General features: G+C 61.7%; 60 protein-coding genes, 1 tRNA gene and 1 pseudogene (2 of these 62 running past the window's edge). 39 read left to right on the top strand and 23 right to left on the bottom strand.

What is annotated here, in order from left to right; translation table 11 throughout:
* The 3 genes from urtD to X771_RS1000000166880 form a co-directional block, all read left to right on the top strand.
* A protein-coding gene (urtD, locus tag X771_RS148025; RefSeq protein WP_023688640.1) for an urea ABC transporter ATP-binding protein UrtD crosses the window boundary here: on the top strand, window positions 1-615 show its 3' portion. 132 nt of this gene lie to the left of the window's left edge; 615 of the gene's 747 nt are visible here — the last part of the coding sequence; its start codon lies off the left edge, out of view; it ends in the stop codon at window positions 613-615.
* Between the two features lie 69 nt (window positions 616-684).
* Window positions 685-1,380: an urea ABC transporter ATP-binding subunit UrtE gene (gene urtE, locus X771_RS148030; RefSeq protein ID WP_023688639.1), complete on the top strand. Its 696-nt coding sequence runs from the start codon at window positions 685-687 to the stop codon at window positions 1,378-1,380.
* Between the two features lie 531 nt (window positions 1,381-1,911).
* The gene (locus tag X771_RS1000000166880; RefSeq protein WP_023670936.1) at window positions 1,912-2,088 is read left to right on the top strand and encodes a hypothetical protein; all 177 of its coding nucleotides are present in this window, start codon (window positions 1,912-1,914) and stop codon (window positions 2,086-2,088) included.
* 92 nt (window positions 2,089-2,180) lie between these two features.
* Here the strand turns inward: X771_RS1000000166880 and X771_RS148035 are convergent, their stop codons facing one another.
* The 8 genes and pseudogenes from X771_RS148035 to X771_RS148065 all read right to left on the bottom strand — a co-directional run bounded on the left by X771_RS148035 (window position 2,181) and on the right by X771_RS148065 (window position 10,468).
* Window positions 2,181-3,326: a GGDEF domain-containing protein gene (locus X771_RS148035; RefSeq protein WP_023688638.1), complete on the bottom strand. Its 1,146-nt coding sequence runs from the start codon at window positions 3,324-3,326 to the stop codon at window positions 2,181-2,183.
* A gap of 322 nt (window positions 3,327-3,648) precedes the next feature.
* Window positions 3,649-4,452: a DUF72 domain-containing protein gene (locus X771_RS148040; protein ID WP_023670938.1), complete on the bottom strand. Its 804-nt coding sequence runs from the start codon at window positions 4,450-4,452 to the stop codon at window positions 3,649-3,651.
* 28 nt (window positions 4,453-4,480) lie between these two features.
* A complete protein-coding gene (locus tag X771_RS148045; protein WP_023688637.1) occupies window positions 4,481-4,945 on the bottom strand; it encodes an N-acetyltransferase in 465 nt (154 codons plus the stop codon).
* A gap of 34 nt (window positions 4,946-4,979) precedes the next feature.
* Window positions 4,980-7,901 carry an excinuclease ABC subunit UvrA gene (gene uvrA, locus X771_RS148050; protein WP_023688636.1) on the bottom strand — a complete coding sequence of 974 codons (2,922 nt, stop codon included), beginning with the start codon at window positions 7,899-7,901 and terminating at the stop codon, window positions 4,980-4,982.
* Between the two features lie 783 nt (window positions 7,902-8,684).
* Window positions 8,685-8,906 carry a hypothetical protein gene (locus X771_RS148055; protein ID WP_156932470.1) on the bottom strand — a complete coding sequence of 74 codons (222 nt, stop codon included), beginning with the start codon at window positions 8,904-8,906 and terminating at the stop codon, window positions 8,685-8,687.
* Between the two features lie 146 nt (window positions 8,907-9,052).
* Window positions 9,053-9,660, bottom strand: a pseudogene (locus tag X771_RS01000000165105) (ATP-dependent Clp protease proteolytic subunit).
* 29 nt (window positions 9,661-9,689) lie between these two features.
* Window positions 9,690-10,157 (bottom strand): SRPBCC domain-containing protein, encoded by a 468-nt coding sequence (locus tag X771_RS148060; protein WP_023688634.1) that lies wholly within the window; start codon window positions 10,155-10,157, stop codon window positions 9,690-9,692.
* A complete protein-coding gene (locus X771_RS148065) occupies window positions 10,154-10,468 on the bottom strand; it encodes a metalloregulator ArsR/SmtB family transcription factor (protein WP_023670944.1) in 315 nt (104 codons plus the stop codon). The genes X771_RS148060 and X771_RS148065 overlap by 4 nt, the downstream gene beginning before the upstream one ends.
* Window positions 10,469-10,601: 133 nt before the next feature.
* Here X771_RS148065 and X771_RS148070 point away from each other — a divergent pair, with 133 nt between their 5' ends.
* The 4 genes from X771_RS148070 (at window position 10,602) to X771_RS148085 (ending at window position 12,632) form a co-directional block, all read left to right on the top strand.
* Complete coding sequence (locus X771_RS148070) at window positions 10,602-11,003, top strand: hypothetical protein (RefSeq protein WP_023688633.1); 402 nt, start codon at window positions 10,602-10,604, stop codon at window positions 11,001-11,003.
* 210 nt (window positions 11,004-11,213) lie between these two features.
* The gene (gene ssb / locus X771_RS148075) at window positions 11,214-11,747 is read left to right on the top strand and encodes a single-stranded DNA-binding protein (protein ID WP_023670946.1); all 534 of its coding nucleotides are present in this window, start codon (window positions 11,214-11,216) and stop codon (window positions 11,745-11,747) included.
* A 37-nt stretch (window positions 11,748-11,784) separates the two neighbouring features.
* The gene (locus X771_RS148080) at window positions 11,785-12,210 is read left to right on the top strand and encodes a DUF2306 domain-containing protein (RefSeq protein ID WP_023688632.1); all 426 of its coding nucleotides are present in this window, start codon (window positions 11,785-11,787) and stop codon (window positions 12,208-12,210) included.
* Window positions 12,207-12,632, top strand: a complete 426-nt coding sequence (locus X771_RS148085) for an OsmC family protein (RefSeq protein WP_023688631.1) — start codon at window positions 12,207-12,209, stop codon at window positions 12,630-12,632. Before X771_RS148080 ends, X771_RS148085 begins: the two co-directional genes overlap by 4 nt.
* Before the next feature lie 31 nt (window positions 12,633-12,663).
* Here X771_RS148085 and X771_RS148090 read toward each other — a convergent pair whose 3' ends face one another.
* From X771_RS148090 to X771_RS148100, 3 genes are all read right to left on the bottom strand, one after another.
* Window positions 12,664-13,293, bottom strand: coding sequence for a MarC family protein (locus tag X771_RS148090; RefSeq protein WP_023670949.1), 630 nt, complete (start codon window positions 13,291-13,293; stop codon window positions 12,664-12,666).
* Window positions 13,294-13,399: 106 nt separating this feature from the next.
* The gene (locus X771_RS148095; RefSeq protein ID WP_023688630.1) at window positions 13,400-13,777 is read right to left on the bottom strand and encodes a VOC family protein; all 378 of its coding nucleotides are present in this window, start codon (window positions 13,775-13,777) and stop codon (window positions 13,400-13,402) included.
* Between the two features lie 32 nt (window positions 13,778-13,809).
* The gene (locus X771_RS148100; protein WP_023688629.1) at window positions 13,810-14,346 is read right to left on the bottom strand and encodes a hypothetical protein; all 537 of its coding nucleotides are present in this window, start codon (window positions 14,344-14,346) and stop codon (window positions 13,810-13,812) included.
* 87 nt (window positions 14,347-14,433) lie between these two features.
* On the opposite strand from X771_RS148100, the gene X771_RS148105 reads away from it, so the two are divergent.
* Window positions 14,434-15,285 (top strand): AraC family transcriptional regulator, encoded by an 852-nt coding sequence (locus tag X771_RS148105; RefSeq protein WP_023688628.1) that lies wholly within the window; start codon window positions 14,434-14,436, stop codon window positions 15,283-15,285.
* Between the two features lie 223 nt (window positions 15,286-15,508).
* Complete coding sequence (gene gyrA, locus X771_RS148110) at window positions 15,509-18,298, top strand: DNA gyrase subunit A (protein ID WP_023688627.1); 2,790 nt, start codon at window positions 15,509-15,511, stop codon at window positions 18,296-18,298.
* 56 nt (window positions 18,299-18,354) lie between these two features.
* Here gyrA and X771_RS1000000166875 read toward each other — a convergent pair whose 3' ends face one another.
* Window positions 18,355-18,501, bottom strand: a complete 147-nt coding sequence (locus X771_RS1000000166875; protein WP_023688626.1) for a hypothetical protein — start codon at window positions 18,499-18,501, stop codon at window positions 18,355-18,357.
* A 194-nt stretch (window positions 18,502-18,695) separates the two neighbouring features.
* On the opposite strand from X771_RS1000000166875, the gene coaD reads away from it, so the two are divergent.
* The 7 genes from coaD to tgt all read left to right on the top strand — a co-directional run bounded on the left by coaD (window position 18,696) and on the right by tgt (window position 23,336).
* Window positions 18,696-19,196, top strand: coding sequence for a pantetheine-phosphate adenylyltransferase (coaD, locus tag X771_RS148115; protein WP_023670954.1), 501 nt, complete (start codon window positions 18,696-18,698; stop codon window positions 19,194-19,196).
* Window positions 19,197-19,271: 75 nt separating this feature from the next.
* Window positions 19,272-19,856 carry a peptidylprolyl isomerase gene (locus X771_RS148120; RefSeq protein WP_023688625.1) on the top strand — a complete coding sequence of 195 codons (585 nt, stop codon included), beginning with the start codon at window positions 19,272-19,274 and terminating at the stop codon, window positions 19,854-19,856.
* 44 nt (window positions 19,857-19,900) lie between these two features.
* Window positions 19,901-20,413 (top strand): peptidylprolyl isomerase, encoded by a 513-nt coding sequence (locus X771_RS148125; protein ID WP_023688624.1) that lies wholly within the window; start codon window positions 19,901-19,903, stop codon window positions 20,411-20,413.
* A 12-nt stretch (window positions 20,414-20,425) separates the two neighbouring features.
* The gene (locus X771_RS148130; protein WP_023688623.1) at window positions 20,426-20,875 is read left to right on the top strand and encodes a DMT family transporter; all 450 of its coding nucleotides are present in this window, start codon (window positions 20,426-20,428) and stop codon (window positions 20,873-20,875) included.
* Window positions 20,875-21,963 carry a tRNA preQ1(34) S-adenosylmethionine ribosyltransferase-isomerase QueA gene (gene queA, locus X771_RS148135; protein ID WP_023688622.1) on the top strand — a complete coding sequence of 363 codons (1,089 nt, stop codon included), beginning with the start codon at window positions 20,875-20,877 and terminating at the stop codon, window positions 21,961-21,963. Before X771_RS148130 ends, queA begins: the two co-directional genes overlap by 1 nt.
* Window positions 21,953-22,213 (top strand): hypothetical protein, encoded by a 261-nt coding sequence (locus X771_RS148140; RefSeq protein WP_023688621.1) that lies wholly within the window; start codon window positions 21,953-21,955, stop codon window positions 22,211-22,213. Before queA ends, X771_RS148140 begins: the two co-directional genes overlap by 11 nt.
* Window positions 22,206-23,336, top strand: a complete 1,131-nt coding sequence (gene tgt / locus X771_RS148145; protein ID WP_023688620.1) for a tRNA guanosine(34) transglycosylase Tgt — start codon at window positions 22,206-22,208, stop codon at window positions 23,334-23,336. The genes X771_RS148140 and tgt overlap by 8 nt, the downstream gene beginning before the upstream one ends.
* A 6-nt stretch (window positions 23,337-23,342) precedes the next feature.
* Here tgt and X771_RS148150 read toward each other — a convergent pair whose 3' ends face one another.
* Complete coding sequence (locus X771_RS148150) at window positions 23,343-23,765, bottom strand: DUF4864 domain-containing protein (RefSeq protein WP_023684643.1); 423 nt, start codon at window positions 23,763-23,765, stop codon at window positions 23,343-23,345.
* Between the two features lie 193 nt (window positions 23,766-23,958).
* On the opposite strand from X771_RS148150, the gene X771_RS148155 reads away from it, so the two are divergent.
* From X771_RS148155 to X771_RS148240, 18 genes are all read left to right on the top strand, one after another.
* The gene (locus X771_RS148155; protein WP_023688619.1) at window positions 23,959-24,570 is read left to right on the top strand and encodes a thioredoxin domain-containing protein; all 612 of its coding nucleotides are present in this window, start codon (window positions 23,959-23,961) and stop codon (window positions 24,568-24,570) included.
* A 68-nt stretch (window positions 24,571-24,638) separates the two neighbouring features.
* On the top strand, window positions 24,639-24,875 hold the full coding sequence (locus X771_RS148160) for an Lrp/AsnC family transcriptional regulator (RefSeq protein ID WP_023670963.1): 237 nt from the start codon (window positions 24,639-24,641) through the stop codon (window positions 24,873-24,875).
* A gap of 273 nt (window positions 24,876-25,148) precedes the next feature.
* Window positions 25,149-26,561, top strand: a complete 1,413-nt coding sequence (locus X771_RS148165; RefSeq protein WP_023688618.1) for a circularly permuted type 2 ATP-grasp protein — start codon at window positions 25,149-25,151, stop codon at window positions 26,559-26,561.
* Between the two features lie 168 nt (window positions 26,562-26,729).
* Complete coding sequence (locus X771_RS148170; protein WP_023670965.1) at window positions 26,730-27,671, top strand: alpha-E domain-containing protein; 942 nt, start codon at window positions 26,730-26,732, stop codon at window positions 27,669-27,671.
* An 85-nt stretch (window positions 27,672-27,756) separates the two neighbouring features.
* Window positions 27,757-28,551, top strand: coding sequence for a transglutaminase family protein (locus X771_RS148175; RefSeq protein WP_023670966.1), 795 nt, complete (start codon window positions 27,757-27,759; stop codon window positions 28,549-28,551).
* Window positions 28,552-28,583: 32 nt separating this feature from the next.
* Window positions 28,584-29,315, top strand: coding sequence for a peptidase (locus X771_RS148180; RefSeq protein ID WP_023684646.1), 732 nt, complete (start codon window positions 28,584-28,586; stop codon window positions 29,313-29,315).
* An 89-nt stretch (window positions 29,316-29,404) separates the two neighbouring features.
* Entirely contained in the window at window positions 29,405-30,820 is a 1,416-nt protein-coding gene (locus X771_RS148185; RefSeq protein WP_023688617.1) for a pyridoxal-dependent decarboxylase, read from the top strand.
* Between the two features lie 14 nt (window positions 30,821-30,834).
* On the top strand, window positions 30,835-31,281 hold the full coding sequence (locus tag X771_RS148190) for a hypothetical protein (protein WP_156936002.1): 447 nt from the start codon (window positions 30,835-30,837) through the stop codon (window positions 31,279-31,281).
* 115 nt (window positions 31,282-31,396) lie between these two features.
* Complete coding sequence (locus X771_RS148195) at window positions 31,397-32,164, top strand: DeoR/GlpR family DNA-binding transcription regulator (protein ID WP_023670971.1); 768 nt, start codon at window positions 31,397-31,399, stop codon at window positions 32,162-32,164.
* Window positions 32,165-32,281: 117 nt separating this feature from the next.
* The gene (glpD, locus tag X771_RS148200) at window positions 32,282-33,802 is read left to right on the top strand and encodes a glycerol-3-phosphate dehydrogenase (protein ID WP_023688615.1); all 1,521 of its coding nucleotides are present in this window, start codon (window positions 32,282-32,284) and stop codon (window positions 33,800-33,802) included.
* Between the two features lie 38 nt (window positions 33,803-33,840).
* A complete protein-coding gene (locus X771_RS148205; protein ID WP_023670973.1) occupies window positions 33,841-34,920 on the top strand; it encodes an ABC transporter ATP-binding protein in 1,080 nt (359 codons plus the stop codon).
* Window positions 34,921-34,934: 14 nt separating this feature from the next.
* On the top strand, window positions 34,935-36,026 hold the full coding sequence (locus X771_RS148210) for an ABC transporter ATP-binding protein (protein WP_023670974.1): 1,092 nt from the start codon (window positions 34,935-34,937) through the stop codon (window positions 36,024-36,026).
* A complete protein-coding gene (locus X771_RS148215) occupies window positions 36,027-36,893 on the top strand; it encodes a sugar ABC transporter permease (RefSeq protein WP_023670975.1) in 867 nt (288 codons plus the stop codon).
* A 1-nt stretch (window position 36,894) separates the two neighbouring features.
* Window positions 36,895-37,809, top strand: a complete 915-nt coding sequence (locus X771_RS148220; protein WP_023670976.1) for a carbohydrate ABC transporter permease — start codon at window positions 36,895-36,897, stop codon at window positions 37,807-37,809.
* Window positions 37,810-37,876: 67 nt separating this feature from the next.
* Window positions 37,877-38,164, top strand: coding sequence for a DUF2160 domain-containing protein (locus X771_RS148225; protein WP_023670977.1), 288 nt, complete (start codon window positions 37,877-37,879; stop codon window positions 38,162-38,164).
* A 77-nt stretch (window positions 38,165-38,241) separates the two neighbouring features.
* Window positions 38,242-39,969: an ABC transporter substrate-binding protein gene (locus X771_RS148230; RefSeq protein ID WP_023670978.1), complete on the top strand. Its 1,728-nt coding sequence runs from the start codon at window positions 38,242-38,244 to the stop codon at window positions 39,967-39,969.
* 89 nt (window positions 39,970-40,058) lie between these two features.
* A complete protein-coding gene (gene glpK / locus X771_RS148235; protein ID WP_023688614.1) occupies window positions 40,059-41,552 on the top strand; it encodes a glycerol kinase GlpK in 1,494 nt (497 codons plus the stop codon).
* Window positions 41,553-41,574: 22 nt separating this feature from the next.
* Window positions 41,575-42,051, top strand: a complete 477-nt coding sequence (locus tag X771_RS148240; RefSeq protein WP_023670980.1) for a DUF6882 domain-containing protein — start codon at window positions 41,575-41,577, stop codon at window positions 42,049-42,051.
* A gap of 89 nt (window positions 42,052-42,140) precedes the next feature.
* Here the strand turns inward: X771_RS148240 and X771_RS148245 are convergent, their stop codons facing one another.
* A complete protein-coding gene (locus X771_RS148245; RefSeq protein ID WP_023684657.1) occupies window positions 42,141-42,632 on the bottom strand; it encodes a BA14K family protein in 492 nt (163 codons plus the stop codon).
* A 322-nt stretch (window positions 42,633-42,954) separates the two neighbouring features.
* Here X771_RS148245 and X771_RS148250 point away from each other — a divergent pair.
* Window positions 42,955-43,030: transfer RNA gene (locus X771_RS148250), tRNA-Lys, on the top strand.
* Between the two features lie 49 nt (window positions 43,031-43,079).
* Here the strand turns inward: X771_RS148250 and ugpC are convergent.
* The 6 genes from ugpC to X771_RS148280 form a co-directional block, all read right to left on the bottom strand.
* The gene (gene ugpC, locus X771_RS148255; RefSeq protein WP_023688613.1) at window positions 43,080-44,141 is read right to left on the bottom strand and encodes a sn-glycerol-3-phosphate ABC transporter ATP-binding protein UgpC; all 1,062 of its coding nucleotides are present in this window, start codon (window positions 44,139-44,141) and stop codon (window positions 43,080-43,082) included.
* A 39-nt stretch (window positions 44,142-44,180) separates the two neighbouring features.
* Window positions 44,181-45,002, bottom strand: a complete 822-nt coding sequence (locus X771_RS148260) for a carbohydrate ABC transporter permease (RefSeq protein ID WP_023688612.1) — start codon at window positions 45,000-45,002, stop codon at window positions 44,181-44,183.
* A complete protein-coding gene (locus X771_RS148265) occupies window positions 45,003-45,941 on the bottom strand; it encodes a sugar ABC transporter permease (protein ID WP_023670984.1) in 939 nt (312 codons plus the stop codon).
* Window positions 45,941-47,278, bottom strand: coding sequence for a sugar ABC transporter substrate-binding protein (locus X771_RS148270; RefSeq protein ID WP_023688611.1), 1,338 nt, complete (start codon window positions 47,276-47,278; stop codon window positions 45,941-45,943). The genes X771_RS148265 and X771_RS148270 overlap by 1 nt, the downstream gene beginning before the upstream one ends.
* 65 nt (window positions 47,279-47,343) lie before the next feature.
* Entirely contained in the window at window positions 47,344-48,003 is a 660-nt protein-coding gene (locus tag X771_RS148275; protein WP_023688610.1) for a GntR family transcriptional regulator, read from the bottom strand.
* 23 nt (window positions 48,004-48,026) lie between these two features.
* Complete coding sequence (locus X771_RS148280; protein WP_023688609.1) at window positions 48,027-48,911, bottom strand: dihydrodipicolinate synthase family protein; 885 nt, start codon at window positions 48,909-48,911, stop codon at window positions 48,027-48,029.
* A gap of 237 nt (window positions 48,912-49,148) precedes the next feature.
* Between X771_RS148280 and X771_RS148285 the strand changes: the two genes are divergently transcribed.
* The 4 genes from X771_RS148285 to X771_RS1000000165920 all read left to right on the top strand — a co-directional run bounded on the left by X771_RS148285 (window position 49,149) and on the right by X771_RS1000000165920 (window position 52,416).
* Window positions 49,149-50,291, top strand: coding sequence for a hypothetical protein (locus tag X771_RS148285; RefSeq protein ID WP_023670988.1), 1,143 nt, complete (start codon window positions 49,149-49,151; stop codon window positions 50,289-50,291).
* A gap of 177 nt (window positions 50,292-50,468) precedes the next feature.
* Entirely contained in the window at window positions 50,469-50,708 is a 240-nt protein-coding gene (locus X771_RS1000000168810; protein WP_023688608.1) for an FkbM family methyltransferase, read from the top strand.
* A gap of 251 nt (window positions 50,709-50,959) precedes the next feature.
* A complete protein-coding gene (locus X771_RS148295) occupies window positions 50,960-51,742 on the top strand; it encodes a glycosyltransferase family 2 protein (protein WP_198025837.1) in 783 nt (260 codons plus the stop codon).
* A 17-nt stretch (window positions 51,743-51,759) separates the two neighbouring features.
* Entirely contained in the window at window positions 51,760-52,416 is a 657-nt protein-coding gene (locus X771_RS1000000165920) for a VTT domain-containing protein (protein WP_023688606.1), read from the top strand.
* Between the two features lie 8 nt (window positions 52,417-52,424).
* On the opposite strand, the gene X771_RS148300 is transcribed toward X771_RS1000000165920, so the two are convergent.
* From X771_RS148300 to X771_RS148310, 3 genes are all read right to left on the bottom strand, one after another.
* Window positions 52,425-53,750: a hypothetical protein gene (locus X771_RS148300; protein WP_023688605.1), complete on the bottom strand. Its 1,326-nt coding sequence runs from the start codon at window positions 53,748-53,750 to the stop codon at window positions 52,425-52,427.
* A 135-nt stretch (window positions 53,751-53,885) separates the two neighbouring features.
* Window positions 53,886-54,605: a Stf0 family sulfotransferase gene (locus X771_RS148305; RefSeq protein WP_023688604.1), complete on the bottom strand. Its 720-nt coding sequence runs from the start codon at window positions 54,603-54,605 to the stop codon at window positions 53,886-53,888.
* Window positions 54,602-55,598, bottom strand: the 3' portion of a protein-coding gene (locus X771_RS148310; RefSeq protein WP_023688603.1) for a glycosyltransferase. Its footprint extends 317 nt past the window's final position; 997 of the gene's 1,314 nt are visible here — the last part of the coding sequence; the start codon falls outside the window, past its right edge; its stop codon occupies window positions 54,602-54,604. The genes X771_RS148305 and X771_RS148310 overlap by 4 nt, the downstream gene beginning before the upstream one ends.

The following is a 55,598-nucleotide window of genomic DNA, read 5'->3' as shown; positions in this document are numbered from 1 at the left end:
GGCAAGACGACGATGATGGACATCGTCACCGGCAAGACCCGGCCCGACGAGGGCGAAGTGTTCTTCGACGGCCAGGTCGATCTGACCCGGCACGACGAGGCGGAGATCGCCATGATGGGCATCGGCCGCAAATTCCAGAAGCCGACCGTCTTCGAAAGCCACAGCGTCGAAGACAATCTGATGCTGGCGCTGAAGGGCCCGCGCTCGATCTTTCCGGCGCTGTTCCATCGCCGCTCGGCCGCCGGAGCCAGACAGATCGACGACATCCTCGGCATCATCAGGCTGGGCGACAAGCGCCACGATCTGGCAGCCAATCTCAGCCATGGCCAGAAACAGTGGCTGGAGATCGGCATGCTGCTGGCGCAGGACCCGAAGCTGCTTTTGGTTGACGAGCCGGTCGCAGGGATGACCGATGCCGAGACCGAGGAAACCGCGCGGCTGCTCAAGGACATAGCGCGCGACCATTCGGTCATCGTCGTCGAGCACGACATGCATTTCGTGCGCGAACTCGGCGTCAAGGTCACCTGCCTGCATGAGGGCTCGGTGCTGTCGGAAGGCTCGCTCGATTTCGTCTCGGCCGACGAGCGGGTCGTCGAAGTTTATCTCGGGAGATGAGCATGGTCTGGCGGGTGCAATTCCATCGCTTCGACTTTTCGTTCCTCCGCTTCTGGAGAAGGCGCTGACATGCTCGAAGTTTCCAACGCCACGCTCCATTACGGCGCTGCTCAGGCGTTGCGCGGTGTGTCGCTGACGGCGGGTGCCGGCAAGATCACCTGCGTGCTCGGCCGCAACGGCGTCGGCAAGACCAGTTTGATGAGATCGATCGTCGGCCACCACCGGCTGACGAGCGGAAGCGTTGCCTTCGAGGGGAAGGCGCTCGACCGGAGCGCGGCGTATGATCGCGCCCGGTCGGGCATCGCATTCGTACCGCAGGGCAGGGAGATCTTTCCGCTGCTGACGGTGCGCGAAAACCTGGAGTCCGGCTTTGCGCCGTTGAAGCGCGCCGACCGCAACGTGCCGGCGCATGTCTTCGAACTGTTTCCGGTGCTGAAGCAGATGCTGGGGCGGCGCGGCGGCGATCTCTCAGGCGGCCAGCAGCAGCAGCTCGCCATCGGCCGGGCGCTCGTCATGCGGCCGAAACTGCTGGTGCTCGACGAGCCGACCGAAGGCATCCAGCCCTCGATCATCAAGGACATCGGCCGCGCCATCCGCTATCTGCGCGACCAGGCCGGTATCGCCGTTCTGCTGGTCGAGCAATATCTGGATTTCTGCCGCGAGCTCGCTGACGAGGTCAACATCATGGACCGCGGCCAGATCGTCCACACCGGCCCGGCCGAAGATCTCGACCGGGCGGACGTCAGGAAGTTTCTGACGGTTTAACGCAGGTCGACGGCTGCACGGATCGTACACGTCGAAGATTGGCTGAAATGCCCACAATCACTTCGTCATTCTAGGGCGGAGCCAAGGAGCGGAGCGACGCGCGCAGACCCTAGAATCCATGCCGCGACATCAGCCAAAGAGCGCCGCGATGCAGAACAAGATCGCTTCTGCGGCACATTGGCATTCCACATTCTGCACCGTTAATGACGCTTCTTCGTCCCGGCATGGATCCCTGGGTCTTCGCTCCGCTTCGCGTCGCTACGCCCAAGGATGATGAAGTCGCGAAGGTCCGCACCCGTTGCGTCGGACTTTCGTCCGAGGCCGCCACACTCTGGCACGCCGAATACTGCATGCTAGTCTTTCCTAGGCCTCGGTGAGTCGGCCGCTTCCGTATCAGTCTGGTTCTGTAGCAGATCGAGGGAATATGCTGGCTCAGCCTGCAAGTTCCACGCAAGCAAGCCACCCTAGCTTCCCTCGCAGTTCTGATTGTCGGTCAATGCGTTCAGATAATCTTGCCAGGAGAATAGGGCTATGGAACGGTTCGTCGAGGACCACCAGAAACGACGGCTGACAGAGCGTGTCGACATCATCACCGCCATCAACATTCTGCGCTCGCAAGGCTACCAGCAGGATGAGCTGATCGGCGAAATCACCAAGGTTTTCTACGTCGACCTCGACACTTACAACGAGATCGTCATAGCGGCCTAAAAGCGCGTCGCGCCTGAACGGCCTCATGCGACGCGCTTTGGGGTGTTGTTTTACGTGTGGTGAGGTTCAGGCCGGCTGAATATCAGCCCAGCCTACCCGGCGCGCCGGAAGGCGAGCACACGGTTGCGGCCGCCGCGCTTGGCGCCGTAAAGCGCTTTGTCGGCGGCGCTGAGCACCTTGTCGAATTTGGTGCCGCCCTCGCTGCCGAAGGCGTAGCCGGCGCTGACGGTGCAGGACAGCAGGCGGGTCTCGGTATCGATCCGGCGCATGGCAAAACTGGCCCGGATCCGCTCGGCTATGAATTCCACCTTTTCAGGCAAGGTGCGATCGAGCACCAATGCAAATTCCTCTCCGCCCATGCGCGCGGCGACATCGCCCGGCTGGAGATTGGCGGTCAAATCCTTGGCGAACAGTTTCAGCACCTCGTCGCCGGTGGCATGGCCGAACTCGTCATTTATCGCCTTGAAGCCGTCGAGATCGAACACGATCACGGCGGTGAAGGACCGGACAGGTGTTTTGCCGTGCAGGTCGAACAAAGCGCGCCGGTTGAGCAGTCCGGTCAGCGGATCGGTCAGCGCTTCGCGGCGATGATACTGCGCCAGGCGTCCCTGGTTGAGCGCCAGCGAGAGCGCGCCGATGCCGGTCATGCACGCGATGACGACGATGAGGCTGAAATCCTCGGCCCAGTTGCTCGGCGCATGGCCAAGCACCAGCCTGCCATCCCAGACAAGTGCACCGGAGCACAGCACGAAGGAAATTGCGGTGGCTGTGTAGAGCCCGGCAATGCCGAGGATCGGGGCAGGGAATTCGGTGCGGCCCTTCCAATATTCATAGGCCGTCGCAAACAAAAGCAGCGCGGCGAAGGCATTCTCCAGCATGAAGCCCAGCCCGTCATAGCCAAGCGCCATCGGCGGCAAGGCGACTGCCAGCGAGACGCCGGCGCCGACAGCAATGCGGGGCAGCGGTGACCTCCCTGTCGTGAACTGATGGGCAGCGCCCAGCATGGTCGCGAAGCCGAGCAGCAGGAACGTGAAGCTGGCGAGGCCGAGCAGGCGTCCGGGCGCGTCGATATAGGCCTGGTAGGCGAAGACGTCGGCGACGATCAGAAGCACGCTGACCGCCCAGGTCAGCAGGAATTTTTCCGAGCGCGCGGTAAGCCAAATGCCGAACAGCGTCAGGCCGAGGCAAGCGGCGGAAAACCCGACAGCCAACAGAAGGGAACTGTAGTCGAGCGACATGCCCTCGTCCTTGCGCGCGGCGGCCGGCCTATAGAAAGGACCCGCACCGGATTTATGCAGGAAGGAGGTATCGATAAGGTTACGATGCGCATAAGCTATCACGCTTCGGTTCATCGTAGCAATTCTGGGTTGAAACCCTTTTCAAGGGAAAGCGCTACCCGGATTTCCGGGAAAACCGGTCCGCACTTTTCCTGGAATTGCTCCTAATGCATGTCGCCCAGAAGTGTGCCGCGGTTCTGGGACAACGGCATGCATCAAGACAAAGACTTAAGACTTAAATCGCGCCGTATGAATCCGTTTCAGCGCGACGCGCTTTAACCGATCAGCTCACTCGCTTCATCAGCGCCATGGCGCCGAACGGCGCGCGCACCTTGCCCTCGGTGATGAAGTAGACGAACACGTCGCGCGGTTTCACCGGCGCGTCGAAAGTCGGATCGGCGCGCCGCAGATCGGCCGGCTGCTTGCCTTGCGCCCAGGTCTTCACCCGCGCTGCCCATTCGTCCAGGCCCTTCGGCGTATAGCAATCCGGATTGTCGTCGCTGCCGGTCTGCAGCCGCGCATAGATAAAATCGCCGGTGATGTCGGCGATACCAGGATATTTGGCATGGTCGGCATAGACGATCGCCGCCTTGTATTTGCGCGCCAGGCCCACAAATTCCGGCACGCTGAAACTGTCGTTGCGCACTTCCAGCGCATGGCGCAGCGCCACGCCATCCTGCTTTTCCGGCAGCAGCTTCAGGAAGGCCTCGAAATCGTCGGCGTCGAACTTTTTCGTCGGCGCGAACTGCCAAAGGATCGGGCCCAGCTTGTCGCCCAGCGCGGCAATGCCGGAGCCGAGGAAGCGCGTCATGGACTCGCCGGCTTCGCCAAGCACGCGCCGGTTGGTGACGAAGCGATTGCCCTTCAGCGAATAGACGAAACCGTCCGGCGCCTCGCCCGCCCATTTGACGAAGGTCGGCTCCTTGAAGCTGGAATAGTAGGTGCCATTGACCTCGATGCTCGGTACCTGGCGGGTGGCGTAACTTAGCTGTTTGGCCTTGGAAAGCTTGTCCGGGTAGAAAGACGTATCCCAGGGTTCGAAAGTCCAGCCGCCCATCCCGGCGCGGATTGTTCCTTGGCTGATCATCGTCTTCCTCCCAGTTCTAAAAATGCGGTCAGGCTATTTTTCCAATCGGTTTGATCATGTCGACCACGGTCCATCCGGGACGGTGGGGATTGGCTCGGCGGCCCGTTTCGTGGAAGCCATAGGCCGTATAGATCTCGATGTTCCGCTCCATGCGCGAATTGGTGTAGAGCCGCACCTCCGGCACACCCCATAGCCGCGCCTGTTCCTGGGCGAAGTCGAGCAGCGCGGTGCCGAGTTTCCTGCCCTGGAAAGCGGGGGAGACCGCGACGCTGAAGATCATCGCATGATCGGGATGGCGCTCAATAACGATCAGCCCGGCGAGTTCCGCGCCGCTCTCCAAGAGCCAGACCTCGCCACGCTCGATGCGTGGCGCATAGTCCTCGGTGACTGGGAGCGGCGGCGCGCCTAACAGGGGCGTGTAGTGCTCATAGGCGGTCTGCGTCAGCGAGACGACTGCGTCGAGATCACCGGCAAGCGCCTGTCGGACTGTCATTCAAAGCTCTCCAGGCGCCCGACCGGTCTGTCAGTTACTCCGCCGCTTCGCGCTTGCCTCCGGGCCGCCGCTCCAAAAGCTCCTTCAGGAACTGGCCGGTGTAGCTGCGCTTTTCGCGCACGATGGCTTCCGGTGTGCCCTGTGCCACCAGTTCGCCACCGCCATCGCCGCCTTCGGGGCCGAGGTCGAGCACCCAGTCGGCGGTCTTGATGACTTCGAGATTGTGCTCGATGACCACCACCGTGTTGCCCTGGTCGACCAGTTCGTGAAGCACTTCCAGCAACTTGGCGACGTCGTGGAAGTGCAGGCCGGTGGTCGGCTCGTCGAGGATGTAGAGCGTCTTGCCGGTCGCCTTGCGCGACAATTCCTTGGCGAGCTTGATGCGCTGCGCCTCGCCGCCCGACAGCGTCGTCGCCTGCTGGCCGATATGGATGTAGCCGAGGCCGACCTGCTTCAGCGTCTCCAGCTTGTCGCGCACCCCGGGCACGGCGGCAAAGAAATCGACGCCTTCCTCGACCGTCATGTCCAGGACGTCCGCGATCGACTTGCCCTTGAACACGACATCCAGCGTCTCGCGGTTGTAGCGCTTGCCGTGGCAGACGTCGCACGTGACGTAGACGTCGGGCAGGAAGTGCATCTCGATCTTGATGACCCCGTCGCCCTGGCAGGCCTCGCAGCGGCCGCCCTTCACGTTGAAGGAGAAGCGGCCCGGCTGATAGCCGCGGGCCTTGGCCTCGGGCAACCCGGCAAACCAGTCGCGGATCGGTGTGAAGGCGCCGGTGTAGGTGGCCGGGTTCGAACGCGGTGTGCGGCCGATCGGCGACTGGTCGATGTCGATGACCTTGTCGAGGAATTCGAGGCCCTCGATGCGGTCGTGATCGGCCGGATGCTCGCGCGAGCCCATGATGCGGCGCGACGCCGCCTTGAACAGCGTCTCGATCAGGAAGGTCGATTTGCCGCCGCCAGACACGCCGGTGACGGCGGTAAAAGTGCCGAGCGGGATTTCGGCAGTGACGTTCTTGAGATTGTTGCCGCGCGCGCCGACGATCTTCAGCCGGCGGTTTTTCTTGGCCTCGCGCCTGACACCGGGCGTGGCGACTTCGAGCGCGCCCGACAGATATTTACCGGTGATCGAGTTGGGATTGGCCATCACCTGCTGCGGCGTGCCCTGGGCGATGATCTCGCCGCCATGAATGCCGGCGGCCGGACCCATGTCTACGACATAATCGGCATGCAGGATGGCGTCCTCGTCATGCTCGACGACGATCACCGTGTTGCCGATGTCGCGCAGATGCTTGAGCGTGTCGAGCAGGCGGGCATTGTCGCGCTGGTGCAGGCCGATCGACGGCTCGTCCAGCACATAGAGCACGCCGGTGAGGCCGGAGCCGATCTGCGACGCCAGCCTTATGCGCTGGCTCTCGCCGCCCGACAGCGTGCCGGAATTGCGCGACAGCGTCAGATAGTCGAGGCCGACATCGTTGAGGAAGCGCAGGCGGTCACGGATTTCCTTGAGAACGCGCACCGCGATCTCGTTCTGCTGGTCGTTGAGATGTGGCGGCAGTTCGGTGAACCATTTGTCGGCGTTGCGGATCGACTGCTCGGTGACCTCGCCAATGTGTTTTCCGGCGATTTTGACCGCCAGCGCTTCCGGCTTCAGCCGGTAACCCTTGCAGACCGGGCAGGGCGTCGCCGACATGAAGCGCTCGATCTCCTCGCGCATCCAGGCGGATTCGGTTTCCTTCCAGCGCCGTTCGAGATTGGGAATGACGCCCTCGAACGTCTTGGTGGTCTTGTAGGAGCGCAGGCCGTCATCATATTGGAAGGTGACCTCGCGCTCGCCGGTGCCGCGCAGGACGGCTTCCTTGGCCTCTTCGGTCAGGTCTTTGAACTTGTCGCCGAGCTTGAAGCCGTATGCCTTGCCCAGCGCTTCCAGCGTCTGCGCATAATAGGGCGAGGTCGATTTCGCCCACGGGCTGACGGCGCCGTCGCGCAGCGAGACGTTTTCGTCCGGCACGATCAGGCTGGCGTCGATGGCGCGCTGATTGCCGAGGCCGTCGCAGGTCGGGCAGGCGCCGAACGGGTTGTTGAACGAGAACAGCCTGGGCTCGATCTCCGGAATGGTGAAGCCGGAAACCGGGCAGGCGAATTTTTCCGAGAACAGGATGCGCTCATGCGTCTCGTTCTTCGATTTGTTGACCGAGTCCTCGCCGGTCTGGCTGGCGTCGAGCGGCCGGTCGGCGAACTCGGCCACCGCCAGCCCTTCGGCGAGCTTCAGCGCCGTTTCGATGGAATCGGCAAGCCGTGTCGCCAGGTCGCCGCGCACGACGATGCGGTCGACGACGACGTCGATGTCGTGCTTGTACTTCTTGTCCAACGCCGGCACATCGGCGATCTCATAGAAGACGCCGTCGACCTTGACGCGCTGAAAGCCCTTCTTCTGCAGCTCCAGCAGTTCCTTGCGATACTCGCCCTTGCGGCCGCGCACGATCGGCGCCAGCAGGAAAAGGCGCGTGCCTTCCTCGACCGCCAGCACCCGGTCGACCATCTGTGAAACCGTCTGGCTCTCGATCGGCAGGCCGGTCGCCGGCGAATAGGGGATGCCGACGCGCGCGAACAGCAAGCGCATGTAGTCGTAGATCTCGGTGACGGTGCCGACCGTCGAACGCGGGTTCTTCGACGTGGTCTTCTGCTCGATCGAGATGGCCGGCGACAGGCCGTCGATCTGGTCGACATCCGGCTTCTGCATCATTTCGAGGAACTGGCGCGCATAAGCCGACAGGCTCTCGACGTAACGGCGCTGGCCCTCGGCATAGATGGTGTCGAAAGCAAGCGACGATTTGCCGGAGCCCGACAGGCCGGTCATGACGATCAGGCTGTCACGCGGCAGGTCGAGATCGACATTCTTTAGGTTGTGTTCGCGTGCCCCGCGAATGGAAAGGTATTTATGGTCGGCCATCGCCGGTCGCCGCCTCAGGTCTGGTGTCAGTGGGATCGGCGGGTTTTCCCGGCCATTCCCTATGTAGGTATTTTTGCCGCCACGTCGAGAGACGCCACACTTCTCGACCAAAGCCGTTTAACCGTCTTTCGCGCGAACGGGCAAGCGGAAAGAACAAAGACCGAACACGCTCCTGACAAAGCTGTGCAGAAACTGACAAGGGTGTTTCAGAAACTGACCCTAACGTAAGCTCCCGACGATCACATTTTCCGTAACCGGCTATTCAAGGTTGACGCCGTCGAATCAGGGGCGCACTCTGCCGGAGTCAACGGAGCCGGCCGTCTTTGATGGCCTCGCCGCCCATAGCGGCCTGCGAGACGCCGCAGGTTTTTGCGATTTGTGCTTCGGATTGACACCTGTCGCAACGGACATAGGAGCGGAGCATGACGCCACCGGATAGTCCCTTGAGGCTCCACCTGCTAGTGGAGCCGCGGCGGGCATAAGTGCCAGGTAGTTTCGAGGCATTGAAGTGTATGTGTCCAAATGGACGCATCGCGACAATCCAACAAACCACCCGACAAACCGTGACCTGCCGAATCCCACAAAAATCAGAGACGGCTAGTCGGATCGTCGGCTGAACGCCGCGAAGCATCCGAAATCAAAGTCGGTATAACACTACCGGCAGTTTGGATTTGGAATCCAAAAAAAGCCCCGACCGTTAGCGGAAGCAACGGCGGGGCTGTTCTTTTGCGAGGAAGTCGTCGGCGCAGGCTTTCTCTCCCGTATAGTAGCTGGGAGAAGGGGCTACCGGCGCGGCGGCTTGATCCCACCCGTGCCGACATCGACAGTGATGCTGCCGGAAATCCTGACATCGGTGCCGCCGATCTTGAACGTGCCGTTCTCGCCGGCAGACAGCGCGTCGTCCGGCTCCGGCTGCGGCGCGGGCTTGGCGATGCGGTAGTCGCCGGTCACGCCGGGCAGGGCGCCTTTCCGCGACGTGCTGGTGCTGCCCCCGGCAAAGGCCATGCTCGATGTCGCCGCCGTGATGGCAATGGCTATGGTCAGTCTGTTCAGGTGGTAGCGCATGGCAAGACTATAGTGCCGCGCTCAAGGCGAGGCCAGACCAGCAGCGTTGCAATTGAGGGAACACCGGCCTGAATTCGATACGGTGATCAGGCCGCTGCCTGCTTGCGGGTGTCGAAGACGTGGTCGACCAGGCCCCAGTCCTTGGCTTCCTTCGCGGTCATGAAGAAATCGCGGTCAAGCGTGCGTTCGACCTCTTCGTGGGTGCGGCCGCAATGGTGAGCGTAGAGGTCGGCCATGTGCCGCTTGGTGCGCAAATGCCTTCGGCGTGACGCTGGATGTCGGAGGCCTGGCCCTGGAAGCCGCCCAAAGGCTGATGCAGCACGATGCTGGCATTGGGCAGCGCGATGCGCCGCCCCGGCGTTCCCGCCATCAGCAGGAACGAGGCCATCGACGCGGCAAAGCCCATGCACACGGTCGACACCGGGCAGCTGACATATTGCATCGTGTCGTAGATGGCGAAGCCGCTGGTAACCACGCCGCCCGGCGAGTTGATGTAAAGCGAGATCTCCTTGTCGGGGTTTTCGGATTCCAGCGACAGGAGCTGGGCGCAGACCAGCGCCGACATGCCGTCATTGATCTCGCCATTGACGAAGATGATGCGCTCGCGCAGCAGCCGCGAGAAAATGTCGAAGGCGCGTTCGCCGCGGCTCGATTGCTCGATCACCATCGGCACCAGATTGGCAAAGCCGCTCATCTCATTGTCTCCGTTTTGATTTTTCCGGTTCAGGCAGCGCGCAGCAACAGGCGCGGCGCGTTGGCGGCGACTGGCGGCTTGGGCTTATATGCGTGCAGCGAGAGCCGGCAGCCGGCGCCGGCCATCGCAACCGCAGGCGTCAGGACAAACCCGTCATGGACGATGCGGAGATGCGTGCCGCCGGAAACGGTGCGGGCGAGTGTGAAGGTGACGATGCTCTCCAGCTCCTCGCGGTCGGCGTCGCCGGAACGCTCGCGCCAGGAATAGCGCAGCAGGCGCCCCGGTTCGGCATCGAGCACTTCGCACTCGATCGGCTTCTCAGGCCCGGCAAAGGCAAAGCGGCTGCCGGTTTCCGGCTTGATGTCGTTCGGCATCATCCATTCCGCCAAGAGATCCGGCACGGTCAGTGCCCGCCACACTTTTTCCGGTGCGTCCGGCAGATCGCATTCGAAGGCGAGGGCATCCTTGGCGGTCTGCGTCTGCTTTTCGTCGGTCATTGGTCCATGTCCTTCAAAACGGCCTTCAGTCTTTCGATGCGCTCCGGCCAGAATGCGCGGTAGCGTTCGATCCAGCCGAGCAGCGGCTCGAGCCCTTGCGGATCGGCGCGGTAGTAGGCGTTGCGGCCGGCACGTCTTTCGCTGACCAGGCCTGCGCCGCGCAGCACGGCAAGGTGCTGCGACACCGCCGGCTGCGACACGCTCATGCCGGTGCGCAACTCCGAAACGCTCATCTCGCCGGAAGTCAGCCGCTCATAGACGGCGCGTCGCGTCGGGTCGGCCAGGGCGCGAAAAATCTCTGCTTCGATCATGGCAAAAGCATAAGTCGATACTTATCGATTTGGCAAGGGGTGTTTTGAATGCCCCGTATTGATTGGATCCTGCCGGGCCTCTAATCCATGGGGAACAAGATGGGCCGCTCATGGCGAGGCAGGAGTAGTATTTATGAATTCCAACGTCGATCTTTCGTCCGCCGAGAACCTCAACGAGGCTCTGAGGCTCTATCGCCGCCTCGTCCTCGGTACAGGCGCCATCGCCGTCATCGGTTTCGTGACCGTGATCTTGTTGGCCAAGCTGGGTACGGCGCTATCGCCGCCATACGGGATTTACATCTTCGGCGAAGGATTGGGGACCTGGGGCCTGATCGCGGTGGTAGCGGCGCTCGTCGCTCAGGTCTGGTGGCACGGGCGCGCGATCGGAAAATTGCTGAATGACCCGGCTCTGAAATCTGAACCTGCAGTCGGGCTGATGTCGGCACCAACCGTGATCGCACAGCGCGCCCATGCCATGGGTATGGAGTGGAGCGGCTTTTTCGGTCCGTTGCGACCAGCGAAAAAACGGCGCTGACGACACCGCTTCTCGCCGCTGCGTGTCAGCTAAATCCACGCGCCCGCGTCGGCGATTGCTGCCATTCCTTGACAATCCGTGGTTAACAGTATAGGAACGAAAAGGGAACAAAAACCTTGTGGGAAAAGCCAGCCGCGGCAAGCCAGGATTGTCCGCGGCCTGTAAGGTGAACGACTTGAAATTTGGTTCGGATGAGCGCGGAGAAGTGTCATGGCGGGTAGCGTCAACAAGGTCATTCTGGTCGGCAACCTCGGCGCGGACCCTGAAATCCGCCGCCTGAATTCCGGTGACCCGGTCGTCAACATCCGCATCGCCACGTCGGAAAGCTGGCGCGACAAGAACTCCGGCGAGCGCAAGGAAAAGACCGAATGGCACAACGTCGTCATTTTCAATGACCAGATCGCCAAGGTCGCCGAGCAGTACCTGAAGAAGGGCATGAAGGTTTACGTCGAAGGCCAGCTGCAGACACGCAAATGGCAGGACCAGACCGGCGCCGACAAGTACACGACCGAAGTCGTGCTGCAGAAATTCCGCGGCGAGCTGCAGATGCTCGATTCTCGCGGCGAGGGCGGCGGTCAGGTCGGCAACTATGCCGGCGGCGGCGGCGCGAGCCGTGGCTCGGATTTCGGCCAGTCTGGCCCCAATGAGAGCTTCAACCGCGGCGGCAACAGCGGTGGCGGCGGTTCCAAGGGCGGCGGTGGCGGCGGCTCGTCGCGCGAACTGGACGACGAAATCCCGTTCTGAGCTGACGATAGTCAGCGATATCTGAGGAGAGGGCGCGATGTCGCTCGGACCGCTTCTGTCGGCGCGCCCTCCCATTCCATGGCACGCCTTCGCGGCCCTTGCCGCGTTGGCCATTGGCGCTACGCAACTGGCGCTGCCGAAAGGCACGACGCGCCATCGTGTCGTCGGCTATACCTGGGCGGCGCTGATGCTGGTCGTCGCCATCTCCAGTTTCTGGATCCAGCAGATACGCCTCGTCGGTCCGTTCAGCCCGATCCATCTCTTGTCGATTTTAGTGTTGATCGCCGTGCCGCTGGCGGTCTGGCACGCGCATATGCATCGGGTCGCCAAACATCGCAGGGTCATGATATCGCTGTATGTTTTCGCCCTGATCGGCGCCGGCGTGTTCACGCTGCTGCCGGGGCGGATCATGCACACGGTCGTCTTCGGCCAGTTACGCTTTCTGAAAGGAAGATTGCCGTGAGAGCCCGGATCAAATGGGTCGAGGAGCGCACCTTCGTCGGCGAGTCCGGCAGCGGCCACAAGGTTGTGCTGGGAACCGCCTCCGGGCCGGAAGGCAAGACGCCGGGTCCGAGCCCGATGGAACTGGTGCTGATCGGCACCGGCGGCTGCTCGGCCTATGATGTCGTTCACATCCTCGAAAAAGGCCGCGAGGCGATCGAGGACTGTGTTGTCGAACTCGACGCCGACCGGGCCGAAACCGACCCGAAAGTCTTCACCCGCATCCACATGCATTTCATCGTCACGGGCCACGCGCTGTCGCACGACAAGGTCCAGCGCGCCATCAACCTGTCGATCGAGAAATACTGCTCGGCCTCGGCCATGCTGGCCAAGACGGCTGTCATCACCCACGATTTCGAGGTCGTCGATACGGCGGTGGAGTAGGGAGCAGGGAGCAGGGAGCAGGGGCTGCCGTTTACCCCGCCATCAGCGCCTTGATGCCATCCGCGACGAACTGAACCGCAAGCGCGGCCAGGATGACGCCGAGCAGGCGGGTCAGGATCGAGCGGCCGGTCTGGCCGAGGATGCGGTCGATGCGCTCCGACAGCACGAACACCAGATAGGTGATGGCAAGGCAGACGAAGATGATGCCGACCAGCGCCGCTTGTGCTGCAAAACCCTGAAACGAGCCCGACAGTAGCACAGTCGCCGAAATCGCACCGGGGCCGGCGATCAGCGGGATCGCCAGCGGGAAGGCCGCGATGTTGTGGATCATGTCCTTGGTGATGGCGACGTCGCCGATCTTCTCCTTGCGATCTTGGCGGCGCTCGAACACCATTTCGAAAGCGATGAAGAACAGCAAAAACCCGCCGGCGACACGGAAAGCCGGCAGCGTGATGCCGAACACCGACAGGATGGACGCCCCGGCCACCGCAAACAGCGCCATCACGAGGAAGCCGATGATCGAGGCGCGCACCGAAACCTGCTGACGTTCCTCGCGGTTCATGCCGCGTGTCACCGCGAGGAAGAGCGGCGCGAGACCTGGGGGGTCGATGGTCACCAGAATGGTGACGAAGGCGTTGAACAGGCTGTCGAAACTCGGCATCGCTGACCCCTCCCGCCGGGCCGGACCCCTGCGCCACGATAGTGGTAGAGCAAAGCCTGGCCGGTGGGAACCGTCTGACATGGCGATACCGGAGACGCCGGCAGTGTTAGGCGGCAGCGTTGCAATAGGCCTCCAGGCGATAGCCGTCGGGATCGACGATGAAGGCAGCGTAATAGTCCTCGCCATAGTCGGCGCGCAGGCCCGGCGCGCCATTGTCGCTGCCGCCTGCACGCAAGGCGGCGGCATGGAAGGCGACGACACTCTGCCTCGTCGGCGCGGCAAAGCAGAAATGCAGACCGGACTTCTCGTCCGATGGCACTGGCCGCTCCGCGTCGTTCACCCACAGCGCGACGGCTTGCGCACCATAACCCAGTGAGCCTGGCGACTGGCCGAGGCAGGAATAACCGAGCGGCTTTAGCGCGGCATCGTAGAAGGGCTTCGAAACGTTGGTGTCGCGGACGCCGATCGAGACATGGTCAAGCATGTTTTTTCACCTTTTTGCAATATGTTGCGTCATCAGTCCTGGGCGACGCGGCGCGCCAGGAACTCGACTTCGAGACGCCATGTCTTGCCATCGTCGTGCGAACGCTCGCCGAGCCAGCGGAAGCTGTCCTTGGTGATGCGCGAAAAGCTCCAGCGGACCGAGGAACCAGTGCCGTCGGCGCCGACCTGCACAATCGTGTCGCCTTCGGCGCGACCAAGCTGGCGGCTGTAGTATTGGTTGCGCGGGTCGCTCCAGAAGATGTGCCAGGCATCCGAGCCGGGATCATAGGCCCGCAGCGTTGTGCCATAGAAAGTCCATTTGCCGAGAGAAGGCGAGGGGCCGGCATCCCGCGCGGGCAGGATCCATACATCCTGGATCGCCCTGCCTTCCAGGACCCAGCCGAAATGCACCTCGCCGCGTCCGGTGAGAACCGTGCCGTCGTCGAGATGGCGCGTGGCATCGAATGTCCAGGCGCCGACGAAGCGGCCGTAGAGATCAAGCTTTTCAGCCAGGCCGGGGTTGGGGCCGTCGCTGTGGAGCGCTTCGGCAAAGGAGGATGTACCGATCATACTTGCTGCCTTCGTTATGTCAGGAGGCTGCAAGCGATAGGCCCCGACCGGGTGTCGCGCTTGGGAAAAATTGCTATCTTTCAAGCCATGACGACGAGCGAACAAAACCTAGCATCGGGGCAGGGTTGGTATGTCTGTGACGTGCTGTGCACGGCCGGCGCCGGCGACCGCCCGTTCGAGGAGGCGCACGACACCTTCTGCGTTGCCGCTGTCACCAGCGGCACCTTCCGCTACCGCACCAGGCAAGGCGCCGCCATGCTGGCGCCGGGCGCGATCCTGCTCGGCAATGTCGGCGCCTGCTATGAATGCGGGCATGAGCATGGCGCCGGCGACCGTTGCCTGTCCTTCCACTTCGCTCCGGCCTATCTCGACCGCATCGCCAGCGACGTGCCCGGCGCGAGCAAGCTCGCCTTCCGCGTGCCGCATATGCCGCCCTTGCCGGCGCTGGCATCGCTGCTGGCCGAGGCGGAAGCGGCGCGCGAGATGGTCGACATCGACGCCTTTGAAGAGCTTGGCCTGCGAATTGCCGGCGCAGCACTGGCTGTTGCCGGCGCAGCACTGCCTGTGGCCAGCGATGCGGTGCCGGGCGTCCGACCGCCGAGCCGCCGCGACCAGAAACGGGTTGCCGAGGCGGTGCGGCAGATCGAGCTCAATGCCGACAGGCCGGTCTCGCTTTCCGAGCTTGCCTGCGCGACGGCGACCAGCCCGTACCATTTCCTGCGCACCTTCCGGCAGGTCGCCGGCATGACGCCCTATCAGTTTCTGCTGAGAACCCGGCTGCACCGCGCGGCGGTGCGGCTGCGCATGTCAGGCGATGCCATCTCGGCAATCGCCTTCGAGGCCGGTTTCAACGATTTGTCGACGTTCAACCGCCGTTTCCGGCGCGTCATGGGTGAGACGCCTGGCCACTATCGCGCCCGGCGGGTGGCTACCCGCTGACGCGTCTGTCTGCCTCCAGATAAGCTCTTGGCTTGGAAAACTGTCCTTCGCAGGCTTTTGCCCCTGGCGGCGGCGAATGCGTTATGGCCAAATCGTCGCAATCAGAGGTATCCATTTGAATTTACCACTGAAATCCTCATTGGAAAAGCACCACGAATATTGGAGTTTCGGCCGTGCTTCCTATATAAGCGGTCAGTGATTCCTGATTAGATTGTGATCCGATTTGACCGACCAAAAACCCCCGCGCGGCGCCGACGGCGGCCCTACCGGCATCGAGCCCATCTCCATCATCGAGGAGATGCAGAGCTCCTACCTCTCTTATGCCATGAGCGTCATCGTCAGCCGTGCGCTGCCCGATGTACGCGACGGCCTGAAGCCGGTTCACCGCCGCATTCTCTATGCGGCGCATGAGAGCGGTTACCACTGGAACCGCAAATATGTGAAGTCGGCCCGCCCGGTTGCCGACGTGATGGGTAAATACCATCCGCATGGCGACGCCTCGATCTACGACGCCTTGGTGCGCATGGCGCAGGACTGGTCGCTGCGCGTTCCGCTGATCGACGGGCAGGGTAATTTCGGCTCCATCGACGGCGATCCGCCGGCGGCGATGCGCTACACCGAATCGCGGCTGACCAAGGTCGCGCATGAACTCTTGGAGGACATCGACAAGGAAACCGTCGATTTCCAGGAGACTTATGACGCATCCGACACCGAACCGAAGGTGCTGCCGGCCCGCTTCCCCAATCTTCTGGTCAACGGTTCCGGCGGCATCGCCGTCGGCATGGCCACCAACATCCCGCCGCACAATCTGGCCGAGATCTGCAACGGCGCCATCGCCATCATCGACAATCCGGCGATCGATTTGCCGGCGCTGATGGAGATCATTCCGGGTCCCGATTTCCCGACCGGCGGCATCGTGCTCGGCCGTTCCGGCATCTACAGCGCCTATGCGACGGGCCGTGGCTCCATCGTCATGCGCGGCAAGGTCAATGTCGAACAGCGCGGCAACGACCGTGAATCGATCATCATCACGGAAGTCCCGTACCAGGTGAACAAGGCCTCGATGATCGAGAAAATGGCCGAGCTGGTGCGCGACAAGCGCATCGAAGGCATTTCCGACATTCGCGACGAAAGCGACCGCCAGGGCTACCGCGTCGTCATCGAGCTGAAGCGCGACGCTGTCGCCGACGTCATTCTCAACCAGCTTTACCGCTTCACGCCGCTGCAGACCTCCTTCGGCGCCAATATGGTGGCGCTGAACGGCGGCAAGCCGGAAGTGATGAACCTGACCGACATGCTAAAGGCATTTGTCGGCTTCCGCGAAGAGGTGATTAGCCGGCGCACGAAGTTCCTGCTGCGCAAGGCGCGTGACCGTGCCCATGTATTGGTCGGTCTCGCCATAGCCGTCGCCAACATCGACGAAGTGATCAAGCTGATCCGCACCGCGCCCGATCCGCAGACGGCGCGCGAGCAGTTGATGGAGCGGCGCTGGCCCTCCGGGGACGTGGAGTCATTGATTCTGCTTATCGACGATCCGCGCCATCGCATCAATGAGGATGGCACCTACAACCTGTCCGAGGAACAGGCGCGCGCAATCCTCGAACTGCGCCTGCAGCGCCTGACCGCGCTCGGCCGTGACGAAATCGCCGACGAGCTGAACACCATCGGCGACGAGATCAAGGATTACCTCGACATTCTGTCGTCCCGCGCCCGCATCCAACAGATCGTCAAGGACGAGCTTGCCGCCGTGCGCGACGAGTTCGGCACGCCGCGCCGCACCGAGCTCACCGACGGCGGCGCCGACATGGAAGACGAGGACCTGATCCAGCGCGAGGACATGGTCGTCACCGTCAGCCATTCCGGCTACATCAAGCGCGTGCCGCTGTCGCTCTACCGGGCGCAACGCCGCGGCGGCAAGGGCCGCTCGGGTATGTCGACCAAGGAAGAGGATTTCGTCACCCGGCTGTTTGTGGCCAACACGCATACGCCGGTGCTGTTCTTCTCCTCGCGCGGCATCGTCTACAAGGAAAAGGTGTGGCGGCTGCCAATCGGCAATCCGCAGTCGCGCGGCAAGGCGCTGATCAACATGCTGCCGCTGGAGCAGGGCGAGCGCATCACCACCATCATGCCGCTGCCCGAGGACGAGACCAGCTGGGGCGAACTCGACGTCATGTTCGCCACCACGCGCGGCACCGTGCGTCGCAACAAGCTGTCCGAATTCGTCCAGGTCAACCGCAATGGCAAGATCGCCATGAAGCTGGAGGAGGAGGGCGACGAGATTCTCGGCGTCGAGACCTGCACAGACAATGACGATGTGCTTTTGACCGCCAGCTCCGGCCAGTGCATCCGCTTCCGCGTTGGCGATGTGCGCGTCTTCCAGAGCCGCAATTCGGTCGGCGTGCGCGGCATAAGCATGGCCGAGACCGACCGCATCATCTCCATGTCGGTGATCGAGCATGTCGATGCTTCACCGGCGGAACGCTCCGCCTACCTCAAGCGGGCAGCACTGGAGCGGCGGCTTGCCGCCGAGGTGACCGGCGAGGAAGAAGAGATTGCACTCACCAATGAGGAGATTGGCGAGGAGACCGAGCTTTCCGACAGCCGTTACGAAGAGCTCAAGGCGCATGAGCAGTATGTGCTGACGGTGACCGAATATGGCTACGGCAAGCGCTCGTCATCCTACGATTTCCGCCTGACCGGACGCGGCGGCAAAGGCATCCGCGCCACCGACGTGTCGAAGGTGGCCGAGATCGGCCAGCTGGTGGCGACTTTCCCGGTCGGCAATGACGACCAGATCATGCTGGTTTCGGATGGCGGCACGGTCATCCGGGTGCCGGTCAACGGTATCCGTTTCGCCAGCCGCGCCACCAAGGGCGTGACCATCTTCAACACCGCCGAAGGCGAGAAGGTGGTTTCGGTCGAACGGATTTCGGAGCCGCAGGCCGACGAGGATGTCGAAGAGGGTGTCATTGAGGCCGGCGCCGGAGATGCCGTACCGGACAGCACCGAATAGGTTTGAGCAACAACGCCGGCCCGATGGGCCGGCGCAAACAAGAAACTAGCAATAAATCAGGGGCGACGGTGGGGCCAGCGAGCGCCGAAACCTTCGAACCGCTTTGTGCGGACACGGACGCGCTCTGCCTCGTTATGCAATCCGAATGCGGTGGCGATCAGCATGGCGACGGTCATTGCGGTGGCGAGCATGTAGATCAGCATGTGCGTGTTCTCCTGCGCCTATCCAACGGTTAGATCGGGTTTTGGTTTCATCTTCCGAAGTGCAAACTAGCGAACGCGGCGTGAAGTCTTCGTGATCAAGGCATTCATCTGTCGTTCATGTCTGCGAAAAGGTTCACGCAGATGTTCCCAATCGCATTTGCCTTCCGCCCAATGCCCCGCTAGAAGCACCTCCCATGACCGATCGCATCGCCCTTTATGCCGGCTCCTTCGACCCGCTGACCAACGGCCATCTCGATGTGCTGAAGGCATCGCTGGCTGTCGCCGACACGGTATATGCGGCGATCGGCACCCATCCCGGCAAGACGCCGCTGTTTTCCTTCGACGAACGGGTGAAGCTGATCGAGGCCGCGACCAAGGCCGAATTTGGCCGCGACGGCGACCGTATCAAGGTCGTCGCCTTTGACGGGCTGGTCATCGACGCGGCCCGCAAGCATGGCGCCTCGATCATGATCCGAGGCCTGCGCGACGGCACCGATCTCGATTACGAGATGCAGATGGCCGGCATGAACGAGACCATGGCGCCGGAACTGCAGACGGTTTTTCTGCCCGCCAGTCCATCGGTACGCACCATTACCGCCACACTTGTGCGCCAGATAGCCTCGATGGGCGGAGACATCCGTCCCTTCGTACCGGCCGCCGTTGCCGGCGCGCTCACCGCCAAATTCGCGAAATAGTGCATGTCGCCCAAAAGTGGATGCCGGTTTTGGGGCAACGACATGCACCCTAACAAAGACCTTCGGAGATCCCTTATGCAGCTGAAAAAGCTCGCCTCGTTCCTCGTCGTGCTTGCCGGTCTGACCGCATCCGTTTCGGCCTTCGCCGCCGAACCGGAAAACACCATGATCATCACCTTGAAGAACGGCGACGTCACCATCGCGCTACGCCCCGACCTGGCACCCAAGCATGTCGCGCAGATCAAGAAGCTGGTGCGTGAAGGCGCTTATAACGATGTCGCATTCCACCGGGTCATCAACGGCTTTATGGCGCAGACCGGCGACGTCAAGTTCGGCAACATGAAGAAGGGGTTCAGCCCCGAGGCCGTCGGCACCGGCGGTTCAGACCTGCCCGACCTGCCGGCCGAATTCTCGCAGAGCGAACATTTCAAGCGCGGCACGCTCGGTATGGCCCGTTCGCAGGACCCGAACTCCGCCAATTCGCAGTTCTTCATCATGTTCGCGCCGGCTCCGAACCTCGATGGCCAGTACACCATCGTCGGCAATGTCGTCAGCGGCATCGAACTGGTGGACAAGATCAAGAAGGGTGACGAGGCCGACAACGGCACGGTCAGCGAGCCCGACCGCATGATCAAGGTACGCATCGCCGCCGACAAGTAACCTATCAAATCAATCTGTTTTTCTGAGATAAAAGGATATCCGACATGGCTGAGATCAAGGACCGCGAAAACGCGCTCATCCTGGAAACGACCAGGGGCAAGGTCGTCATCGAACTGTTTCCCGATTTGGCTCCCGGCCACGTCGCCCGCATCAAGGAACTGGCGCGTGAAGGCGCCTATGATGGCGTGGTCTTCCACCGCGTCATCGAAGGCTTCATGGCGCAGACCGGCGACGTGAAGTTCGGCAATTCGTCGAAGCCGACCTTCGCGCCGTCGCGTGCGGGCATGGGCGGCTCGGAAAAGCCGGACCTGAAGGCTGAATTCTCCAACGCCAACCATGGCCGCGGTACCTGCTCGATGGCACGTTCGCAGAACCCGAACTCCGCCAATTCGCAGTTCTTCATCTGCTTCGACGATGCCGCCTTCCTCAACCGCCAGTACACGGTCTGGGGCCAGGTCATCGAAGGCATGGACAATGTCGACAAGATCAAGCGCGGCGAGCCGGTCGTCGATCCCGACAAGATCGTGTCGCTGAAGGTCGCGGCCGACGTCAAGTAAGGACAAACGACGATGATGGGCGTGGTCTGGTCGCTGCTCGGCATCCTGTCCGGCGCCTTCATCGCCATTCAGGCGCCGATCAACTCGCAGCTGGCGCGCGGCCTGGGGCTCCCGGTCGCGGCTGCTGCGTTTTCGTTCCTGTCGGGCGCGATCGTGCTTGGTATCATCTCCATTGCCGTTGTGCGGCTGCAGGACATCTCGCTCGACTGGAAGGCGCCTGCGCCTTGGCTGTTCATCGCCGGCGGCATGCTCGGCGGTTTCTATGTCACCCTGTCGACCATTCTTACGCCGCGCATCGGTGCAGCCGCGCTGATGGCGTTCCTGGTTGCCGGCCAGCTCTTCGCCGGCATGCTGATCGATCGGGTCGGCTTCCTCGGCGTGGCGGTGCGCGAGATTTCGCTCGGCCGCATCGCCGGCGCGGTGCTGCTCTTGGCCGGAGCACTGCTCGTCCGGCTCTACTGATGCGCGTCGATCTCTTCGACTTCGACCTGCCGGAGGAGCGCATCGCGCTGCGCCCGGCCGAGCCGCGCGACAGCGCAAAAATGCTGGTGGTCAGGCCGGGCGAGGGTCTTTCGGACCGCGCGGTTGGCGACCTGCCGTCCTTGCTCAACGCCGGCGACGTGCTGGTCTTCAACGACACCAAGGTCATTCCTGCCCAGTTGAGAGGCATAAGGCGGCGCGGCGAAGCGCAGGCGCAGGTGGACGCCACGCTGCATATGCGCATGGCGCCGGACCGCTGGCTGGCCTTCATGCGGCCGGGCAAGCGCATCGCCGCCGGCGACCGCATCCATTTCGGCCATGACGGCAATTCCTGTTTCCTCGGCCAGCTCGATGCCACGGTGATCGAGAAGGGCGAGGCCGGCGAGGCGTTGCTCGGCTTCGACCTGTCGGGGCCGTTTCTCGACGAGGCGCTGCATGCCGTCGGCCACATCCCGCTGCCGCCCTATATCGCGTCGAAGCGCGACGACGACGCGCGCGACCTGACCGACTACCAGACCATCTATGCCAAAGAGGAAGGTGCTGTGGCAGCGCCCACCGCCGGCCTGCATTTCACGCCGGAACTGTTTGCAGCACTCGACGCTAAAGGCATCGAACGCCGCTTCGTCACCTTGCATGTCGGCGCCGGCACCTTCCTGCCGGTCAAGGCGGACGACACCGCTGACCACAAGATGCATGCCGAGACCGGCTCGGTCAGCGAAGCAACAGCCGACGCTCTGAATGGCGCCAAGGCGCGGGGCGGGCGCATCATCGCTGTCGGCACGACCTCGCTGCGCCTGCTGGAGAGCGCGGCACGGCCTGATGGCTCGCTGACCGCCTGGTCCGGCCCGACCGACATCTTCATCACGCCGGGCTATCGCTTCCGCACCGCCGATCTGCTGATGACCAATTTCCATCTGCCGCGTTCGACGCTGTTCATGCTGGTTTCGGCCTTCAGCGGCCTAGATACGATGCGTGCGGCCTATGCTCATGCCATCGGGAACGATTACAGGTTCTATTCCTACGGAGATGCAAGCCTGCTTTATCGAGCGGAGATGAGCGATGGACGATGACCTGCAGGCCTTTGATCGCGAAAGCCTGATCGCCGAAGTGAAGAAATTGCGTGCCGGCATTCGCCAGCATCGAGATGCCACCGGCCACTGGCATCCCCCCAACTTGTGGGATCTGCTGCCGGAAAGGGCCGATCCATCGATTGCCGTGCCGCCCTGGCCGAGATTCATGCGCGGCTGCATCCAATACCGCCAGTCGCTCGACAGGCAGGCGCCAGGCGCGCCTGTCCATGACAAGGAATTCAATGGCTGAGACATTCACCTTCAAGATCCTCGCCACCGACGGCAAGGCGCGGCGCGGTGTCATCGACATGCCGCGCGGCGAAATCCGCACGCCGGCCTTCATGCCGGTCGGCACCGGCGGCACGGTCAAGGCCATGTATATGGACCAGGTGCGCGGCGTCGGCGCCGACGTCATCCTGGGCAATACCTATCATCTGATGCTGCGCCCCGGCGCCGAGCGCGTGGCGCGGCTTGGTGGGTTGCATGAATTCGCCCGCTGGCCGCAGCCGATCCTGACCGACAGTGGCGGTTTTCAGGTCATGTCGCTGTCGAAGCTCAGAAAATTGACCGAGAAGGGCGTCACCTTTCGCTCGCACATTGACGGCGCTGCCTACGAGATGTCGCCGGAGCGCTCGATCGAGATCCAGGGCCTACTCGATTCCGACATCCAGATGCAGCTCGACGAATGCACAGCGCTGCCGGCCGACCTCAAGCAGATCGAGCGCGCGATGGAGCTGTCGCTGCGCTGGGCCGAGCGCTGCAAGACAGCGTTCGGCGATCAGCCCGGCAAGGCGATGTTCGGCATCGTCCAGGGTGGCGACAACGCAGCTCTCAGGGTGCGTTCGGCGCAGGCGCTGAGCGCGATGGAGCTGAAGGGCTATGCGGTCGGCGGCCTGGCCGTCGGCGAACCGCAAGCGGTGATGCTGGATATGCTGGAGATCACCTGTCCGGAATTGCCTGACAACAAGCCTCGATATCTCATGGGCGTCGGCACGCCGGACGACATCGTGAAATCGGTGGCGCGCGGCATCGACATGTTCGACTGCGTGATGCCGACCCGCGCCGGCCGCCATGGCCTGGCCTATACCAGGCGCGGCAAGGTCAATCTCAGGAATGCCCGCCATGCGGACGATCCGCGGCCGCTGGACGAGGAGAGTGACTGCCCGGCGGCACGCGACTATTCACGCGCCTATCTGCATCATCTCGTGCGCTCGCAGGAGGCGCTGGGCGCGATGCTTCTGACGTGGAACAACCTGTCTTACTATCAGAAGCTGATGCAGGACGTTCGCGCCGCGATCGAGGCAAAGGCCTTCGAGGCGCGCACATCAGACATTTCAGAGGGATGGGCGAGGGGCGATATTCCGGTGCTATAAGCACATCTAGGTGCTGAGCGAATTCGCTGCGCGCAAGCTGCAGCCGGTGATTTGAAAGCTGCCGTCGGGCTGCTGTTCCAGCGTGTAGACCGCCTCATAGTCCTTGCCGTCGGGCCCAACGATCAGCACTTGCTGGATTAGCGAAGTTGGCCCCATCTGCTCGACCTTGCCGAAGGAATAGCTCTGCGGCTGGCGCACCGGCGGATAGCCGTTGGTCACCATGTTCATGAAGGTGTCGACGGTCGGAAAGATGCGCTTCACATTTGGAGCGGCGAAACTGTACGCCTTGGCGCCATCATTGGCGATGAGCGCCTTCAACTGACCATCGATGACGGCCTGGCCGGCCTTGACTTCGGCGTCGCCGGCAAGGGCTGCCGACACGAACAACGCGAACAGCAATGAAACAACTGCGAATGCGGTGCGGCGCATGGCCTGTCTCCATTGTCCCCCAACAAAACCTGTCCCGGGACGCATCATACCATACGCTTTGCGGAGCCTCACGGTTTCAGCAACCGCAATATTCGCCACGCAAGTGCCACATGATCATGCTTAAGCCTCCTTTAACGCGGGGCGCGCATCGTAGGGACGGGTGGGGACCCGTTCGCGCAACCAGGGGACGACCATGTTCAAGCAGCCGATCGACCGGCGCCTTTTGCTGAAGGGCGCGGCAAGCCTCGCAGTTTTGGCCCCCTTGCCCGCCTGGGCAAGCACTGGGCCGACCGTCACGGAAGTCGCCTTTGATCCCGCCATTCCAGCGCTCGGCAACCCCGATGGCGACGTCACCATCGCCGAATTCGTCGACTATCAGTGCCCGATCTGCAAGCTCGTCTTCGTCGAACTGAAGAAGTTGATGGAAGAGGACAGCGGCGTTCGGCTTGTGATGAAGGACTGGCCGATCTTCGGCGACGTGTCGCGCGACGCGGCGCGGGTGACGCTGCTGAGCGGCGAACACTATGGCGCGGCGGTCGATGCGCTGATGACCAACCAGCGCGGCCTTTCGGAACGCCGCACCAACGACATCCTTTCTTCCGTCGGTGTCGATGTGGCGATGGTGCGTGCCGACCTCGCCATCCGTGAACCCGATATCGACGCTGCCCTTGTCCGCACCGAAGTCCAGGCGGCGGCGTTCAAGCTGCGCGGCACGCCAGCCCTGGTCATCGGCGGCAACTTGTATCGGCGCGGCATGCCGGTGTCCGAACTGAGACAAGCCGTCGCCAAGGCGCGCTCGGCCTGATGCTTGAAAGCCGGGCGGCAGTCTGCCACAAGGGCCGCTTGTGTGCTGAAGCTTGATCGGGACCGGCAATGAAGACGTTTTTCATGCAGATAAAGTGCGATCTGGGCAAGTCCTACGAGGTCGCCAGCGCGCTCGCCGATGCCGAAATCGCCTCGGAAATCTACTCGACCGCCGGCAATTACGACCTGCTTGCCAAATTCTACGTCGACGACGAGGAAGATGTTGGTCACTTCGTCAACGAGAAGGTACAGATTATTCCCGGAATCAAGGACACCTTCACGGTCGTCACTTTCCGCGCTTTCTAAAGCAATTCCAGGAAAAGTGTGATGCGGTTTTCCGTCCGGAATTGCGTCGAAGCAAAAAGCCATGGCAGGTCGCCGTTGCCATGAAACGGTGAACTGCTATGGCCGCATCAGGCACTTGCCCGGCGACAAGGCAGAGCCTGATTAAGGTCCCGTTCCGACTGCCCGAATTTTGGGCAGTCGAAACATACTGATCGCCGATATCCTCCAAATCACCGATTGCGCTTGATTTTCTCCCGCGACGCCAGTGAAATGGCGTCACAGGGGAGTATGCGATTGGCAGCGTTCGATGAAATGCTTCCGGAAGTTTCCGGGCTGAGACAACCGTATACGGCTTACGACCGCTGGCTGAAGGAGCAGGATCCGGCCAGGCTTACCGAAAAGATGCAGGACGCCGAGCGCGTCTTCCGCAAGACCGGCATTACCTTCGCCGTCTATGGCGAGCAGGAAGCCTCCGAGCGGCTGATCCCCTTCGACATCGTGCCGCGCATCATCTCCGGCAATGAATGGCGAAGGCTGACGCAAGGCATCGAGCAGCGCGTGCAGGCGCTGAACGCTTTCCTCGACGACATTTACCACCGCCAGGAAATCCTGCGCGCCGGCCGCGTGCCGAGGGAGCTGATCGCCAGGAACGAGGCGTTCCTGCCGGAAATGATCGGAGTGCGGCCACCGGCCGGCGTCTACACCCACATTATCGGCGTCGATATCGTCCGGATCTCGGAGAACGAGTTCTACGTGCTGGAGGACAATGCGCGCACGCCGTCGGGGGTCTCCTACATGCTGGAGAACCGCGAGACGATGATGCAGCTCTTTCCCGAGCTGTTCCAGCAGATCAAGGTGCGGCCGGTGGAGAATTATCCGCAATTGCTGCGCCAGTCGCTGGCGGCAGTGCGGCCGCAAAGCACCAAGGGGGCACCGACCATTGCCGTGCTGACGCCGGGCAGCTTCAACTCCGCCTATTTCGAACATGCCTTCCTCGCCGACCAGATGGGCGTGCAACTGGTCGAAGGCCAGGATCTGCGCGTTGTAGACGGCCACGTCGCTATGCGCACGACCGAAGGCTACAAGCAGATCGACGTGCTTTACCGGCGCGTCGACGATTCCTTCCTCGATCCGCTGACCTTCCGGCCGGAATCGGCCCTTGGCGTGCCCGGCATCATGGACGTCTACCGCGCCGGCAACATCACCATCGCCAACGCGCCGGGAACCGGCATCGCCGACGACAAGGCGATTTATTCCTACATGCCCGACATCGTCGAGTTCTACACCGGCCGCAAAGCCATCCTCGGCAACATCCCGACCTGGCGCTGCTCGGAGCCCGACAGCCTGAAATACGTGCTCGAACACATCCATGAGCTGGTCATCAAGGAAGTGCACGGCTCCGGCGGCTACGGCATGCTGGTGGGGCCGGCTGCGACCAAGAAGGAATGCCAGGATTTCGCCAAGAAGCTGCAGGCGAAGCCTTCCAACTACATCGCCCAGCCGACGCTGGCGCTGTCGACCTGCCCGATCCTGACAGAAAAAGGCCTGTCGCCGCGCCATGTCGACTTGCGACCCTATGTTCTGGTCTCCGACCGAATCCAGATCGTTCCCGGCGGCTTGACGCGGGTGGCGCTGAAGGAGGGTTCTTTGGTCGTGAATTCCTCGCAAGGCGGCGGCACGAAGGATACGTGGGTGTTGGACGATTAGGTAGGGAATAGGGCAGTAGGCAGTAGGCAGTAGGCAGTAGGCAGTAGGCAGTAGGCAGTAGGCAGTAGGCAGTAGAGGGACAAGAAATGCCATATTCCACAGAGATTCAAATGCTTACTAATCCCTACTCACTATTCCCTACTCACTAGCCCCGAAGGGCCACTTCACATGCTTCTCGGCCGCACCGCCAACGGGCTCTACTGGATGAACCGCTATATCGAGCGGGCGGAAAACATGGCGCGTCTGGTCGATGCCGGCCTTCGCATGGCGCTGACCCGCACCCAGAGCGCGTCGGAAGAGTGGAATTCGGTGCTGCTCAGCGCCGGCTCCGACGTCACCTTCACGCAGAAATACAAGGACTATACCGCCGCCAACGTCGCCGACTTCCTGCTGCGCGACACCTCGAACCCGTCGAGCACGATGTCGGCGATCGAGACCGCTCGCAACAATGCCCGCATGGTGCGCACCGCGCTGACGCGCGAGACGTGGGAGAGCATCAACGAAGCCTGGATGGCCCTGAAGCGCATGCTGGCAAAGCCGATCGACGAGCGCGACCTGCCGAGTGTGCTCGACGCCATCAAGCGCGAGACGGCGCTGATCCGCGGCTCGTTCTACGGCACGATGCTGCGCAACGAGATCTTCGACTTCTCGCAGCTCGGCACCTATGTCGAGCGGGCCGACAACACGGCACGCATCCTCGACGTGAAATACTACGTGCTGCTGCCGTCGATCTCCTGGGTCGGCTCGAGCCTCGACAACTACCAGTGGGAATCGATCCTGCGCTCGGTGTCGGCGCACCGTTCCTATCGCTGGGTCTATGAGGCCGACTACAAACCGACCAACATTGCCGACTATCTGATCCTCAATGTGCGCATGCCGCGCTCGCTGACCTTCTGTTATCGTTTTCTCGCCGAGCATCTGAAGTTCCTCGGCGACGATTATGGCGACCGTCATGCCTGCCACGCCACCGTCGACAGGACACAGGCGATGCTGCAGGCAGGGTCGATCAAGGACATATTCGACACCGGCCTGCACGAATTCCTGGCCAGGTTCATTCAAGACAACACCAAGCTTGGCGAAGAGATCGCACAAGATTACCGGTTCAATTGAGCATGATCGCGAACCGGAGGACCGCGCTAGCGACAAGTGAGACCCGGTTTTCGGATAAGATCATGCTTACAAACGGAAAATAGGCATGCGGCTCAAGATCACCCACCGTACCGAATACCGCTACGACGCGCCGGTGCACTATCTGTTGCAGCGGCTACGCCTGTTACCGGTCAGTGGCCCGACGCAGACCGTGCTGTCCTGGGCGCTGAAGATCGAGGGCGCGCGCGAGGAAGTCCGCTTTAACGACCATTTCGGCAACGATAACAGGCTGTTGAGCGTCGAGGGTGAGCGCGACTTCATCACCGTCGAGGCCTCCGGCGAGGTTGTCACGCGCGACACAGCGGGCGTCTCGGGTCCGCATCACGGCTTTGCGCCGCTGTGGCTGTTCAGCCAGGAGACAGCTTTGACCATCCCCGGCGAGGGCATAAGCGAGCTTGCCGCGGCGGTCGGCAAAGGTACCGACATCGAAAGGCTGCATAGGCTGATGGCGCTGATCGTCGAGCGCGTCGCCTACACGCCGGGCACCACCAGCGTGACGACCCCGGCGGAAGAGGCATTGGCGCTGAAGACCGGCGTTTGCCAGGATCACAGCCACATCTTTGTCACCGCAGCCCGCGTCATGGGTTTTCCGGCCCGCTATGTCAGTGGCTATCTGATGATGGATGCGGCCATCGAGCAGGCGGCAAGCCATGCCTGGGCCGAAGCCCATGTTCAGGGTCTCGGCTGGGTCGCCTTCGACGCCGCCAACGGCATTTCCCCCGATGAACGCTATGTCAGGGTAGCCACCGGCCGTGATTATCGCGACGCCTCGCCGGTGTCGGGAATTCGACTGGGACAGGCGGAGGAACAGCTTGCAGTCACCGTCACGGTAGAGCAGTAGTCTCCGGCAAGATTGCTGCCTGAAGAGATTCCATGACTTATTGCGTCGGCCTCAAGATCGATCGTGGGCTCGTGTTCATGTCGGACACGCGCACCAATGCAGGGATGGATTCGATCTCCACTTTCAAGAAGATGCATGTCTGGGAAGAGCCAGGCGAGCGCGTCATCGTACTGATGTCGGCCGGCAATCTGGCTACGACGCAGGCCGTGGTCAGCCTGCTCGACGAGCGCACCAAGGCGGTGGCGGAACGCCACGCGACGCTGCTCGAGACCCCATCCATGTACCAGACGGTGCGGCTGGTCGGCGACACCGTCAAGGAAGTCATCGCCAGCTCGTCGCCTGCCGGCGAAAAGGCGGATTCCTATTTCAACGCCTCCTTCATCCTCGGCGGCCAGATCAAGGGCAGCCCGCCACGGCTGTTCATGATCTATCCCGAGGGCAATTTCATCGAATCGACCGACGACACGCCGTTCTTCCAGATCGGCGAGACCAAATACGGCAAGCCGATCATCATCCGTGCCTATGAAAGGACGATGAGCCTGGCTGAAACGGTCAAGCTCTTGCTGGTATCGTTCGATTCGACGCTGAAATCGAACCTGTCCGTCGGCCTGCCTCTCGACCTGCTGTTCCTGGAGGAGGACACGTTCACGGTGGGTTTGAAAAAGCGCATCGGCCAGGACGATCGATATTATCGTGCTATTTCCGAAGGCTGGTCGAACGCGTTGAAGACGGCCTTTGCCAGCCTGCCGGATTTTCCGGGCTAGCGCGGGAACCTTCGTCGCGGTTGCCTGTCTCTATTTAACATGTTAATCAAAATTCAAACGGCTGTCTGATCGGCGCGTCGGGAGGATCCATGGACAACGAGCAATTCCGCGACTGGTCGAGGCGCGCCGCCGACTGGGGCGCTGATTACCGCGCCGGCCTTCGCGATCGGCCCGTGCGACCTGCCATAGCGCCGGGCGAGATCTTCAGGAGCATCGAAGCTTCTCCGCCGGAGGCCGCGGAATCGATGGAGACGATCTTCGCCGATTTCGAAGCCAAGATCGTGCCCGGCATGACGCATTGGCAGCATCCGCGTTTCTTTGCTTATTTCCCGGCCAATGCAGCACCCGTCTCGGTGGTTGCCGAATATCTGGTCTCTGCGATGGCCGCGCAGTGCATGCTGTGGCAGACTTCGCCGGCGGCGACAGAGCTTGAGACGCGCATCGTCGACTGGATGCGCCAGGCGCTCGGCCTGCCCGAAGGCTTTTCCGGCGTGATCCAGGACTCCGCATCATCGGCGACGCTGGCCGCCGTGTTGACCATGCGCGAGCGCACGCTCGACTGGCAGGGCAACAAGAAGGGTCTTTCCGGGCAGGGCAGGCTGCGCGTCTATTCCTCCGACCAGGTGCACACCTCGATCGACCGCGCCATCTGGGTCGCCGGCATTGGCGAGGAAAACCTCGTCCGCATTCCCGTCGCCGGCACCTACCGCGCCATGGATACCGCGGCTTTGGAAGCGGCGATTGTTGCCGACCGCGCGGCCGGCCTATTGCCGGCCGGCATCATCGCGTGCGTCGGCGGCACCAGCACCGGCGGCACCGACGACATCGCTGAAGTGGCCGCGGTGGCCAAACGCCAGGGGCTCTATCTGCATATCGACGCCGCCTGGGCCGGATCGGCGATGATCTGTCCGGAATACCGGCATTTCTGGACCGGTGTCGAGGGCGCGGACTCGATCGTCTTCAACCCGCACAAATGGCTGGGCGCGCAATTCGACTGCTCGATCCAGTTCGTCCGTCAGCCGGAGGATCTCGTGCGCACGCTGGCGATCAAGCCGGACTATCTGAAAACTCGCGGTCATGACGGCATCATCAACTACTCCGAATGGTCGGTGCCTCTCGGCCGTCGCTTCCGGGCGCTGAAGCTGTGGTTCCTGCTGCGCGCCCATGGCCTCGAGGCGCTGCGCACCATGATCCGCAATCACGTCGCCTGGAGCGAAGGCATAGCAGCGCGCCTGGCCGAGGAGGAGGATTTCGAGCTCGCCAGCCAGCCGATGCTGTCGCTGTTCTCGTTCCGGCATCGCGCCGCATCCGGCGCTGACTGCGACGAGCACAATCTGCGTCTGGTCGACGCCATCAACAATGACGGCCGTATCTACCTGACGCAGACGCGTGTCGATGGGCGGGTCGCCATCCGCTTCCAGGCAGGCCAGTTCGAGACAACCGCGGCCGATGTCGATACCGCCTTCACTGTCATCTGCGAGTGTGCAAGATCCCCGAAGGACTGACAGGGATTGCCCGGGTGGTTGCCGCCGCCGGGGCAAGCCAGCAAAGACTTGCGAGCAAGCATATGGCCGGAAGGGCTGAAGGGGTTAGCCAGAATCTGACGGGCGTCTGGAGCGGGCGCTATTCCTATCCGCGCGAACTGCCGCCGGTTTCCTTCGTTGCAACGCTGATCGAGACGGCAACCAGCTTGACGGGGATGACCCACGAACCGGCGGCGACCAGCACGGCAAGATACGCAAGCCTGCAGGGGCAGCGAGAGGGCAACGCCGTCTCCTTTACCAAGACATACGACAAGGCCCAATTGAAGGCGCACCCGATTCACTACAGCGGCATCATCAACGGTGATGCAACCGAGATCAAAGGCACTTGGCGGATCCCGGGATACTGGTCCGGCAATTTCCTGATGATCCGCTCGCCAGGTAAAGTCGCGGCTGTCACCCGCAAGGTGGCGGAGCGGGTCTGAGCCGTATCTGCCCGGTTCGCCTTTGCAATCATCGATATTTCATTAGCCGGCGTCTCCCTTTTCATTGCTTTCGTTTTCAGCTACAAACAAGAAAAACGAAAACGGGAGGTTCTCAGTGTATTTGTCGCCGCGCCATGCCGAGATCATCCAGATGGCGAAGGACCATGGCCGTGTGCTGGTCGATGACCTCGCCACGCATTTCAACGTGACGCCACAGACCATCCGCAAGGACCTCAACGATCTCTGCGACCAGCGGCTGCTGACGCGCATCCATGGCGGGGCCCTGTTCCCGTCCGGCATCGAGAACATGGAGTATGAGGCGCGCCGCAAGATTGCCGCCGACGAGAAGGAGGCCATCGGCCGCGCGGCGGCCAGGCTGATACCCGACAACGCCTCCCTGTTCATCAACATCGGCACCACGACCGAGTCGGTCAGCAAGGCGCTGCTCGACCATACCGGGCTGATGGTCATCACCAATAATATCAATGTTGCCAACAGGATGCGCATCTATCCTTCGATCGAGGTGGTAATCGCCGGCGGCGTCGTGCGTGGCTCCGACGGCGGCGTTGTCGGCGAGGCCGCGGTCGATTTCATCAGGCAGTTCAAGGTCGATTATGCGGTGATCGGCGCCTCGGCCATCGACCATGACGGCGCGTTGCTCGATTTCGACTTTCGCGAAGTGAAAGTGGCGCAAGCCATTATCGCCAATGCCAGGCATGTCATCCTGGTCTCCGACCAGACCAAGTTCGAACGCACCGCGCCGGTTCGCATCGGCCATCTCTCGCAAGTCAACACCTTCATCACCGACCGTTGCGACATCCCGTCGGTGCGCAAGATCTGCGAGGAAGCGGAGGTTCAATTGATCGAAACGTCGCTCGGCTAGGCTATCGATCACGGTCCCGTTACATTTCGTTTGACATTCGTTCTTATTTCGAAATAATCCCGATACGGTTTCGTAACAACTCAAAAATGCTGCAATGCGAAATCGCGGGAGGGATTTGTGGACGCAGTCCGTGACATCTTCGTCATCGGTGGCGGCATCAATGGCTGCGGCATCGCCCGCGACGCCGTTGGGCGGGGCTTTTCGGTATTTCTCGCCGAGATGAACGACCTCGCCAGCGGAACCTCCTCCGGTTCGACCAAGCTGATCCATGGTGGCCTGCGCTACCTCGAATTCTACGAGTTCCGGCTTGTGCGCGAGGCGCTGATGGAGCGCGAGGTTCTGTGGAAGAACGCGCCGCACATCATCTGGCCGATGCGCTTCGTGCTGCCCTATGCCAAGGGCCTGCGCCCGGCCTGGCTGATCCGGCTCGGCCTGTTCCTCTACGATCATATTGGTGGCCGCAAATTGCTGCCGGCTACCCGGACACTGGACATGTCCAAGGATCCGGCCGGCAAGCCTCTGAAGCCGCTATTTCACAAGGCCTTCGAGTACTCGGACGGCTGGGTCAACGATGCCCGGCTGGTGGTGTTGAACGCGCGTGACGCAGCCGACCGCGGCGCCACCATCCGCACCCGCACGAAAGTCGTCGGGGCGCGGCGCGAAGGCGATCTGTGGGCGATCCGCGTGGAAGACGTGCAGACGGGAGAGGCCGAGGAGGTCAAGGCCCGGCTGCTGGTCAATGCCGCCGGTCCATGGGTCGACCACGTCCTGTCGACCACCGTGGGCCAGAACGACGTGCACAATGTGCGCCTGGTGCAGGGCAGTCATATCGTTATCAAAAAGAAGTTCGATGATCCGCGCGCCTATTTCTTCCAGAACAAGGACGGGCGCATCATCTTCGCCATCCCTTACGAGGAAGAATTTACGCTGATCGGCACCACCGATCGCGACTATCCCGGCGATCCGCATGACGTGAAGATCAGCGACACCGAGATCGACTATCTCTGCGCGGCGGCGAGCGAATATTTTGCTGAAGCCGTGACGCGTCCCGACATCGTCTGGACCTATTCGGCCGTGCGCCCGCTCTACGACGACGGCGCTTCGAAGGCGCAGGAAGCGACCCGCGACTATGTGCTGAAAGCCGATGGCGGCGGGGGCAAGGCGCCGATCGTCAACGCTTTCGGCGGCAAGATCACCACCTACCGCCGGTTGTCGGAATCGATGCTGGAAAAGGTCGAAGGTTTTCTCGGCAAGCGCGGCAAGCCGTGGACGGCGAACGCGCCCTTGCCAGGCGGCGATTTCCCGGCCACCGGTTTCGACGCCCAGGTGGCGAAGCTGAAGAGCGCCTATCCTTTCCTCGACCAGCGCCTGGCGCGTCGGTTGACCAGGCTTTACGGCACGCGCGCGCAAGTGTTGCTCGGCCTCGCCAAGTCGAACGCCGATCTCGGCCGCAATTTCGGCGCCGATCTCTATGAGGCCGAGGTACGCTACCTCTGCGAAAACGAATGGGCGCTGACCGCCGAAGATGTATTGTGGCGTCGCACCAAGCGCGGTCTGCATCTCAGCCGCGAACAGGCCTCGGCGCTTGACGAATTCATGCGCGGCATAAGCCGGCGCCATGTCGCGGCAGCGGAATAGGGAAGGCGATTGATGCACAAAGCCTGGGAGGAGGCATCATGCTGGAACTGAGAAACGTGACGAAGATGGTCGGCGCGGTGGAGCATATCCGCGACGTGTCGCTGACGCTTCAGCACGGCTCGCTCAACGTTTTGCTCGGGCCGACACTGTCGGGCAAGACCAGCCTGATGCGGCTGATGGCCGGACTCGACGTGCCGACCACCGGTTCAGTCTGGTTCGACGGCCAGAATGTCACCGGCATGCCGGTGCAGCAGCGCAAGATCGCCATGGTCTATCAGCAGTTCATCAACTACCCCGCGATGACCGTCTACGAGAACATCGCCTCGCCGTTGCGCGTCGCCGGCAACGACCAGGCCAAGATCGACAAGGAAGTCCGCAACGCGGCAGGGCTTTTGAAGCTCACACCCTATCTCGACCGCACGCCGCTCAGCCTGTCCGGCGGCCAGCAGCAGCGTACGGCGCTGGCCCGCGCCATCGTCAAGAATGCCAGCCTGGTGCTGCTCGACGAGCCGCTCGCCAACCTCGACTACAAATTGCGCGAGGAGCTGCGCGCCGAACTGCCCAAGATATTTGCCGCCGCCGGCACTATTTTCGTCTACGCCACGACCGAGCCGCATGAAGCTTTGCTGCTCGGCGGCAATACGGCGACGCTGTCCGAGGGGCGGATCACCCAATTCGGGCCGACCATCGACGTCTTCCGCAAGCCGATCGACCTGGTGACGGCGAAAACCTTTGCCGATCCGCCGCTCAACACCATCGTGCTGGCCAAGAAAGGTCCGGATTTCCTTCTCGAGGGCGGCGTCAAGCTGCCGGTACCGGCCGAACTCGCCGGCATTTCCGACGCCAATTACACGATCGGCTTCCAGCCGCATCATCTGTCGCTCGAGCGGCCCAACGCTGCCGCCGTGCCGGTGCGCGCCAAGGTGACGATCACCGAGATCACCGGCTCGGAAAGCTTCATCCATCTCGATTTCGCCGATGCGCGCTGGGTCATGCTGACCCACGGCATCCGCGATTTCGAGCCCGACGCCGAGATCGAGGTGTTTATCGATCCGCGCCACATCATGGTCTTCGACAGCAACGGCAGCGCCGTCGCCGCGCCGAAGCTTGCGGCCTGAAGGGGAAGAAAGAGATGGCGCGCATCGACGTCAACCATGTCAGGCACTCCTACCTGCCCAACCCGCAGAAGGATGCCGATTTTGCGCTGCGGGAAGTGCACCACACTTTCGAGGATGGCGGCGCCTATGCGCTGCTTGGGCCCTCGGGTTGCGGCAAGACCACGCTGCTCAACATCATTTCGGGACTTCTGCAACCCTCGCACGGTGAGTTGCTGTTCAACGGCAAGGACGTCACCAATCTGTCGACGCAGGAGCGCAATATTGCGCAGGTGTTCCAATTCCCGGTCATCTACGACACCATGACGGTGTACGACAATCTGGCCTTCCCGCTGCGCAACCGCGGCGTGCCGGAGGCCGATGTCGACCGCAAGGTGCGCGAGACGTTGGAGATGATCGACCTGGCGTCGTGGGCGAAGAAGAAGGCGAGGGGCCTGACCGCCGACCAGAAGCAGAAGATCTCGCTCGGCCGCGGCCTGGTGCGCTCGGATGTCAATGCCATCCTGTTCGACGAACCGCTGACGGTCATCGATCCGCATATGAAGTGGGTGCTGCGCTCGCAATTGAAGCAACTTCACCGCCGCTTCGGCTACACCATGGTCTATGTCACCCATGACCAGACTGAAGCGCTGACCTTCGCCGACCAGGTCGTCGTCATGTATGATGGCGGTATCGTCCAGATCGGCACGCCGGCCGAATTGTTCGAGCGCCCGCGCCACACTTTCGTCGGTTATTTCATCGGCTCGCCCGGGATGAACGTCATGCCGGTGGCGATCGACGGCAAGACTGCGACCATTGGCAGCCAGCGCATCGAGCTGCCCGGCGCGCCAAAGACCGCCGCTGGGAACGCCGGCGCGATCGAACTCGGCATCCGCCCCGAATATGTCAGGCTCGGCCGCGAGGGCATGGCGGTTAAAATAAGCAAGGTCGAGGATCTCGGCCGCCACAAGGTGGTGCGCGCCAGCCTCGAAGGCCGCGAGATCGCTGCCGTCATCGGCGAGGACGAGAGCGTGCCGGCCGACCCAAAGGTTCGCTTCGATCCGGCCGGCATCAACATCTATGCCGATTCCTGGCTGGTTGAGATGGGGCGTGTCGAGATGGGGGCATAGATGGAAAAGACCTGGAACAACAAGGCCTGGTTCCTGGTGCTGCCGGTGCTGGTGCTGGTGGCGTTCTCGGCCGTCATTCCGCTGATGACGGTCGTCAACTATTCGGTGCAGGACACCTTCGGCAACAACGTCTTCTTCTGGGCAGGCACCCAGTGGTTCGAGGAACTGCTGTCGTCCAGCCGCTTCTGGGAAGCCATGGTGCGCAACCTGATCTTCTCCTTCATCATCCTGGCCATCGAAGTGCCGCTCGGCATATTCATCGCGCTCAACATGCCGAAGAAGGGCTGGGGCGTGCCGGTCTGCCTGGTGCTTATGTCGTTGCCGCTGCTCATTCCGTGGAACGTCGTCGGCACCATCTGGCAGGTCTTCGGCCGCAACGACATCGGCCTGCTCGGCTACTACGTCAACGCGCTCGGCATCGACTACAATTACGTTCAGGATCCGTTCGACGCTTGGGTCACCATCATCATCATGGACGTCTGGCACTGGACCAGCCTTGTCGTGCTGCTCTGCTATGCCGGCCTGGTTTCGATCCCGGATGCCTTCTACCAGGCGGCCAAGATCGACGGCGCCTCGCGCTGGGCGGTGTTCCGTTATATCCAGCTGCCGAAGATGCAGCGTGTGCTTTTGATCGCCGTGCTGTTGCGCTTCATGGATAGCTTCATGATCTACACCGAGCCCTTCGTCGTCACCGGCGGCGGCCCCGGCAACTCGACGACCTTCCTGTCGATCGACCTCGTCAAGACCGCGCTCGGCCAGTTCGACCTCGGTCCGGCGGCCGCCATGTCGCTGGTCTACTTCCTGATCATCCTGTTGTTGTCGTGGGTGTTCTACACCGTGATGACCAACTACGACGCGGAGCGCTGAGATGAGCGGCGCCAACGAAAGAGCCGACAGAGTGAGCGAAACCACCGCTTCGGGAAAATTGGCGAGCACGCTTTCGCAGGATCAGGTCGCCCGGCTGATGCGCAAGCGCGGCGAGGAATCGCGCTGGTGGTGGATCGTGCCGACGATCTACATCATCGTGCTTCTGCTGCCGATCTACTGGCTCATCAACATGAGCTTCAAGACCAATGCCGAGATCGTCTCCTCGCTGACGCTCTATCCGCATCAGCCTACGATCGCCAACTACGTCACTATCTTCACCGATGCGTCCTGGTATTCGGGCTACATCAACTCGATCACCTATGTTGTCATGAACATGGTGATTTCCGTGGCTGCGGCGCTGCCGGCGGCCTACGCCTTTTCGCGCTACCGCTTCCTCGGCGACAAGCATCTGTTCTTCTGGCTGCTGACCAACCGCATGGCGCCGCCGGCAGTGTTCGCGCTGCCGTTCTTCCAGCTCTATTCGGCTTTCGGCCTGATCGACACCCACATCGCTGTGGCGCTGGCGCACTGCCTGTTCAACGTGCCGCTGGCGGTGTGGATCCTCGAAGGCTTCATGTCGGGCGTGCCCAAAGAGATCGACGAAACAGCCTATATCGACGGCTACTCCTTCCCGCGCTTCTTCGTCAGGATATTCATGCCGCTGATCGCCAGTGGCATCGGTGTCGCCTGCTTCTTCTGCTTCATGTTCTCATGGGTCGAGCTTTTGATCGCTCGCACGCTGACGACCACCGATGCCAAGCCCATCGCCGCCACCATGACCCGCACCGTTTCGGCCGCCGGCATGGATTGGGGCCTGCTCGCTGCCGCCGGCGTGCTGACGCTGATCCCCGGCGCGCTCGTCATCTGGTTTGTCCGCAACTACATCGCCAAGGGCTTCGCCCTGGGGAGGGTGTGATGAAACAAAAGCACGGGTTCACCCTCACCACCACCGCCAAGGGCTTTGCCCTGGGGAGGGTGTCACCATGAATCTCGACCTCACCTGGATGGCGTGGACGTGGCCGACGGCGGCGTTCTTCGGCACCATTCTTCTACTGCTGTGCGGCATGGCGTTTTGGGAATTTGCCTCGCCGGGCGGCAATCCGCGCGTCGGCATCCTGCGCTTCGAGACGACGCGCGGCGACCGTCTTTTTCTGTCGCTGCTTGGCAGCGCCTTTATCCATCTCGCTTGGCTGGGTCTTGTCGGATCCAACCTGTGGTGGGCTCTCGCTCTCTCCGTGGTCTACGCCGTCGGCGTGTTCCGCTACGTATAGAGGGGGAAACTGTTGGAGCGACCGCGTGCCGGCGGCCGTTCCAGATCACACTTGAAACCTAAATGTGGAGGAAACCTATGCGACGGCAATTTTTAACATCAACAACTGCCCTTGTCCTGTTGCTCGGGGTAGGCAACGCCTACGCCGGAATGGATGAGGCCAAGGCGTTTCTGGACAAGGAAATCGGCCCGCTGTCGACGCTCGACCGCGCCGGCCAGGAAGCAGAAATGCAGTGGTTCATCGATGCCGCGAAGCCTTTCGCCGGCATGGACATCAAGGTCGTGTCCGAAACCATCGCCACCCACCAGTATGAATCGCAGGTGCTGGCGCCCGCCTTTACCGCCATCACCGGCATCAAGATCACGCATGACGTCATCCAGGAAGGCGACGTCGTCGAGAAGATCCAGACCCAGATGCAGACCGGCCAGAACCTTTATGACGGCTGGGTCAACGATTCCGACCTGATCGGCACCCACTGGCGCTACCAGCAGGTCCGCAACCTGACCGACTGGATGGCGGGCGAGGGCAAGGACGTTACCAATCCCAACCTCGACCTGAAGGATTTTATCGGCACCTCCTTCACCACCGCGCCGGACAAGAAGCTCTATCAGCTGCCCGACCAGCAGTTCGCCAACCTCTACTGGTTCCGTTACGACTGGTTCAACGACGAGAAGAACAAGGCCGACTTCAAGGCGAAATACGGCTACGACCTCGGCGTTCCCGTCAACTGGTCGGCCTATGAGGACATCGCCGAGTTCTTCACCGGCCGCGAGATCGACGGCAAGAAGGTCTATGGCCACATGGACTACGGCAAGAAGGACCCGTCGCTCGGCTGGCGGTTCACTGATGCCTGGCTGTCGATGGCCGGCAACGGCGACAAGGGCCTGCCGAACGGCCTGCCGGTCGACGAATGGGGCATCAAGGTCAACGAGAAATCACAGCCGGTCGGCTCCTGCACGGCGCGCGGCGGCGACACCAACGGCCCGGCTGCCGTCTACTCGATCCAGAAATACCTCGACTGGCTGAAGGCCTACGCTCCGGCCGAAGCCCAAGGCATGACCTTCTCCGAATCCGGCCCGGTGCCGGCACAGGGTGCGGTCGCGCAGCAGATATTCTGGTACACCGCCTTCACCGCTTCGATGGTCGACGCCGGCGCCAAGGCGGTGCTGAACGACGACGGAACGCCGAAGTGGCGCATGGCCCCGTCGCCGCATGGCGTCTACTGGAAGGACGGCATGAAGCTCGGCTATCAGGACGTGGGTTCCTGGACGCTGATGAAGTCGACGCCGACCGACCGCGCCAAGGCCGCCTGGCTCTACGCGCAGTTCGTGACCTCGAAGACGGTCGACGTGAAGAAGAGCCATGTCGGCTTGACCTTCATCCGCGAAAGCACGATCCACGACAAGAGCTTCACCGAACGTGCGCCGAAGCTCGGTGGTCTGATCGAGTTCTACCGCTCGCCGGCCCGCGTTCAGTGGTCGCCGACCGGCACCAACGTGCCCGATTATCCGAAGCTGGCACAGCTCTGGTGGCAGGCGATCGGCGATGCCTCGTCCGGCGCCAAGACGGCGCAGGAAGCCATGGACTCGCTCTGCGCCGAGCAGGAAAAAGTCATGACCCGCATCGAGAAGTCGGGCGTCCAGGGCGATATCGGCCCGAAGATGGCCGAAGAGCATGACCTCGCCTACTGGAACGCCGACGCGGTCAAGAACGGCAATCTCGCGCCTCAGCTGAAGATCGAGAACGAGAAGGAAAAGCCGATCACCATCAACTACGACGAACTGGTGAAGAGCTGGCAGAAGTAATCTTGGCGTACGCGCCAGGATCATAGTGAACGGGGAGGCGGCATCTTGCCGTCTCCCCTGTTTGTATAGGCGAGCTACCGGGAGGACTAATGACCGGATACATCCTTGCAATCGACCAGGGTACGACATCGACCAGGGCGATCCTGTTCGACGGCGCGATGAAGGTCGCCGGCAGCAAGCAGCAGGAATTCACGCAGCATTATCCTGCCTCCGGCTGGGTCGAGCATGATCCGGAAGAGATCTGGGCAAGCGTCGTCGCGACGGCCAAAGGCGCGCTGAAGGCCGCCGGCCGCGAGGCCTCGGATGTGGCGGCGATCGGCATCACCAACCAGCGCGAAACCGTCGTCATCTGGGACAAGGCGACCGGCAAGCCGATCCACAATGCCATCGTCTGGCAGGACCGCCGCACCGCGCCGCTGTGCCAGAAGCTGAAAAAACACGGCCTGGAGAAAAAGTTCACCAAAAAGACCGGCCTGCTGCTCGATCCCTATTTCTCCGGCACTAAGATCGCCTGGATGCTGGACAAGGTGAACGGTGCGAGAAAGCGAGCCGAAAAGGGCGAACTGCTCGCCGGCACCATCGACAGTTTTTTGATCTGGCGGCTGACCGGCGGCAAGGTGCATGCGACAGATGCCACCAACGCCTCGCGCACGCTGGTCTACAACATCGAGAAAAATGTCTGGGACGACGAGCTGCTCTCCATCCTGCGCATCCCGGTGGCGATGCTGCCTGAGGTCAAGGATTGCGCCGACGACTACGGCGTGACGGAAAAAAGCCTGTTTGGCGCCGAAATCAACATCCTTGGCGTGGCCGGCGATCAGCACGCAGCGACCATCGGCCAGGCCTGTTTCGAGCCAGGCATGATGAAATCGACCTATGGCACCGGCTGCTTTGCGCTGCTCAACACCGGCGCCGATCTGGTGCGCTCGAAGAACCGGCTGTTGACCACCATCGCCTATCGGCTGAACGGCAAGACTACCTATGCCTTGGAAGGCTCGATCTTCATCGCGGGTGCCGCCGTGCAATGGCTGCGCGACGGCATCAAGGTGATCGGCAAGGCCGAGCATAGCGGCGTTTTGGCGGCAACCGCCGACCCCACGCAGAACGTCTATCTGGTGCCGGCTTTCGTCGGTCTCGGCGCGCCGCATTGGGACGCCGAGGCGCGTGGCGCGATCTTCGGGCTGACCCGCAACTCTGGCCCGGCGGAGTTCGCCCGCGCGGCGCTGGAATCCGTCGCCTACCAGACGCGCGATCTCCTCGACGCAATGCGCAAGGACTGGAAGGGGGCGTCGGCCAAAACCGTGCTTCGCGTCGACGGCGGCATGGTGGCCTCCGACTGGACCATGCAGCGGCTGGCCGATATCCTCGATGCGCCGGTCGATCGCCCGACCATTCTGGAGACGACGGCGCTGGGTGCGGCGTGGCTTGCCGGCTCGAAAGCAGGCGTGTGGCCGAAGGCGAAGGATTTTGCCAAGAGCTGGGCGCTCGAGCGCCGCTTCAAGCCGGACATGGATGCCACGGTGCGTTCGGCAAAACTGGCCGGCTGGCGCGATGCGGTGCGCCGGACGCTGAGCGTACGGTAGTAAATCGTGGCGGGGGAAGGGGATGAATCCACACTGGTATGTCGCCTGGCGCGACGAGGCTGTCGAACAATTGGATGCAAAGAATGCACGCTTGCAGCAGGCGTTCCGACTCGGCAGTTGGCCTCGCTATGACTATGATCTGACAGAAGGAAAGCTTCTGTTCTCGGACAACGGCATCACCAAGGTCGTCGCCGAAATCCAAATCGCCGGATCGACGAGTGCCAAGGCCAGCAACTGGCTCTGGGCTTGGGCAAATTCAAACCTGCCTGGCGAACTGCTTGCCGACGCAAAGCTGGTTCGGTCATTCGGACAGGAGCATTCCATTGATGAACTGGCTCAATCCTATGCGATAGCTTTGAACAACGACCTGGAAGTGCTCGGCTGGAAGATGACCGCAGTTGCGGTTCGAATCTGCAACGGCCTCGGTGCATACCGTTCTCCGCGTGGTGAAGGCGGAGCCCTGTATCTGATCTTCAAGAGCGTCAATTGGGCCAGCTAATCCGCCGCGCCCGTACCCAAGCAACCTACGGAAAGGCCCGCGCCGTTGCCGGCGCGGGCTTTTCTACTCAGCACTGGTCCCAACTCAGCTCAATAGGGCGAATTGCACTGTTGACGCGGGCCGTAATTGGGCTGGAATGTGTTGTCCGAAGCGCGGTACGACCGATAGCGGTCGTAGCACCACTGCACATGGGCATCGCCGCGGTTGTTCTCGCTGTTGACGATCGCACCGGTGATCAAGGCGCCGGTGGCGAAGGCAGCCAGCGGGAACCAGTAGTCGCCGTGACGGCGATAGCCGCGGTGATATTCGCGATAGCCGCGATGGCCATTCCAATAGCTGCCGCCATCATTGTTGCGCGAGAACTGGCGGCCTACGCGGAAATCGCGATTGCCGGAATTGCGGTTGCCATGGCGCATCCACCGCCAGTTGTCATGACGAGAATCGCCCACATTCACGATGTCGGACGAAGTTGCTGATGACTGGGGCACGAACATCTGGGCGGCATTGGCCGGCATAGCGGCGGCCGCGGCAAACGAAATTGACAGGGTGGTCGCCAGTAGACCCGTTGCGATCTTGTTCATGATCTTCTCCTTGAAGGGTGGTTGACGTCCCTTGTGAGGCGAAAACGGCCCGCTCGTGCAATGGTTCCCACCAAAACAGTAAGTTGCTGATTTGTAATGTTTCTCGAATTTGGCGCGTGAGAAAAGGCGCGTCTCGCGCGCCAACAGATCGAACCGGCGACCACGTTGCGGGAACGGCTCACCGGGCTGGTGACGACGCAATTTGCGGCGCGTCTGGCAATGGCTGAAACCCCGGTCGAACGGCCATCTTTTTCCGGTTGACCGGTCGCGGCACTCTCCCTATGTTCCGCGCAATTTCGAGGGCGGCCTTTAGAGCCCGCGGGAGCGCGTAGCTCAGCCGGTAGAGCAACTGACTTTTAATCAGTAGGTCTCGGGTTCGAACCCCGACGCGCTCACCAGAAATATTTCGTGCGGAAGTCGCTCCCTGTCAGCAGCCCCCATCGCCGCCTACAATCGCCGCCCGGTCTTGACGTCGAACAGATGAGCACAGGCGCGGTCGATCTCGATGCGCATCTGCTCGCCCTGTTTCAGTGCCAGCCGCTCGCGGAAAAGGCAGGAGATTTCTTCTCCGGCGCAGTCGACCCTGGCAAAGATTTCCGAACCCGTTGCTTCCAGAAGCACGATCGTGCCGGGGATTCCTTTGGCGGTCGTCGCTCGGATGTGTTCGGGCCGGATGCCGTAGATGAGGTCGCCGCCGGGAATGTTGGTCAGGTCGATGCCTTCTGGCAGCGGCAAGATCAGTCCACCGGCGCTGCGGAAAACGCCTTCCTCGACATGGCCGCGAATGAAATTCATCGCCGGCGAGCCGATGAAGCCGGCAACGAAGAGGTTGGCCGGGCGATCGTAGAGATCGAGCGGCGCGCCGATCTGCTCGACAAGGCCGTCATGCAGCACGACGATCTTGTCGGCCATGGTCATGGCCTCGATCTGGTCGTGCGTGACGTAGATGGTTGTGGTCCCGAGCCGCTGGTGCAGCGCCTTGATCTCGCCGCGCATCTGCACGCGCAATTTGGCGTCGAGATTGGACAGCGGCTCGTCGAACAGGAACACCTGCGGGTCGCGCACGATGGCGCGGCCCATGGCGACGCGCTGGCGCTGGCCGCCGGAAAGCTGACGCGGATAGCGGTCGAGCAGCTTGTCCAGGCCGAGAATGCTGGCGGCCCTGCCGACGCGGCCGGCGGTGTCGGCCGGATCGGCTTTCTTGATCTTCAGGGCAAAGCCCATATTGTCGGCCACCGTCATATGCGGATAGAGCGCGTAGTTCTGGAACACCATGGCGATGTTTCGGTCGCGCGCCCTGAGTTTGTTGACGACGCGATCGCCAATGGCGATCCTGCCGCCCGAGATCGTTTCCAGTCCGGCAATCATGCGCAGCAGCGTCGACTTTCCGCAGCCCGACGGCCCGACCAGGATGACGAATTCGCCATCGGCGATGTCGACGCTGACATCGTGGATGATCTTGGCGGCTCCGAAAGCCTTCTGAACGTTGTTGATTGTTACCGATGCCATTGGATTTCTCCCGGAAATGAGTGATGTCGGGGCCGTGCCTCAGCCGCCCTTGACGGCGCCTGCGGTCAGCCCGGCGACGATCTGCCTTTGCGCGAACAGGGTCAGCACCAGCACCGGCAGCGTCACCACAAGTGCTGCGGCGGCGAGCGGACCCCAGTTCACCTGCTCGTAGGAAAGCATGTTGTAGACGGCGACCGGCAGCGTGCGAGTCTCGCGGCTAGCGAGCACAATGCCGAAGACGAAATTGTTCCATGAGAAGATGATCGACAGGATGAAGGCGACGACAATGCCCGGCTTGGCGATGGGCAAGGCGACCAGCCGGAACACCTGCCAGGAACTGGCGCCATCGATGTTGGCCGCTTCTTCCAGCTCCATCGGCGTGGTCTCGAAATAGCCGATCATCACCCAGACCACGATCGGCACCGTCACCACCAGATGGATGATGATCTGCGGCCACAGTGTGCCGAGAATGCCGACCCACTGGAACAGCAGGAACAGCGGAATGAGATAGGAAAGCCCCGGCGTCATGCGGGCGATCATGATGACCACCGCCGAGCGTTCGGCCTTGAGCCGCGCGATGCCATAGCCGGCCGGCACGCCGATCAGCAGCGCCAGCAACGTTGCCGTGCCCGTCACCAGAACCGAATTCCAGAAATAGAGCAGGAAATTGTTCTCCTCGAATACCTTCACATAGTTCGACCAGGCGAGATGTTCCGGGATCAGAATCGGCGGGTATGCACCGTTGTCGATCTCGAACTTCAGCGACAGCGAGACCATCCAGAGGAAGAACAGGATCGCCGGCGAGACGAAGACCAGAGCCGCGAAAAACAGCCCGATCCGGTTGAGCAGCCGTGAACTCATCTATTTGCCCTCCACCCCGATCCATTGGGAGCGCTGGCGCAGCATCAGCAGGATGAAGGACAGCGCGACGATGACGATGAAGAACACCACGGCCATGGCCGAGCCATAGCCGATGTCGTAGTAGGAGAAGGCGGTGTTGTAGAGATAGATGTTGATGGTTTCCGAGGCCGTGCCCGGTCCGCCCTGGGTCATGGCGTAGATGATGTCAAAACTCTTCAACGCATCGATAGTGCGGATGATCATCGCGATCATCAGGAACGGCGCGATCATCGGCAAGGTGAGATAGCGGAATTGCTGCCAGGCGTTGGCGCCATCGATCTCGGCGCTCTCGAAGGGCTCGCGCGGCACGGAGGCCAAGCCGCCCAGCACGATCAGCATCACCAGCGGCGTCCACTGCCAGGTCTCGACCGCAACCAGGGACGGGATGACCGTCCTGGCATTAAAGATCCATTCCTGCGCCGGGATGCCGACCAGCGACAACAGATAGTTGAGCACGCCAAGCTGGGGATGGAACATCATCGTCCAGACCAGCGCCACGGCGACTGGCGTTGCCATCATCGGCATGACGAAGACGCCGCGCAACAGGCCGCGCAGCGGAAATTTGGCGTCGAAGATCAGCGCCGCGACAGTGCCAAGGAACATCGGCGCCGCGACCGAAAGCGCCGTGTAGGTCAGCGTATGGAAAAGCGATTCCCAGAAGCGTTGGTCGACGGCCAGCCGCAGATAGTTTTCCATCCCGGCAAAGCTTCGCGCCTGGCCGAGGGTCCAGCGGTTGACGCTCATCCACAGTGTGAAGGCCCAGGGAAAGACGATCACGGCGCCGACGACGACGAGCGCCGGGACGACGAAAGGCCAGTAGTTGGGAGCCAGACGGATGGTCTGGCCCCCTTCGATGGCTTGCGTCGTCACCCCGGTGCGTTCTGGGGTGATGGCGGACATCAGCCTTGCTCGCTCCGGTCGAGCACCGGCTGGAACTGCTCGGTGGCCTTCTTCAGCTCCTCTGCCGGATCGGCGCCGGCGATCAGATTGGTCAGCGCCACGCCATAGATATCGCGGAACTCGGTGACCGGAATGATGACCGGCAGCGACAGCCGGCTGACATTGCCCGAGCCGACCACGGCATCGAGCCAGCTCGCCGGCATGGTGACGCCTTCGCGCACCTTGGGATCTTCCAGCGCCGACTTGCGGAACGGCACGCCGGCACCCGCCTGCAGCAGGCGCGTGCCCATGGCGGGCGAAATCGCCCACTGGCAGAAGAGATAGGCGGCCTCCTTCTTCTCGCTGGCGGCCGTCACGCCGAGGCCGTCGCCAAAGGTGCCGGCGGCATGCGCCTTGGGCCCTTTGGGCATGACGCCGTAGCCAACCTTGCCGACCACACGCGACTTTTCCGGATTTTCCATCGGCGGGGCAAAGCCGACGCCATCGAACCACATGCCGATCTTGCCTTGCAGGAAGGCGGACTGGGCTTCGGCCCAGTTGAATCCGGTGACGCCTGGAGGCGCCGACTTGGTCATCAGCCGCTGGTAGAGGCTGGCGGCCTCGATCGCCTCGGGCGAGGTCGTGCGCAGCTTGCCCTTGTCATCGAGCGGCGTCATGTCGTAGCCGAGCATCAGCGACGTCCATACCGGCGTGTTGGCGTTTTTCAGGCCGCGGGCGACAAAGCCGTAGGTGTTGGTCGACGGGTCGGTCAGCGCTTCGGCGGCCGCCACCAGTTGCTCGAAGGTTTCAGGGTATTTGAGGCCCTTGGCCTCGAACAATTCCTTGTTCCAGTAGACGATCCAGTAATCCACCGAGAACGGCAGCGAGCGCAGCACGCCCTGGCCGTCCTTGGCAAACAGCATGCCGGCATCGGCGAAATCGGTTTCCACCAGCGCAGGATCGGTCAGGGTCGGGTCAGCGAGATAGCCTGATATGTCGGCCAGCCAGTCGCCCTTTTCGAACTGGCGCTTCTGCACGTGGTAGCTCAGATGCACGACGTCGAAGCTCGGTTTGCCGGAGCTCAGTTCGATCACCGTCTTCTGGCGCTGCTGCTGTTCCGGCGTCGCTTCGGCATTGACCTTGATCCCGGTCAGTTCCTCGAACTCGGCGATGTATTTTATCAGCGTGTCGCTGCGCGGGCTTTTCACCAGATTGACGTCAAGCGTCGTTCCCGCAAAGCGCTTCCAGTCGACGCCGGCGGCAAAGCTTGGGCGAACGCCCGCAAAGCTGGCGGCGGCAAGCGCCGCGGTTCCCTGGAGGAGTTGCCTCCTGGTTGGGTTGAACAGATTGGACGACATTTTCTTCCTCCCGGTGTTGTCGTTGTTGATTGCGCCACAGCGACCGCGGCGCGGCTCATGCTTCCTCAGATTTGCAGCGCCAGCCGGCGCGCCTTTTCGATATGCTGGCTGATGGCCTCGACCGCCTTCCCAGGATCGCGGCTCTGCATCGCATCGATCACCGCCAGGTGCTCGCGCATGACCGGCACGACGCGCCCGTCGATACGGAACCGCTCCTGGTGGATCAGGCGGATCTTCACCGAATTCACCAGATAGGCCTTGGCGATGATCTCGTTGCCCAGCGCATCGATGAACGTGTCGTGCATGGCCCAGTCGATGGTCTGCGCCTTGGCCTCCATCTCCGGCGTCGGGGTTTGCGCCAGCGCCTGGGCAAGCATGTCCTCATGCTCGCGCCGCAAGCGGGCAAGCTCGGCGTCGGAGGCGCTGACCGTAAACAGCGCCACCGCTTCACGCTCCATGAACAGGCGGAACTGAAAGGCCTCGCGGATCAGGCTGATGTCTATATGGGCGATCTGCATGCCGCGCTGCGGGATGGTCGTCAGCAGTCCTTCCGCCTCGAGACGCGGCACGATCTCGCGAATGGCGCCGAGCGGCAGTCCGGTGAAGGCAACCAGCTCACGTTGCGACACGAACTGGCCCGGCTTGAAGTCGCGCGCCAGCAAATGCCGCGTGAAGCTGGCATAGGCCTTCTCCCTGAGGGTGGTCGGTTCGTTGCCGTCTTCCATTTCGGCGCGCTTCCCTTTGCCGGTCAGGCCGGTTCCCTGGCAAACAGGCTGTCATAGGCTGCGGCAAGCTGCTGCTGCCCTTGCAACGCAATCGGCTCCAGCGGCGGACGGACCGCCAGCCAGCGCTCGTCGCCGGTCTTGCGCGCCACCATGACCTTTACCGCGGGGGTGACCGGATATTTCAGCAATTCGAGCACAAAACTTTCGACGCGAGGATCGTCGCGCCCGTCCTCGGCCATGGCGCGGATTTCGCCCGGGGCGAAATTGGCCATGCCCGAGATTGCGCCTTGAGCACCCAGTCGCACCGCACGCGCCAGATGCCTTTCATCGCCGATCAGGATCACCAGATCGCCATGGGCGGCAAGCAGCGCCTCGCTGTAGCTCCAATTTCCACCGGAATCCTTGACCCCGGCGACCACGTCGGGAAAAGCAGTGCGCAACCGGCCGATCAGGCCAAGCGAAAGCTGCACCATGGTAACCGAAGGGATGTTGTAGAGCAGCACGTCACGGGCGAGGGGGCCGAGCGCGGCAAAGACGGCGGAGAACCAGCCGAAAAGGCCCTCCTCGCCGACATTCTTGAAGTAGCTCGGCGGGGCCAGCAGAATGTTTCGGGCGCCTCGCTGCAAGGCATGCTGTGCCTGTTCGGCGGCGTCTTCGGCGGCGTCGACCAGCACGCCGGCAACGAGTTGATGCGGCAAGATTCCAGCAGCCAGCATGGCTTCGGTCACCGACCGCCGCTCCGTCGTGCCCACCGACGCGCCTTCCCCTGTGGTGCCGAAAAGCGTCACGCTGCCGCAACCCTGCGCCAGGCAACTTTTGGCCTGAGCGATCATGGGAGCGGTGGCGATCTGCCCGCGGGCATCGAAAGGCGTGGCGAGAGCGGCCGAAAGGCCAAAGCGTGATGTCACCGGAAGGTCTCCGAAGTAGGTGTGTATGCCGTGCTAGCACACTAACATGTTAGTCGTAAATTGGGGTGGTGCGCTTTTTTAACGGCGGAGGGCCTTCACAGGTTCGAAGCCCATGGCGGATCGAGACCATTGGCGAAACAGCAGGATGGTCCAGTGTTCGGGCGCGGAGCGGCAGCTCCAAGCTTGTCCCCATTCCAGTCGATGGCTAAACTCAGCCTTCCCAGGGGAGGTTCTGACATGACACTTCAGCTTTCGGCGGATGCTGTCGCTCCTAAGGCGGCGGCGCCTCAAAAATACCTCTTCGGCCCGGTCGCCGATTTCCTCATGCTGGGCGGCAGCGCCTTTCTCATCCTGCCGGTGCTGTTTCTCGTTCCGCTCGAATATGAAGGTCCGGTGGCCGCAACGATGGTCTTCGTGGCCTATCTCGTGAACTATCCCCACTTCGCCCACTCCTACCAGCTCTTCTACCGCAATTTCGGGCGCAAGGTGACGGGCGACGGCTACGACAGGAGCCTGCAGCTCCGCTACATCTTCGCGGGCATTGTCGTGCCCCTGGTCATGGCCGGGTTCTTTGCCTATGGCGCCGCGGCGGCGAACACGCGCCTGCTCGGCTATGCCACCAACGCCATGTTCTTTTTTGTCGGTTGGCACTACGTCAAGCAGGGCTACGGCATGCTGATGGTGGATGCGGTGCTGAAGCGCAAATTCTTCGACGACCGCGACAAGAAGGTGCTGCTGGTGAACTCCTATGCGGTGTGGATCCTGGCATGGCTGCAGACGAATACGGCGGTCACCCAAGGCAAATATTACGGCCTCGACTATTACACCTTCGCGGTCCCTTCCTGGATCACCGACATCGCCTTGCTGGCAGCCATTGCTTCGACGGCGGCTACGCTTTTGATGCTGGTCAATCGCTGGCGAAAGAACGGTGGCAAGCTGCCCTATAACGGCATCGTGGCCTACGCCGCGTCGCTCTATCTCTGGATCCTGATTGTGAGAATAAATCCGCTCTGGCTGCTGATCGTGCCGGCGCTCCACTCGCTGCAGTACCTCGCCGTGGTCTGGCGCTATCAGACCAATGTTGAGCGTGACAGCTCCGATGCCGAACGCGATCCGCAGCCGAAAATCCTGTCCTTTCTTGGCCCCCTCTACAGGTTTCGGCTCCTCGGCTTCATCGTCGGCGGCACGGCCCTTGGCTATCTCGGCTTCTGGCTGATCCCATCCGCGCTGACGGCCTTGATTCCCTATGACAGGCAAGTGCTGGGGTCATCGCTGTTTTTCTTCATCGTGCTCATCTTCATCAATGTGCACCATTATTTTCTCGACAATGTGATGTGGCGCCGTGGCAATCCGGAGGTATCGAAGTATCTGTTCCGCTGACTGATGCGCAGACTGTCGAGCCCGGTTTTCGTCAGCTGTCGAGTATGCCATTGCGAGCGTGATCGTCAGTGCAACGGAGAGCCCTGGAATGGCGGAGTGCTTTTCCGAGAGCCGCCTGGAAAAATACCCTGCGGTGGCATCTGTACCGGCGTTGGCGCCGCCGGCGTGCCATCGATCATGAAGATGGACATTGAGGGCAGCGAAGCCGAATGCCTCGAAGCATCCCGCGAAGCTGGGCTGCAAGATGCTATCGGCGCCATTCTGGTTGAAACGCACGACCGGGTGTCGCCAGACATAGCGCGTCGGGTGGAGCGCATTCGCCAGCGCATCGCGCAGGAAACATCCGAAACATCAATCTGGAATGGATCTGACTGCGCGCCGTCGTCGCCCGGCAACCGACGGCCCCAGTTTGCTTGATCGGCTAACTTTAGGACAAACCCGACCAGGGAAAGCGCCTTGCGCCGGACCCGCTTTGCCAGCAGGCGCGCGAGTTCTGCCGTCGACTGGATTGGCGGCTCGACATAAACCGGGACCTCAACGGGGACCTCGACCACCACGGTCTCTCGTTCCGGCGTCGTTTGGTGCGGGCGAAAACATTGCGTGGCGTTTTTGCCGCACGTGGTCCGGGAAATGCTAGGCCGGCTTGCGCTATAGGATGATTTCCGGCAATGGAAACGCAACATCGGGGCGCTGGCGTAGAAATGATTGATGGATTGCGTGTGGCGGTGATCATGCCCGCCTATAATGCGTCGGCTACACTGGAGAAGACCTACTTCGCCTTGCCGATGCAATTGATCGACGACGTTATTCTCACGGACGATCTCTCGAAGGACGATACTGTCGGCATTTCGCGACAGCTCGGCATTCACACAATCGAGCATTCGATCAACAAGGGCTACGGTGGCAATCAGAAGACTTGTTACGATGCGGCGCTGCAGCGCGATGCCGATATCGTCGTAATGCTTCATCCCGATTATCAATATTCGCCCAGGTTGGTGCCGGCCATTGCCTCGATGGTCGCCTCTGGCGAGTATGATTACGTCTTTGGTTCGCGCATCTTGGGCAAGGGTGCCCTGCGCGGCGGCATGCCGGTCTATAAATATATCGCCAATCGCTTTCTGACCCTGGTTCAAAACATTCTGATCGGTCAGAAAATGTCGGAGTTTCACACTGGCTTTCGGTGCTGGAGCCGGAAAGCGTTGACCGAGATTCCTTATCACCGGTGCTCGGACGACTTTGTGTTCGACAATGAGATGGTCTGCCAGGCCGTCTATCTCGGCCTGCGTGGTGGCGAGATGTCCTGTCCGACGAGATACTTCCCGGAGGCGTCGTCGATCAACTTTCGGCGTAGCGTCGTCTATGGCCTGGGTGTCTTGAAAACCGCGGCGAAGTTTCGCCTCAGCAACCTGGGCATTCGACAAGATCCGTTATTCGTCGGGAGCAATATCTGATGAGGCGTCGGACACGAATGGCCCTCGGTGTGGCGGGCCTTGCGATGGTTCTCGTCCCCGCGGCGCTGTCGGGCTATCTCGACGATATCTTGCGGATCGCCAAAGCGAGCGTTCAGCAGACAGGGCTGTTCGGTTTCGTTGCGCTGGTCGTGATGCAGTTTCTAGTGGCCGCCACCGGCATATTGCCGGCGTCCCTGCTCGGGATCGCAGGCGGAGCGGTTTACGGATTCGCCGGTGGATCGGCAATGGCGCTCGTCGGGACTTTGGCCGGCGGCATCGTCGGCTACTACGTAGGCCGAAAGGGTCTCCAAAACGTTCCTTTTACCAACACGAAAATTGTTGGCGGCCTCGACAAGGTCAAACAGTTCCTTGCCGCTGACGGCTGGCGATCGGTTTTTCTGATCCGCCTGTCACCGGTCGTTCCCTTTGCCGCCACAAGCATTGCGCTGGGCGCGAGTGGAATTCGCCTCGCCGACTACGTGATAGGAACCGCAGCGTCGCTTCCCGCCCTTTTTGGTTATGTCTATGTCGGTTCATTGCTCGGCAATGCGGCGTCTCTCGAATCGCCTGAGTTTCACCAGGTTTTTTTGCTGATGCTGGCTGGAGGTGTTATTGCAGGCGCGACGTTGGTCGGCAGGTTCGTCATGTACCATCACAATTCCGAAACAACCTGATGTGCTTGTTAGCAGTGGTATTCTCCACAGTCCGGTAGCTGTACTCCGCCTGCTCCGGGGTAATTTACAAGCGTTTGCGACGGTGACGTGAGATGGGTCGTTGCCTGCGAGGACCAACTGGTGTGGGACGGTGTGAAGAACAAGCCGTCGACCATGGCGTTGTAGTCTCGATTTGCGAGGACCGCGCATAGGCAAATAGCAACCGCCGCGACCCTTGTAACCAACCTCCACGAAGACGCCCAAATCGCCAGAACGATCAGAAGTGTTGCAACTGGCGCGAAGTAATACCTGAAGCCAGATCCTGATTGGAGCAGTGACTCGGCACCTCCGACGGCGAGAATCGCAGTAGCCGAAAATTGCAGCGCAACGATCGGGACGAGCAGCAGGATGGGCTGGCGGCGGGCGAGGAAAACTGCAGCTCCAAGCACGCCAAGGAAGACGATGGCAGCTGCTATCAGTTCAAGCGTACCCGGTGTCAAGTTGCTGAAAAACAAGGCCGGCCAAAGGATCGCACCACCCACCTTGAGCAGGAACAGGTCTGGCAAGCTTGCAAAACCGAGGAACGTGAACGGCCGTACGGCCAAGCCGGTATTCGTTGCCGGCAACAGTGCGCAGCCGATCTGCGTCGCCAATCCAGGAATAGACCAAACCAGAGGTCGGACAAGATAAGGCTGCCGTAGCACAAAGCCGGCAGCCGCCCATATGATAAGCGCGAAAGCTGCGGGGGTTCCTGTGAACGGCAGCACTAGAAGAAGACCGATATGAACGCGATTGAGCGGCTGTTTGAACGCCAACGACCCAAAAACAAGCGCGGCATAAACAGGTCCCCAGCCTTTGATGTGCAGTGCCGTTCCGAATGTTTCCGATGCGGTGACGCAATAGAGCGCGGTCGCAACCGCCAACAGGATTCCGGTTCGCCACGATATCGATTGCGTTGTGCCGGCGACAACAAATGGAAACAGCAAAGCCACCAGAAGACCGGAGCCGGTGTCAACGACCGGCCACCACTGAAGTCCGGCCGACACCGCAACGGCTGAAGATAGGTTTGCCGCTAGATCGTAGTAATTGCTTGCCGGGTTGAACAGAGCGGCTAACGGACCGTTCGCATAGGCATAGCCGAAGTACAGAGGGCCAATTTCAGCCCAAACCCTGTAGAAGGTAAGCAACGCCGGGGCTCTTGCCGCGACCAGGATCGCAAACAGTATCCCTGCGACGATGGTACACTCGGTCTTGCCCCTGGGGGATAACGAATCGTCTGCCCGGACATAAAGGAAGCTCAACCCTGCAAAGGCGAGAAACTCAACCAAAGTAAATGCATTGAACGGTGTCGACATCTGCCCCCCGGCTGGATGGCGTGGCGCCCCACGCGGTCTGGGGCGGTGATACAGACGGGATGGCGAAGAGTAAATGGCTACTTTTGCTACCCGCTCAGCGGCGCTCCAGACAGCCCGAAGACGAGTTCTGCGGAGCTAGATCAAGTCCAGGATGTTCGGGTCGCCGCGCTCTGCCCGGAAGCGGTCTGCCCATTCGAGGTTTGATGCATCCCTTTGCAGCTCAACGGTCACGTTGCCGGGGTCCAGCTTGGAGGGCGGCTTCAGGCCCATCAGCTCGGCGACCTGACTGACGGCGTGGCGAGGGTCCTCGATCATTGTCTCGTATTCGAACCGCAAGGGCTCGATACCGGTGCGCGCAAAGAACATCTCCCAGCGGGCTCGTTCACGAGCAAGGGCGTTGAGCTGGCTCTGGATCAGTCCAGCGTCGAAGACCGGCTTCTGTGCCATCGGTTGGCTCGATCGGTATTGTCCTGTCTGCAGCGCGCGTGCCCAGGAAATCGCTTGGCCAAGCAAGTCGCGTCTGGTGAGCAGCACGAAGCGAAGATTGGGAAGGGCATCGACCCAGTTCACCTCGCCCGAAATCCAGTCGTGCTGGTGGGCAAATAACTTCAAGCCGTAAATGCCGTTGGGAGTGGCGCCCATGGTAAGGATCTTCCAGACCTGGCCGGCGATATCCTTGGGGTAGTCCGGGTCATCGAAATAGCGCCGCCCGCCCCAATTGAAATATTCCAGCGGATGTCCGAGCAGGCCCGTGCCGCTCAGATGCTGGCACAAGAAATTGCTGCCGGATCGTGGCGAGGTGCAGATGCTGTAGCCACTCAATTTATCGCGGTCCAAGCCGTCGAGCCCTGTCAATGTCCGACCCCTTTACGCGCCCGAAGGAGAAGCTTTCTGATGAACAGGGGGATCATACCGTTGTACAGCCGCTTTATCTCGTCCACAAAATTTGAAAGGTTCGAAAGCTGTTCCTCCACCCGGCTCAGCACAGTCGGGTTGTCGCCCAGCGCGGCGGCGCGCGAGACAGCCTCGTCCAGAACAAGCTGCTGGGTTCTGGCGATCTGTTCGCCAAGCTTCTCCAAAACTCGCGAGTTTGCGTGGGACTGAGCCAGAAGCGTCGCCAATTCGGGCGCATCCGGCCAGCCGTGCAATTCTTTCACGATGTGAAACCATCTTCGGCGTGGATGCGAGACCCCGATCTCTTCGATCCACACGGCGGTCGCAAGCGCGCGCTCATCGGGATTCAGCCCCCTGTCGGATCGCAGCACCTGATCATAGATGCGCACATGTTCCTCGACAAAATACGCGTCGCCGGCCGCCTTCCGAAAATAGGTGGACACCGCCGCGGCATCGTTCGCATCGAAACCGGATATCGCGCCCAGAAGATTTTCGACCGTGGTCGGCTTGGTCAAAAGCCCAACGCCCAGATTGAAGCGACGCCATGCCTCCATGTTTGCGCTGCTGAGCAATCCCGCAAAACCGCGCGCGTCGCAAACCACGACGGAACAGCCGACCGCAGCTGCCTCGATGGCCATCCGGGCGGTTGCGAACACGATGTCGTAACCAAGCAGATCCTGTTCCAGCTGCTGCGAAAACCGCCCGGTGGCTGGACCTAGCTCATCCAGCTGGATGCCACTTCTCGCACAGGCCTCACGAACCGCCGCCTGGTGCTCGAAATTCTTGGTCAGCAGCAGGCCTCGCGCGGGTCTGGCGGGCAGCGGTGGGCGCTGTTTGAAGCGATTGAGGTCGACCGCGTTGTAGACAAGGCTCATCTGGTCGGCCGGTATGCCCCTCGACAGGCATTTGGCTCGGCACGCCTCGTCGACCGCAATCCAATGGCGTATCTGGGGA

Source organism: Mesorhizobium sp. LSJC269B00 (assembly GCF_000502815.1).
Taxonomy (GTDB): Bacteria; Pseudomonadota; Alphaproteobacteria; order Rhizobiales; family Rhizobiaceae; genus Mesorhizobium.
This window is presented reverse-complemented; position numbering and strand designations above follow the sequence as displayed.

What these genes read in the sequence shown, in the direction of transcription:
- queA (WP_023688622.1), top strand. Translation starts at nt 20,875, where the DNA reads ATGCGCGTCGATCTCTTCGACTTCGACCTGCCGGAGGAGCGCATCGCG.
- tgt (WP_023688620.1), top strand. Translation starts at nt 22,206, where the DNA reads ATGGCTGAGACATTCACCTTCAAGATCCTCGCCACCGACGGCAAGGCG.
- X771_RS148105 (WP_023688628.1), top strand. Translation starts at nt 14,434, where the DNA reads ATGACGACGAGCGAACAAAACCTAGCATCGGGGCAGGGTTGGTATGTC.
- ugpC (WP_023688613.1), bottom strand. Translation starts at nt 44,141, where the DNA reads ATGGCATCGGTAACAATCAACAACGTTCAGAAGGCTTTCGGAGCCGCC.
- X771_RS148300 (WP_023688605.1), bottom strand. Translation starts at nt 53,750, where the DNA reads ATGTCGACACCGTTCAATGCATTTACTTTGGTTGAGTTTCTCGCCTTT.
- X771_RS148275 (WP_023688610.1), bottom strand. Translation starts at nt 48,003, where the DNA reads ATGGAAGACGGCAACGAACCGACCACCCTCAGGGAGAAGGCCTATGCC.
- X771_RS148070 (WP_023688633.1), top strand. Translation starts at nt 10,602, where the DNA reads ATGAATTCCAACGTCGATCTTTCGTCCGCCGAGAACCTCAACGAGGCT.
- X771_RS148205 (WP_023670973.1), top strand. Translation starts at nt 33,841, where the DNA reads ATGCTGGAACTGAGAAACGTGACGAAGATGGTCGGCGCGGTGGAGCAT.
- X771_RS148060 (WP_023688634.1), bottom strand. Translation starts at nt 10,157, where the DNA reads ATGACCGACGAAAAGCAGACGCAGACCGCCAAGGATGCCCTCGCCTTC.
- X771_RS148175 (WP_023670966.1), top strand. Translation starts at nt 27,757, where the DNA reads ATGCGGCTCAAGATCACCCACCGTACCGAATACCGCTACGACGCGCCG.
- X771_RS148260 (WP_023688612.1), bottom strand. Translation starts at nt 45,002, where the DNA reads ATGAGTTCACGGCTGCTCAACCGGATCGGGCTGTTTTTCGCGGCTCTG.
- X771_RS148245 (WP_023684657.1), bottom strand. Translation starts at nt 42,632, where the DNA reads ATGAACAAGATCGCAACGGGTCTACTGGCGACCACCCTGTCAATTTCG.
- glpK (WP_023688614.1), top strand. Translation starts at nt 40,059, where the DNA reads ATGACCGGATACATCCTTGCAATCGACCAGGGTACGACATCGACCAGG.
- X771_RS148215 (WP_023670975.1), top strand. Translation starts at nt 36,027, where the DNA reads ATGGAAAAGACCTGGAACAACAAGGCCTGGTTCCTGGTGCTGCCGGTG.
- X771_RS1000000168810 (WP_023688608.1), top strand. Translation starts at nt 50,469, where the DNA reads ATGAAGATGGACATTGAGGGCAGCGAAGCCGAATGCCTCGAAGCATCC.
- X771_RS148125 (WP_023688624.1), top strand. Translation starts at nt 19,901, where the DNA reads ATGGCTGAGATCAAGGACCGCGAAAACGCGCTCATCCTGGAAACGACC.
- X771_RS148055 (WP_156932470.1), bottom strand. Translation starts at nt 8,906, where the DNA reads ATGGCCTTTGCCGGGGGCAGCACCAGCACGTCGCGGAAAGGCGCCCTG.
- X771_RS148220 (WP_023670976.1), top strand. Translation starts at nt 36,895, where the DNA reads ATGAGCGGCGCCAACGAAAGAGCCGACAGAGTGAGCGAAACCACCGCT.
- X771_RS148065 (WP_023670944.1), bottom strand. Translation starts at nt 10,468, where the DNA reads ATGATCGAAGCAGAGATTTTTCGCGCCCTGGCCGACCCGACGCGACGC.
- X771_RS1000000166880 (WP_023670936.1), top strand. Translation starts at nt 1,912, where the DNA reads ATGGAACGGTTCGTCGAGGACCACCAGAAACGACGGCTGACAGAGCGT.
- X771_RS148155 (WP_023688619.1), top strand. Translation starts at nt 23,959, where the DNA reads ATGTTCAAGCAGCCGATCGACCGGCGCCTTTTGCTGAAGGGCGCGGCA.
- X771_RS148120 (WP_023688625.1), top strand. Translation starts at nt 19,272, where the DNA reads ATGCAGCTGAAAAAGCTCGCCTCGTTCCTCGTCGTGCTTGCCGGTCTG.
- X771_RS148170 (WP_023670965.1), top strand. Translation starts at nt 26,730, where the DNA reads ATGCTTCTCGGCCGCACCGCCAACGGGCTCTACTGGATGAACCGCTAT.
- X771_RS148240 (WP_023670980.1), top strand. Translation starts at nt 41,575, where the DNA reads ATGAATCCACACTGGTATGTCGCCTGGCGCGACGAGGCTGTCGAACAA.
- X771_RS1000000166875 (WP_023688626.1), bottom strand. Translation starts at nt 18,501, where the DNA reads ATGCTGATCTACATGCTCGCCACCGCAATGACCGTCGCCATGCTGATC.
- X771_RS148080 (WP_023688632.1), top strand. Translation starts at nt 11,785, where the DNA reads ATGTCGCTCGGACCGCTTCTGTCGGCGCGCCCTCCCATTCCATGGCAC.
- X771_RS148270 (WP_023688611.1), bottom strand. Translation starts at nt 47,278, where the DNA reads ATGTCGTCCAATCTGTTCAACCCAACCAGGAGGCAACTCCTCCAGGGA.
- X771_RS148230 (WP_023670978.1), top strand. Translation starts at nt 38,242, where the DNA reads ATGCGACGGCAATTTTTAACATCAACAACTGCCCTTGTCCTGTTGCTC.
- X771_RS148210 (WP_023670974.1), top strand. Translation starts at nt 34,935, where the DNA reads ATGGCGCGCATCGACGTCAACCATGTCAGGCACTCCTACCTGCCCAAC.
- X771_RS148265 (WP_023670984.1), bottom strand. Translation starts at nt 45,941, where the DNA reads ATGTCCGCCATCACCCCAGAACGCACCGGGGTGACGACGCAAGCCATC.
- X771_RS148140 (WP_023688621.1), top strand. Translation starts at nt 21,953, where the DNA reads ATGGACGATGACCTGCAGGCCTTTGATCGCGAAAGCCTGATCGCCGAA.
- X771_RS148185 (WP_023688617.1), top strand. Translation starts at nt 29,405, where the DNA reads ATGGACAACGAGCAATTCCGCGACTGGTCGAGGCGCGCCGCCGACTGG.
- X771_RS148045 (WP_023688637.1), bottom strand. Translation starts at nt 4,945, where the DNA reads ATGACAGTCCGACAGGCGCTTGCCGGTGATCTCGACGCAGTCGTCTCG.
- uvrA (WP_023688636.1), bottom strand. Translation starts at nt 7,901, where the DNA reads ATGGCCGACCATAAATACCTTTCCATTCGCGGGGCACGCGAACACAAC.
- X771_RS148130 (WP_023688623.1), top strand. Translation starts at nt 20,426, where the DNA reads ATGATGGGCGTGGTCTGGTCGCTGCTCGGCATCCTGTCCGGCGCCTTC.
- X771_RS148100 (WP_023688629.1), bottom strand. Translation starts at nt 14,346, where the DNA reads ATGATCGGTACATCCTCCTTTGCCGAAGCGCTCCACAGCGACGGCCCC.
- X771_RS148090 (WP_023670949.1), bottom strand. Translation starts at nt 13,293, where the DNA reads ATGCCGAGTTTCGACAGCCTGTTCAACGCCTTCGTCACCATTCTGGTG.
- ssb (WP_023670946.1), top strand. Translation starts at nt 11,214, where the DNA reads ATGGCGGGTAGCGTCAACAAGGTCATTCTGGTCGGCAACCTCGGCGCG.
- X771_RS148150 (WP_023684643.1), bottom strand. Translation starts at nt 23,765, where the DNA reads ATGCGCCGCACCGCATTCGCAGTTGTTTCATTGCTGTTCGCGTTGTTC.
- X771_RS1000000165920 (WP_023688606.1), top strand. Translation starts at nt 51,760, where the DNA reads ATGGCCCTCGGTGTGGCGGGCCTTGCGATGGTTCTCGTCCCCGCGGCG.
- X771_RS148180 (WP_023684646.1), top strand. Translation starts at nt 28,584, where the DNA reads ATGACTTATTGCGTCGGCCTCAAGATCGATCGTGGGCTCGTGTTCATG.
- X771_RS148160 (WP_023670963.1), top strand. Translation starts at nt 24,639, where the DNA reads ATGAAGACGTTTTTCATGCAGATAAAGTGCGATCTGGGCAAGTCCTAC.
- X771_RS148040 (WP_023670938.1), bottom strand. Translation starts at nt 4,452, where the DNA reads ATGATCAGCCAAGGAACAATCCGCGCCGGGATGGGCGGCTGGACTTTC.
- X771_RS148035 (WP_023688638.1), bottom strand. Translation starts at nt 3,326, where the DNA reads ATGTCGCTCGACTACAGTTCCCTTCTGTTGGCTGTCGGGTTTTCCGCC.
- urtE (WP_023688639.1), top strand. Translation starts at nt 685, where the DNA reads ATGCTCGAAGTTTCCAACGCCACGCTCCATTACGGCGCTGCTCAGGCG.
- X771_RS148225 (WP_023670977.1), top strand. Translation starts at nt 37,877, where the DNA reads ATGAATCTCGACCTCACCTGGATGGCGTGGACGTGGCCGACGGCGGCG.
- X771_RS148095 (WP_023688630.1), bottom strand. Translation starts at nt 13,777, where the DNA reads ATGCTTGACCATGTCTCGATCGGCGTCCGCGACACCAACGTTTCGAAG.
- X771_RS148295 (WP_198025837.1), top strand. Translation starts at nt 50,960, where the DNA reads ATGGAAACGCAACATCGGGGCGCTGGCGTAGAAATGATTGATGGATTG.
- X771_RS148285 (WP_023670988.1), top strand. Translation starts at nt 49,149, where the DNA reads ATGACACTTCAGCTTTCGGCGGATGCTGTCGCTCCTAAGGCGGCGGCG.
- coaD (WP_023670954.1), top strand. Translation starts at nt 18,696, where the DNA reads ATGACCGATCGCATCGCCCTTTATGCCGGCTCCTTCGACCCGCTGACC.